This is a genomic window from Xenorhabdus sp. TS4 (genome assembly GCF_014467265.1).
Lineage (GTDB): Bacteria > Pseudomonadota > Gammaproteobacteria > Enterobacterales > Enterobacteriaceae > Xenorhabdus > Xenorhabdus ehlersii.
On record NZ_NKHQ01000081.1, the window covers coordinates 57,672 to 115,342 of the forward strand.

Sequence of the window (57,671 nt, forward strand, 5' to 3'; positions counted from 1 at the left end):
TTTATCATTTCAGCATATTACGAATCACATAATGCAAAATACCATCATGATAGAAGTAAGACAGTTCTGTTCCCGTATCAATGCGGCAACGGGTATCAATCACAATTTCCTGTCCATTGGCATAGGTAACTTTCACTGCAATTGTCTGCCCAGGTTGAATGTTAGATAATCCTGTAATATCAATTCGCTCCTCACCTGTCAGGTTTAAGCTCTTGCGGCTAACGCCTTGAGGAAATTCCAATGGCAAGACACCCATACCAATCAAGTTAGAGCGGTGAATGCGTTCAAAAGATTCTGCAATTACAACCCTGACTCCCAGTAGTCTTGTTCCTTTTGCAGCCCAGTCACGGCTTGATCCTGAACCATATTCTTTCCCCGCAATAACGGCTAATGGTATTTTTTCCTCCTGATAACGCATCGCTGCATCATAAATAGCAAGTTGGGATTGTGAAGGAATATGCCGGGTATAACCTCCTTCAACCCCTGATACCATCTCATTACGAATACGAATGTTAGCAAACGTTCCTCGCATCATAACCTCATGATTGCCACGCCTTGAACCATACGAATTAAAATCTTTTGGTGCAACACCATGTTCTTGCAAATAACGTCCGGCAGGACTGTCAGCTTTGATATTTCCCGCAGGAGAAATATGATCCGTCGTGACTGAATCCCCCAAGATCGCCAAAATGTGAGCCTGATGAATGTCTGTAACTGGTTTAGGCTCAGCCGTCATATCACTGAAGAAAGGCGGATTGCGTATATAGGTGGAATCCGCCTGCCAAGCATAAGTTGCTGAGCTTTCGACGCTCAAGGATTGCCAACTTTCGTCACCATCAAACACAGAATCGTATTCTTTATGGAACATTTCAGTTCTGACTTTTCCAACCGCTTCTGCAACCTCTGTACTATCAGGCCAAATATCCTTCAAGTAAACATCATTACCTTGTTGATCTTTCCCAATAGGCTCTCGTGTCAGATCCTTTCTCATATTGCCAGAAAGCGCATAAGCTACCACCAGCGGCGGTGATGCTAGCCAGTTAGTTTTCACCAAAGGATGAATGCGCCCTTCAAAATTTCGATTACCGGAAAGCACAGCTCCAACAGTTAAATCCGCTTGTTTAATCGCAGCTTCAATAGGATCAGGCAATGGCCCAGAGTTACCAATACAGGTAGTACAACCATACCCCACTAAATTAAAACCCAATTTTTCCAGATATGGCATGAAACCTGCCAATTCTAAATAACTTGTCACAACTTTCGAGCCAGGAGCCAGTGAAGTTTTAACCCATGGTTGACGCTGCAAACCTTTTTCAACCGCTTTTTTGGCAAGTAATCCCGCTGTCATCAATACACTGGGATTAGAGGTGTTCGTGCAAGAAGTAATGGCAGCAATCACCACAGCACCATCTTGCAATGAAAACGTTTGGTTATCTAAAGTCACTGATACCGCTGATGAGTGTTCTTGGGTTTTATGAATATCCAATTCTGTGGCGGATTGAAAAGCTTGTGGTACATTTCCCAATGCAACCCGGTCTTGAGGACGTTTCGGTCCAGCTAAACTTGCTTCAACTGTCGACATGTCCAACTCTAGGGTGCTGGTAAAAATAGGCTCATCTCCCGTATTACGCCATAAACCCTGAGTTTTGCAATAAGCTTCAACCAAAGCAATTTCTTTTTCATGGCGCCCCGTTAAACGCATATAGTCTAATGTAATGTCATCAACAGGGAAGAAACCACAAGTCGCACCATATTCAGGGGACATATTGGCAATAGTTGCCCGATCTGCCAACGGCAAATCAGATAATCCATCACCATAAAATTCAACAAATTTACCCACAACACCGTGCTTACGCAGCATTTGTGTCACAGTCAGTACAAGGTCAGTTGCTGTGATCCCTTCTTGCAATTTTCCGGTCAGTTTAAAGCCAACAACATCTGGGATCAGCATAGAAACTGGCTGTCCCAGCATCGCTGCCTCGGCTTCAATTCCCCCTACACCCCATCCCAGAACGCCCATCCCATTAATCATGGTTGTGTGAGAATCCGTTCCGACCAACGTATCAGGATAAGCAAAATCCTTACCATCCTGATTTTCATACCAAACGGCTTTACCCAGATATTCCAGGTTAACCTGATGGCAAATCCCTGTTCCGGGAGGGACAACGCGGAAACGATTAAAAGCTTTCTGTCCCCAACGCAAGAACAGATAACGTTCATAATTACGTGCCATCTCTATCTGGACGTTTTCTGAAAATGCCTGTTCAGTGCCAAATTTATCAACCATCACCGAGTGATCGATAACCAAATCAACAGGGGATAACGGATTAACCTGCTCTACATTTCCACCAAGTCTCAACACAGCTTCCCGCATCGCAGCAAGATCGACGATAGCCGGCACACCTGTAAAATCCTGCATAAGTACGCGGGCGGGGCGATAAGCAATTTCTCGATCTGCATGACCGGTTTTTTGCCATTCCACCAACGCCTGCAAATCATCTTCCACAACTGATTCACCATCAACATTGCGCAAGAGATTTTCGAGCAGAACTTTCAGTGACTTTGGCAGGCGGGATATATTGCCAACTCGTTCAGATAACAGAGGTAAACTGTAATAGTGATAGGTTTCACTGCCAGTGGATTTGCTTCCGATCGAGAGCGTTGAAGCACAGTCCGTTTTCAATTTAAACGACATAACTCCTCTCCTTTCTTATTATTGATGGTCAGCTACCATTAAACATAACATATAAGCAACTATTTGTTATTCCGTCACCACACATTTTGCTAACTAGCTGTAAATCCTCATTTATTGATAAATTTTAATGATGACACCTCCAAAGTAGATATGTTTTATTCACGCCATAAGAGTTTGATTGAATTGACTCTAAAGTTTCTACGCATTTCTGGCTAATAGGTTTCAAATTGAAATTTGAAAAATAAAGGTATATTCAGGATACTCAATACGTTTATTAGAGATTGGAGGCAAAATTATGGATACAGAAAAAAACAAAGAATACCAACATTACCTGAGCCATATAAAACAAGCCGATCAGTTTTTTTCGGCTGGCATTAGAGATAAATTTTCCTTGTCGGATTATCAGCTTAGTGATACAGACGGCCTTGTCCAATTTATTATTACTTCAAATATTGTCGACAAAGGCAGTGTCATACAGAAAATGAATGAAATCAAAAAAATACAGATCGCCCTTTCTTCAATAGCCGCCGATTATATCGCCAAATATACCAATACTCATGGCAAAAAATATAAGACTGACATTCAATTTTGGGGTGATATCATGGCAAAACTGCCCTTGATGAGTATCATGAATGTCGAAAGTCAAACCTATCAGCATGAAATGAAAGGCGTTTCTATTGCAACTAATTTACTCCAACTCATCATGGATATTATTTTAAATGCAAACTCTCCAAGCCTGAAAAGCTTTTCCGATTTTTTGCAAAAACAAGGTGATGCTATAAGGCTGGGTTTAAAACGGAATGGAGATCATTATTCCACCCTCACATTAGCCAGTGTTATTGAAGCAATTGGCGTTGAAGATCGGGTCATGTATGCCCCTAAAATAAAACTCTATAAAATAGATTTTGACAGAACCAACTCAACAGTGACGTCAAATTGCGCTTCTAGCGAGAATATTAATGTTGAATTTACTTACTCCTCTTGTATTTCCTTATTTCATTATCAATCGTTAGAAAATCACGAAGTTAAAATAGCTTTCGATAATTTCATTCTCAAAAATCAAAAATCTTCAATAGAAAATTCTGACAATTTTTTCAGTGGTGAATTTAAGACAATGAGTCCAAAGGGGACATAAAATAAAAGATCAACCACCTGCCTGCTGTTTGGAGGTGGTTTAATCTTCTTGACACTATCTATCTTATTTATATCTATTTTTCTGATAGTAAATATCTTTTTACACTATCGGCAGTTCGATATCTTTGAACATTTCTTCGATTTCTTCATTGGAGCGTAACGCAATGGCTTTATCCACGACATCACGCGTCAAATGTGGCGCGAAACGCCAAATAAAATCATACATATAACTGCGCAGAAAACTACTGCGTCGAAAGCCGATCTTGGTAGTGCTGTAACCGAATTGATCACGCATATCAATACGTACTAAATCACCGTCCTTAACGGGTTCTACGGCCATACTGGCAATCACACCAATCCCTAACCCTAACCGCACATAAGTTTTAATCACATCGGCATCTGTTGCCGTAAATACGATTTTAGGTTTCAAACCAACCCGATCAAAAGCAACATCCAACTCAGAGCGCCCAGTAAAACCAAACGTATAGGTTACAATCGGATATTCAGCCAGTTCTTCAATCGTCACATTCTGTCTACTAGCAAGAGGGTGATCTTTCGTCACCACAATAGAACGGTTCCAATGATAACAAGGCAACATAATCAGATCGCTATAGAGATGCAGTGCTTCTGTTGCTATCGCAAAATCACTATTTCCTTTGCATACCTCTTCCGCAATTTGCGTTGGAGAACCTTGATGCATATGCAGTGATACATTGGGATAACGTTCAATAAAGCCCTTAATAACAGGAGGTAAAGCATATCTTGCTTGTGTATGGGTCGTCGCTATATATAAAGAACCGCGATCTGGATAGGTGTGTTCACTGGCAACAGAACGAATTGAATCAATTTTTGACAGAACCTCACGTGAAATACGGACAATTTCTTCACCAGCTGGAGTCACGTGCGTCAAATGTTTACCACTACGAGCAAATATCTGAATCCCCAGCTCATCTTCGAGCATCCTGACTTGTTTGCTGATCCCCGGTTGAGAGGTATACAACCCTTCTGCTGTAGAAGATACATTTAGATTGTGGTTAACCACCTCTACAATATAACGCAATTGCTGTAGTTTCATATCAGCACTGTCCCTAATAATCAAATGTATGAACGTTTTGTAGTTTAACCAATTGCTATATTGCTAATGGTTACTCACTTATAACTATATAGAATATATATCTGTAGGAATATAACCACTATAACACTTGCTATATATTTATATAACAAATAATTAAGATGAGTAACTATTATCAAGCACCTGTTGCAGATATATTGTGTTTTAATTTTGTCGAAATACAAAAAAAGCCAGTCCATAGAACTGGCTTTTTAGAAAGAAAAGTTACATTTCCCATAAAAAAAGAAATATATCTCTAAATATATTTCTATGAATTATACCCAATAAATGAGGATATAATGCACAAATTTATCTTAAAGATCGATTACTTTTCTTTCACAACCCAAGCCCCTTCAACAAAAAATGCGGTCCATCTGGTGGCCTTGCCATTTTTCTCTGACGAAACGTACTGCTGTTTAGTTTTACGGCTAAAACGAACAACTGTTTTATTCCCTTCCGGATCAGCAACAGGCGCTTGCGCTAAATAACGCAATTTTTCCGGCAAGCGATCTTTGAACCGAACAAGCTCTTCAACTAATGGTGCTCGCGTTTCGCGAGATTTAGGGAAGGTGTTGGCTGCTAAAAACACCCCTGCTGCACCATCACGCAGAACAAAGTAAGCATCCGATTTTTCACATGCCAGCTCAGGTAACGGAACCGGATCTTCTTTCGGTGGCGCCACTTCCCCATTACGCAAAATTTTACGGGTATTTTTACACCCTTCGTTTGTACAACCCATGTACTTACCAAAACGCCCCATTTTCAGGTGCATTTCTGAACCGCACTTATCACACTCAACTATCGGACCGTCATAACCCTTAATGCGGAATTCACCTTCTTCAACTTCATAACCATCACACTCCGGGTTATTACCGCATACGTGCAATTTACGCTGGTTATCAATCAAATAACTGTCCATCGCTGTACCACAATTTTTACAGCGCCGACGAGCACGCAATGCATTGGTTTCAGCATCATCCCCTTCCAGGACATTTAGGATTTCATTTTCCGGGATAAGGTTAATCGTCTGCTTGCATCGCTCTTTAGGTGACAACACGTAACCAGAGCAGCCAAGAAATACCCCTGTTGTTGCAGTACGAATTCCCATTGGACGGCTACAGGTCGGGCACCCAATTGAGGTAATCACCATCGGGTTCGGGCGCATTCCGCCTTCATCTGGTTCTTTACTGGCAACATCAAGCTGTTCACTGAAATTGGAGAAAAATTCGTCCAAAACGCCTTTCCAATTTGCGTCATTGTTGGCTACATGATCGAGCTGGTCTTCCATTCTTGCCGTAAAATCGTAGTTCATCAATTCGTTGAAATTTTCTTCCAAACGATCATTGACAATTTCACCCATTTTCTCTGCATAGAACCGCCGATTTTCAACGCAAACATAACCACGCTCTTGAATGGTTGAAATAATTGATGCATAAGTCGATGGACGACCAATCCCACGTTTTTCCAACTCCCTGACCAAGGACGCTTCACTGAAACGCGCAGGTGGTTTTGTAAAGTGCTGGCTTGGTATCAACTGTTGCACATCAAGCTCTGTGCCCACTTCCACCACCGGCAAAGTATTATCTTCATCTCCTTTGCGCAAAATCGGCATGACTTTTGTCCAACCATCAAAACGCAGAGTACGGCCTTTGGCGCGTAACTCAAAATCGCCAGCTTGAACGATCAATGTCGTGGAATCATATTTCGCAGGTGTCATCTGACAAGCAATGAATTGACGCCAGATAAGCTGATACAATTTTTGTGCATCAGTTTCCATATCTTTCAATTCTTCTGCCATGACATTAACATCAGAAGGTCGAATCGCCTCATGGGCTTCCTGAGAGTTTTCCTTGCTGCTGTAAACATTGACACTTTTCGGCAAGTATTTATCACCAAAATGGTTACTGATATAACCACGAACCATTTCCAACGCGTCCTGACTCAAGTTAGTCGAATCGGTACGCATATAAGTGATATACCCAGCTTCATATAAGCGTTGCGCCATCATCATGGTTTTTTTAACCCCAAACCCAAGCCGTGTACTTGCAGCCTGTTGCAATGTTGAGGTAATGAATGGTGCACCTGGCTTACTCGATGTTGGACGATCTTCACGCTCAATCACTTTGTATCTCGCTTTTTCAAGCAGAGATACTGCTGACTGCGTTTGTTGCGCATTTACGGGTTTAAATGGTTTTCCCTTCTCATGGGTAACTTCCATATGGAGAGAGATATCACCCTTAGCCATTAAATCCGCGTGCAGTTGCCAATATTCTTCCGGCACAAATGCCTTGATTTCACGTTCCCGCTCAACCACAAGACGAACTGCGACAGATTGCACCCGCCCAGCGGATAACCCTCTGGCAACTTTTTTCCACAGTAGCGGTGAAACCATGTAACCTACAACGCGATCCATAAAACGGCGCGCTTGCTGGGCATTCACACGGTCAAGATTCAATTCACCGGGATTATCAAAAGCCTGTGTGATTGCATTTTTGGTAATTTCATTGAATACAACCCGGCTGAAACGGGATTCATCTCCACCAATCACTTCTCGCAGATGCCATGCAATAGCCTCCCCTTCGCGGTCAAGGTCTGTTGCAAGATAGATATGATCAGCTTTTTCAGCCAGCGTTTTCAGCTCTGAAACAACTTTTTCTTTGCCTGGCAAAATTTGATAGTTCGCTTCCCAATCATGATAAGGATCGACACCCATACGGATGATCAGCGCCGTTTTCTCATCTTTTTTTGCTCTCTTTTTATTCTTATCGGTAGATGAGCTTGAACTCTTTTGACTCACTGTTCCACTCGTCGGCAAATCACGGATATGACCTACACTGGATTTTACAACGTAGTCATTCCCCAGATATTTATTGATTGTTTTGGCTTTTGCCGGGGACTCCACTATAACAAGAGCTTTAGCCATAGTTACCTTTACCTAATTATCTTCTTTTCAGATGGCGAAAATCACGGCGTTATGTTGCGATATATAAAATAAAACCTCTTTTTATATTGCGATAGATTTGCAAGATATCAACTAATTTTTATCTTGTACCTTTGCTTAAGCGCAAAACCCTTTGAAATATTTAGGATATTTTATATACCTACACAAACCATACAATTGTATGTTTTAACAGTTGTAAACAAAATCTTCCATCTGCATGACGAAAAGCCCACACTCTACCTGATAAAAAACGATGCGCAACAACTTATTTTTTGAAGGAGCACAATAAATGAAAACTAAAACCATGCCTGTTAAGCGAAAGCAGTTACTAAAAAAAGTAAATGAAATCATTAAGAAACACGAAGATTTTATACAAGGCATGTACGCAGAGAGCGCGGAACAAAGAGAACGGAGTATCATCCCTGATTGGTTAATCAATTATCAATAAATATGCGGGCAATAAAGGATATATAAATCTCTTCTATTTACCCGCATAATATCTGCGGTAGTTTTAGGTAACTGATTTTTCCGTTACAACAAAGGTTTTTCTCCCCTTTGCCACCAACGCATAAACAATTTGTCAACGTTCTCCATCGCACTCCCCATAAAACGGTCTATGGCACGTTTGCGGCGATAATAATTAACACCGATTACTTCACAATGTTCAATTTTTTCAATCAGAAAATCATCACTGACACCCACATCATCAATCAACCCATTTTCTTTTGCTTGTGTACCGTACCAATATTCACCAGTAGCTACGTTTTCCACATCCAAAGATGGACGATATTGATGGATAAATGATTTGAATAACTTATGCGTTTCGTTCAAATCTTCCTGAAATTTCTTGCGTCCCTGTTCAGTATTTTCTCCCAGAACAGTCAGGGTACGTTTATATTCGCCCGCAGTATGCAATTCAACATCAATATCATTTTTCTTCAATAACCTATGAATATTTGGTAATTGAGCCACAACGCCAATGGAACCGATAATGGCAAACGGTGCAGCAATAATGCGATCAGCCACACAAGCCATCATGTATCCACCACTTGCAGCTACTTTATCCACGGCAATTGTCAGACGTATCCCTTTCTGCCGCAAACGAACCAATTGAGATGCTGCCAGTCCATATCCATGAACCACACCACCAGGACTTTCCAGTCGCAGCAAAACTTCATCTTTTTTGTCAGCCACAGCCAGTATTGCACTGATCTCTTCGCGGAGTGACTCCACTTCACGGGCATCCATACTACCTTTAAAGTCCAAAACATAAAGATTTGGCTTCTGTATGCCTTTCTGACCCGTTTTGGCTTCCGCTTTTTTCTGTTTAGCGTCACTTTTTTGCTGTTTTTTAAATGTTTTTTGCCAAATTTTTTGTTCTGCTTCACTCATTCGAGCCTGCTGCATCTGGCGCTGTCTTTCCTTGTATGACTTACCAAGATTAGTCAGCTTCAATTCCCCTTTGTGCATTGTTTTACGTACACCTAATCCGATACAAACGACCGTCAGAATGGCGATTGCCAAAACCACCGTGAGCACTTTGGCTAAGAACAATCCGTATAGAGACAAATATTCCACAGCTCCACCTTTATTAATTGATGAACAATATGTTTGTTTCATTCTAACTAAAAACCGAATACCTTGCCCTAACAGTTTGCTTAACCTATCTCAATTGGAGTTACACTCTTTTACCCATTTTTCACCAATGCAGGCAAATTTGACGGGAACCTTAAGTTTTGTTCTGATGATGACCTGTATGAGCCATCCTGAAATGGCAGTCATAGATTCACAAGCAATATAGGAAGATTGTTCGATGTTTGATTACCAACCCAATAGTCATCTGCTACAACAAAAAATTATTTTAATAACCGGTGCTGGCGATGGCATTGGGCGCGAAGCCGCGCTGACTTATGCCCGCCACGGTGCACAAGTTATTCTGCTGGGACGTACCACCGCTAAACTGGAAGCAGTCAGGCAGCAAATTGCAAACGATAGTGGTTTATCTGCTGACATTTATACGATGGATCTGCTGACAGTGACCGCAGAAGAATGCCAAACTTTCGCCAACTATCTGGCCCAGCATTATTCACATTTGGATGGTGTCTTGCACAACGCTGGGCTTCTTGGTGCTGTTTCCCCTATCGTAGAACAGCCTGTACAACTTTGGCATGAAGTGATGCAAGTGAATGTCAACGCTACTTTTATGCTGACTCAGGCATTGATCCCTCTATTATTAAAATCCACTAGCGCTTCTTTGGTGTTCACCAGCTCCAGTGTCGGCCGTGAGGGCAGAAGTGGTTGGGGAGCATATGCTGTTTCCAAATTTGCTACAGAAGGCCTAATGCAAGTTTTGGCACAAGAATATCGGGATACTTCCCTGCGTATTAACTGCATCAATCCTGGCGGAACAAGCACCAGCATGCGAGCATGTGCTTTTCCTGATGAAAATCCCGCTAAGTTAAAAACACCAGCGGATATTATGCCTGTCTATCTTTATGTAATGGGAGATGACAGCCGAAATGATTCTGGCATCAGTTTTGATGCTCAACCCGGACGCAAAGCGGGACCTGCTGAATCGTGACCAGAGATAATAGCCAGTACCAGAAAAGGCAACAACGCCTGAAAGAAAAAGTCGATGCCCGTATTGAAGCAGCACAACAAGAACGGGGGATTGTTATTGTGTTCACAGGAAACGGTAAAGGAAAAACTACCGCTGCATTTGGCACAGTTACTCGTGCAATCGGGCATGGACAACGTGCTGGTGTTATCCAATTCATCAAAGGGACATGGGAAAGCGGTGAAAGGAACTTGCTGATACAGCAAGGTGTTGAATTTCATATGATGGCAACAGGTTTCACATGGGAGACTCAAAATCGCGAATCAGACACAGCAGCCTGTCAAACAGCCTGGAAACAGGCTGCGGCAATGCTATCTGATCCTTCATTGCACCTTGTAGTGCTGGATGAATTAACCTATATGGTTAGTTATGGTTACTTAGAACTCACCGAGGTTCTGACTGCCCTTAAACAGCGTCCTGCCCATCAAAGTGTGATTATCACAGGCAGAGGATGCCATCGAGAATTACTGGAATATGCCGATACGATTACGGAAATGCGCCCGGCAAAACATGCGTTTAATGCCGGAATTAAGGCACAGAAAGGCATTGATTGGTAAATGAATCCGCTGTTTCAATCGCTTTAGATAAATGCTGATATGGCTGAAACAGCGGCTTAAACGTATTAACGACCTTTAGATGTGGTCTTCTTCCCTGCATTCTGACGAGAACTGCTTGCAGGACGTTTTCCTGCCGGACGGGATACAACCTGAGTATGTCGTCTTACCGCGCGGCGGATCTGATTAGCCTTAACGCGGCGTTGATCACGCCCAACAGCGACTTTGGTCAAAATCTCTTCATCCAAATCAACCAATTGACGTAAATAGTTAGTCTGTTCCAACCCCAACTCAGTCCAGCCACCACGCGGCAAACCTTTCGGCAGATCGATATCGCCATAACGCACACGGATCAGGCGGCTGACTTGCACACCAACGGCTTCCCATAAGCGTCTGACTTCGCGATTACGGCCTTCTGTCAGAGTAACGTTGTACCATTGGTTGATACCTTCTCCACCTTTAAACGCAATGGTCTTAAATGAAGCCGGGCCATCTTCCAGTTGTACACCTTGTGTCAATTGACGGAGTTTTGCGTTATCGACTTCACCGAACACACGAACTGCATATTCACGCTCAACTTCGCGGCTTGGGTGCATTAAACGGTTAGCCAATTCCCCATCGGTAGTAAACAACAACAACCCGCTGGTATTAATATCCAGACGCCCTACCGCAATCCAGCGTGCGCCTTGCATTTTTGGCAGACGATCAAACACAGTCGGACGGCCTTCAGGATCATGGCGGGTACACAATTCACCTTCCGGTTTATAATAAGCCAAAACACGGCAAATTGTTTTCTGTGGCTCTTTGATATTTAAGATCCGTCCATCCAGACGAATTTTTATTGAGGGCTTAACTTCGATTCGATCACCCAACGTTGCAATCTTACCATCAATGCTAATGCGTCCTTGTTGGATATACCCCTCGATTTCGCGACGGGAACCATGACCAGAACGCGCGAGAACTTTTTGTAACTTTTCTGTTTTATCGCTCATTGAGCAACCTCTATTGTCGCCTTCACAGGCGTCGTGATACTAAATAAAAATTGAATCGTATACTTTAAAAAAAACGTACACTTTATAAAAAAGGTGTTACATCACCTTCGCCTTCACGAAGAATTACTGGTGAATCCCCAGTCAAATCTATTACCGTCGTCGGTTGCTGCCCAAGATAACCACCGTGAATGATTAAATCAACTTGTTTACCCAAAGTATCCTTAATCTCTTCAGGATCAGATTCGGCAAAATCATTTCCGGGCAAAATTAAGCTACATGACATCAATGGCTCACACATCCCTTCCAGCAAGGCCAACGCAATAGGATTAGAAGGAACTCGCAAGCCGATGGTTTTGCGTTTTTCATTCATCAAGCGACGCGGTACTTCTTTTGTCGCCTGTAAAATAAAAGTGTAATTGCCTGGCGTGTTATTTTTGATCAACCTGAACGCCTGATTATCTACATGAGCATAAGTGGCAATTTCAGACAAGTCACGACACATCAACGTAAAATTGTGGCGTCCTTCCAATTGGCGAATACGGCATATACGGGTCATAGCATCCTTATTTTCAAGGCAACAACCAATGGCATAACCTGAATCAGTAGGATAGATGATAACTCCGCCTTTTTTCAGTACATCCACACTTTGATCAATAAGACGGATTTGTGGATTGTCAGGGTGGATATAAAAAAACTGGCTCATAAATATAACCTCTATACTTCTATGCAGCCCCAAGCCGTGACCAATCGTGCCATATCGGTACAACATCACCGGGTAACCACAAATTGCGCCCAAGTTCTATCCATGAACAAGGTTGGTGAAAATCCGATCCTAATGATACTTTCAACCCATATTCTCTTGCCAGCTGACCAAGTTGTTGTCTTTCATTAGGGGCTTGCTGGCACTGTGCAACTTCCATTGCATCACCACCATGTTGTTTAAACCAAACTATTAACCGTTTTAGCCACTTCGTCGACAAATTATACCTACCGGGATGGGCAATCACAGCCCGTCCCCCTGCCTGATGAATGGTTTCAATAGCCTGCTCGATTGTACACCATTGCGGTGGGACATAACCGATTTTTCCCTTTACCAGATATTTTTTGAACACTTTCGGGATAGTCGGTACAACTCCCGTTTCTACCAAATAACGGGCAAAATGGCCGCGAGTGACTTGTCCACCATTGGCTAATCTAGATGCACCTTCCCAAGCATCGGCAATGCCTGCTTTGGCCAACCGTTGCCCCATTTCAATACCACGCTGTTGCCTTAAATCAACTTGATGCGCTAAAAACTTCCGTAAGGAAATAGAGTTGATATCAATGTGTAAGCCAACGATATGAATTTCCAGATTTTGCCATAATGTCGAAATTTCAACGCCGGATATCAATGTTAATGGCAAATTATTTTGCTGAATATGATTTAAAGCAGACGGAATACCCTCCGTCGTATCATGATCGGTAATTGCCAGTACATCAATACCCATAGCAATGGCTCTGTCCACGAGCTGCTCAGGTGATAAAACACCATCTGAAGCGGTCGTATGGCTATGCAGATCATAGCGTTTTGTCATTTCACTGGCGGCTTCAGTCATTGTTTTTTTACCTGTTTTTCGGATGGGAAAAAGGCACTATCGATTAAAGTGATATGAAGCGCAATCAAGCGCAAAGCGGTAATGATAACACAAGAGTAAAAAAAATCATTGACAAGCAAACCTCGAACCAGTTTACTAGTACACAGGTTAACTGAAACACTCTTTACTAAAAAAACCTTTATCAAAAATCCATTGAATCAATGAGGCACTCGAAATGAGCGTATTTATGCAACCTAAGCAGTCAAAGCGTTGGTGGCACAACTTCCCAGTCAGGGCGGTTGGCTCACGCACATAAATCAAGAATAGATACGCAAGTGCCAAAACCCGCCCTCAAGAGGCGGGTTTTTTTGTAGCTATTTTCTTATAACGCAAGTTTTTATGAATAAAGATTAGAAATGGGGTATGAAGATGACTGGCAAAGAATTTAATATCTCTATAAGTCAGGTGGATACTCTCTACCAGACAGATCCAACACTGCTTTTTCACCAACTTTGTAGTAATCGCCCAGCAACGTTATTGCTGGATTCTGCTGAAATTCACAGTAAAAAGAATCTCAAAAGCATCCTGATCATTGATAGCGCTATGCGCATTACAGCCAATGGGCGTCAAGTTACTTTTGAAGCACTCACTGAAAATGGCCAAAACCTGATCCCGATACTCGCGAATTTACTTTCAGACAAAGCCCAATTAGACGTAGAGCCGAAGGTTATGCAAGCACGGTTTCCTGCTATTGAGCACAATCTGGACGAAGACAGCCGGCTAAAATCCGATTCAGTTTTTGATGCATTGCGTGCCCTGACAGCATTAGCATCCTTCTCAGAATCTCCCGATGCCATTTTTGTTGGTGGATTGTTTGCTTATGATTTAGTAGCCGGTTTTGAACCATTGCCTACAGTAGAAGATCGCCAACGCTGCCCTGATTTCTGTTTTTATCTCGCAGAAACGCTATTAGTGATCGACCATCAAGATAAACACTCACGTCTGCAAACTTTATTGTTTGGTGAATCCGATTCAGAAAGAAAACGCCTTAAAGAGCGTTTAGCAACCTTAGTTACAGCTATTTCAGCCCCACTTCAGCCACTCTTACCTGTCACACTGCCCGGTATTACTGTTGGCTGCGATCAAAGTGATGAACAATACGCAAATATCGTACGCCAGCTACAGCAATTTATCCGTCAAGGGGATATTTTTCAGGTAGTTCCATCACGTCGTTTCACCTTGCCATGCCCTTCTCCGCTGAGCGCTTATCATGTATTGAAAAAACAAAATCCAAGCCCTTATATGTTTTTTATGCAAGATCAGGATTTTTGCCTGTTTGGGGCTTCACCAGAAAGTGCTCTTAAATATGATGCCAACAACCGCCAGATCGAAATTTATCCGATAGCCGGTACTCGACCACGCGGACGCGATAACAACGGGGAATTGGATGCCGATCTTGATAGCCGAATTGAGCTGGAAATGCGCACGGATGCTAAAGAAATGTCTGAGCATGTGATGTTAGTTGATTTAGCTCGCAACGATTTAGCCCGTATCTGCGAACCAGGCAGTCGATATGTCGCCGATTTAACCAAAGTCGATCGCTATTCATTTGTTATGCATCTGGTTTCCCGTGTTGTCGGCACACTCCGGCATGATTTAGATGTCTTCCATGCCTATCAAGCCAGCATGAATATGGGCACATTGACGGGAGCCCCTAAAGTTCGGGCGATGCAACTCATCGCAGAATATGAAGGTGAACGGCGTGGCAGTTATGGCGGAGCCGTCGGTTACTTCACTGGCAAAGGGGATTTTGATACCTGCATAGTAATCCGTTCTGCCTATGTGGAAAACGACCAAGCTACCATTCAAGTTGGAGTAGGTGTGGTGCTGGACTCCATTCCCCAGTCAGAAGTAGATGAAACTCACAGTAAAGCCAGAGCCGTTATTCGCGCAATTGCACAAGCACATCATGTGGAGGTAACATTCTGATGGCTAATATTCTTTTACTCGATAATGTAGATTCCTTCACATATAACCTTGTGGATCAACTGCGTACTCATGGTCACCATGTCATTATTTATCGCAATACCGTGTCAGCAGCCATCATTATTGCCAAACTTAATGAGATGGAATCTCCTCTTTTAATGTTATCCCCCGGTCCAGGGAAACCCTCAGAGGCAGGCTGTATGCCTGAATTGATCAAGCAAGTGATAGGCCAGATCCCAATAATCGGAATTTGTCTTGGACATCAGGCGATTATTGAAGCTTATGGAGGAAAAGTTTCTGCTGCTCAGGAAATTCTGCATGGCAAGGCAACACCCGCTATCCATGATGGGAAAGATATGTTTTCCGGCCTACCAAATCCTTTGTCTGTTGCTCGTTACCATTCTCTTGCCGCTGTGCATACTCCGACAGCACTGACTGTCTCTGCTTCATGTGGCGATATCGTGATGGCTGTGCGCCATGATGAGCACAAAGTTTGTGGTTTTCAGTTCCATCCCGAATCTATTTTAACTACGCGGGGTGCCAAACTGCTCGAACAAACACTGGCTTGGGCATTGAGCTGACGATTTAAGGGTTGTGAGTTTGGGTATCGAATGAAAGGCACTAAACTTAAAGGGATGGAAAAATGCAGTTGATTTTTGACAAATTATTCAGTGCTCAGGCACTGACACAACAAGAAAGCCAGCAGCTATTCACTGCCATTATTCATGGTGAGCTGAGCGATACACAACTGGCTGCTGTATTAATTAGCCTGAAGCTGCGTGGCGAGCAGCCACAAGAAATTGCGGGCGCAGCCCAGGCGTTCCTGGCAAACGCAGCCCCCTTTCCTCGCCCTGATTACACGTTTTGTGATATCGTCGGCACAGGTGGAGACGGTTCCAATAGTATCAATATTTCAACAGCCAGCGCCTTTATTGCTGCTGCTTGTGGCCTTAAGGTGGTAAAACATGGAAATCGCAGTATTTCCAGTCGGTCTGGATCATCTGATTTATTAGCTGCATTCGGCATTGCATTGGATGCCCAAGCTGAAAAATCACGCAGAGCCTTGGATGAAATTGGTGTCTGCTTCCTGTTCGCACCTCAATATCACAGTGGATTCCGTCATGCGGTGCAAGTTCGCCAGCAACTAAAAACTCGAACATTATTTAATGTGCTTGGCCCGTTGATCAATCCGGCGCGTCCTCCTGTTTCTCTCATCGGAGTCTATGGCCCTGAATTAGTTGAACCCATAGCCCATACCTTACACGCTTTGGGTTATCAACGCGCCGCCGTTGTACACAGTGGAGGAATGGACGAAGTTGCCTTACATGCACCAACCTATGTTGCAGAACTTCATCACGGTGAAATTAGCCAATATCAGTTAACAGCAACAGATTTTGGTTTGCCAAGCCATCCCATATCTTCACTGAAAGGTGGATCACCTGAAGAAAACCGCAACATGTTAGCAATGTTATTGCAAGGCCACGGAAGCAAAGCCCATGCTCATGCCGTAGCAGCTAATGTGGCTCTGTTAATGAAGATCCACGGGCAAGAAGATCTACGGGAAAATACTCAATTGGCACTCGATACTATTTACAGCGGCCAGGCTTATGAAAAAGTAACGGCATTGGCAGCAAGGACTAGATCATGAAAACCAGCGTATTACAGAAAATTGTTGAAGATAAAGCAGCATATCTGGTTACTCGTAAGGCAGAGCAACCGCTGGAAAGCTTTATTGATGTTATCGTTCCAAGTCATCGTCGGTTTTATCAGGCGTTGACCCATAAGCAAACCGTTTTTATTTTGGAATGCAAAAAGGCATCTCCATCAAAGGGGCTGATTCGTGAAGATTTCGATCCCGTTCATATTGCAAAAACTTATCAACCTTATGCTGCTGCAATCTCTGTCTTGACCGATGAAAAATACTTTCAGGGCAGTTATGATTTTCTGGCAATGGTCAGTTCTGCGGTACATCAACCTGTTTTGTGCAAAGATTTTATTATTGATGCCTATCAGGTTTATCTTGCCCGTTATTATCAGGCTGATGCTATTTTACTGATGCTTTCTGTCCTTGATGACGATACGTATCGTAAATTGTCTGCATTGGCACACAGTCTTGATATGGGTGTACTGACCGAAGTCAGTAATGAAGATGAACGGCAACGGGCAATTAAATTGGGTGCAAAGGTTATTGGCATCAATAACCGAGATCTACGTGATTTGTCCATTGATTTAGAGCGTACCCGTAGACTGTCTGTTGGTTTACCTGAAGACACTATCGTCATCAGTGAATCTGGTATCCACCAACATCGCCAGGTGCGGGAATTGAGCCAGTTTGCCGATGGTTTTCTTATTGGTAGTTCTTTAATGGCACAACAAAATTTAGATTTAGATCTCGCTTTACGCCGCCTGATTTTGGGTGACAACAAAGTTTGTGGTCTGACTCGCCCACAGGATGCGAAAGCTGCGTTGCAAATGGGTGCCGTTTACGGTGGTTTAATTTTTGCTGAAAAATCACCGCGCAAAATTAGTCTGCAAAAAGCTCAACAAATCATCAATGAAGCCTCTCTTCTATATGTTGGTGTGTTTCAAAATCAACCCATTGATTTTGTCAATAATATCGCCCGTAAACTTTCGCTCACCGCAGTTCAACTGCACGGAGGTGAAGATGAAAACTACATTAACTCCCTACGCTCGGTACTACCTGAACATTGTGAAATTTGGAAAGCCATTAATATGTCTAATGCTGTAGCAGTTTCCGCAATACCTCATGTTGATCACTTATTGTTGGATAACGGAGCAGGAGGAACAGGAAAATCATTTGACTGGCAGTTAATCAACCCACTCATTCAGCATAACAGTTTTCTGGCTGGTGGCCTGAACGCTGAAAACTGCCAAATGGCAGCAACATTTGGCTGTTATGGACTGGATTTTAACTCAGGAATTGAAGTGTCTCCGGGTATCAAAAGCAGCCAGAAAATCAAGCAGGTGTTTCAACAATTGCGCTGTTATCACTAATTTTTCAGATAAAAATGGATGAGTAGAACAATGAGTAAATTGAATCCTTATTTTGGCGACTTTGGTGGACAATTTGTGCCACAAATTTTGATCCCTGCACTTAACCAATTAGAAGAAGCCTTTATTGACGCACAGAAAGATCCTGAATTTCAGCATACATTTCAGGATCTCCTGAAAAACTATGCAGGCAGACCCACTGCCTTAACACTGTGTCAAAACCTGACTAAAGGGACAAAAACACGTTTGTACCTGAAACGTGAAGATTTGCTCCACGGCGGTGCTCACAAAACCAATCAGGTTTTAGGACAAGCATTGTTGGCAAAACGCATGGGAAAGCATGAAATCATTGCTGAAACAGGCGCTGGTCAACATGGCGTCGCAACCGCCCTGGCTTGTGCGTTATTAGGGCTGAAGTGCCGTATTTATATGGGAGCAAAAGATATTGAACGCCAATCGCCCAATGTTTTTCGCATGCGTTTGATGGGGGCACAAGTGCTCCCTGTCCATAGCGGCTCGGCAACCTTGAAAGATGCCTGTAACGAAGCAATGCGTGACTGGTCGGGTTGCTATGAAAAAGCGCATTATCTATTGGGCACTGCGGCTGGCCCTCACCCATATCCGACAATGGTACGAGAATTTCAACGTATGATTGGTGAAGAAGCCAAAGCTCAAATTCTGGAAAAAGAAGGCCGTTTACCTGATGCCGTCATTGCCTGCATTGGTGGTGGTTCAAATGCCATCGGTTTGTTTGCTGAATTCATTCCAGAAAATGATGTCCGCTTGATTGGTGTTGAACCTGCTGGGCATGGTATTGAAACTGGAGAGCATGGTGCCCCATTGAAACACGGAAGATTGGGAATTTACTTTGGCATGAAAACGCCAATTATGCAGACAGAAGACGGGCAGATTGAAGAATCTTATTCCATTTCGGCGGGTTTAGATTTTCCTTCCGTTGGTCCGCAACATGCCTATTTAAACAGCATCGGTAGAGCCGATTATGTTTCAATTACTGATGATGAAGCGCTGGAGGCCTTCCAGGAACTCTCACGCAATGAAGGTATTATTCCTGCACTGGAATCCTCTCATGCTTTGGCTTATGCCTTGAAAATGATCCATGAGTCTCCAGACAAGGAACAATTATTCATTGTCAATTTATCTGGCCGTGGTGACAAAGACATCTTTACCGTTCACGATATTTTAAAATCCAGGGGGGAAATCTGATGGGACGTTACGAACAACTTTTTAAGAAGCTGCAAAACAAAAAACAAGGCGCTTTTGTTCCTTTTGTCACCCTTGGCGATCCTAATCCCGAATTATCGTTGGAAATTATTGATACCTTGATTTCAGGTGCTGCTGATGCGCTTGAATTGGGTATTCCGTTCTCAGATCCCCTGGCTGACGGCCCAACTATCCAAAATGCCAATCTGCGTGCGTTATCATCCAAGGTCACTCCCACATTATGTTTTGACCTGCTGGCTAAAATTCGAGCTAAACACACTGATATACCCATTGGCCTGTTAGTTTACGCCAATCTCGTCTTTCACAATGGCATTGATGAATTTTATCGTCGCTGCAAAAATGCGGGTGTTGACTCCGTACTTGTGGCTGATGTGCCGTTATCTGAGTCATCGCCTTTCCGTTCAGCCGCCATAAAGCATGATATTGCCCCGATCTTTATTTGTCCCCCTAATGCAAATGATGATTTACTGCGTGAAGTTGCTTCATTTGGACGTGGATATACCTATCTGCTATCAAGAGCGGGAGTAACTGGTAGTGAAAATCGCGCTCCACAGCCACTTAATCATATTATTAACAAGCTCAAAGAATATCACGCTGCCCCTGCTATACAAGGTTTTGGCATTTCAGAGCCAGAGCAGGTTATGAACGCTCTCAATGGCGGTGCGGCGGGTGCAATTTCAGGTTCAGCTGTTGTCAACATTATTGAAGATAACTTGCATCAACCCAACATCATGCTGGAAAAATTAATGAATTTTGTTCGTGCCATGAAAAACGCCACCCAATTATGAACACGCGATAGATAGTAAGTACAAAAAATGGGGCAATTACGCCCCATTGGTTCTCTCTTATGTCAAAGTCAAACACACACGTAGCTTTAATTAGAAACTATAACCAACACCGAACATAAAGACCCACGGATCAAGGCGGGTTTTATATTTTTTATCTACATCACCGGCTTTGAATTTCACATCAGTTTCAATATTCATCCACCAAAGCGAAGTATTCAGCATCCAGTTTTTGTTCAGTTGATAATCCAGACCAACCTGCCCAGCGATACCCCAAGAATCTTTCAGATCCAAGCTATTTAAATTAGCAGCCTTCACGGTTGCATTATTATTAAATTTTTCGCTAAAGAAAGTAGTGTAGTTAACACCAATCCCAACATAAGGACGAAATTCATTTTCTGTAGCACCAAAATAATATTGTGCCATTAGCGTTGGTGGTAAATGTTTAACTTCAGCGACCTCACCCGCTCCTGGTAAACTGACTCTATGCTGGAATGGTGTCGCTGCCAATAATTCAACACCAATATTATCAGTAATCATGTAACCAAAAGTTAAACCCAACTGAGTATTATTATTGACACCAAAAGATCCCAATCCTAATACATTATCAGAACCCGCATGAGGCCTTACCGTTGCTGTACCCGCACGGAACAGGAAGTCACCTGCTTCATGGGCAAAAGTCAATGACGGGGCTAACGTAGCAACAGCCAATACAAGCGCAGAAATCTTCTTCATTATCCATCCCATTTATGTGGTTTTAAACCAGTCCGAAATATACCCGTTTGTTTACCATTGTGATCTAAGACAGATCACATCTTTTAAATATTTTTGGCGAAGTAAGGTATTTACCGCTTACCGCTTTATTATTTCATTTACTGGACATTTTAAATTGATCTAAATCAAAATTCTCTGCATATTAATTTTAATACCACCCATGATTTATATCTTAATATCAACTTTTAAATGAATAACAATAAATAATAATAGAAATTATACATTAAAAACCTTTATTTAATATTCCAACCTCTCATCAATTTATTAACACAAAGTTAATGAATTGATCATTTATATAAAATCTACACTGAGGAAATCTGGCAAAAAAGAACGCTTACTCCCACTAGTCTCAACATACAGGATCAAGCATTGGAGTAAATCTTAGGTATCCAATAATCCCCCTAACAAGGTACAATTGTTCCCTATTGTTGTTTTATTTGATAGGAGCCACTTTCATGCCCATCACGGCAAATACCCTGTATCGTGACAGCATCAACTTTTTAAAGAATCAACTGTTGAATATTGTCATCCTCTCTGTCTTAGCCGCGCTGGTGACAACACTGCTGGGGCATTTACTCATGCCGAATGATGAACAGCTCAATTTATTAGCCGAGTTGCAAAATATAGTCAAAGAGTCCGGCAATACAGGTATCCAACGTTTCGTGATGCAATTAACGCCAGATGAGCAGTTCATGTTAATGCGCACAATGTTCGGAGTTTTATTTACCCATATATTTGGTAGTACCCTACTAACGGCCAGTATGCTGGTACTCATCAGTGCTATCTCTAGCGGTCAGCAAACTAATGCCATTCATGCCAGTACATTATCAATAACACAACTACCCAAGATGTTCTTGCTAATGTTTATTAGTACCCTATTGGTCCAAATCGGCTACGCTTTAATGGTCTTGCCGGGGATACTGTTTTCTATTGCATTCTCACTGGCTCCTATTTTTTTGTTTGAAAAAGGCAAAAATGTTTTTGCAGCCATGCAAAATAGTTGGAAGTTGGCATTTGGTAATATGCGGTTGTTGATCCCAGCTATACTGTTATGGCTTGTCGCCAAGCTAATCCTGGCTCTTGTACTGACAAAAATGCCCGATATGTTGCTATCAGTACTGGATAATTTCTTATCATCCCTGTTACTGATTTATCTATTCCGTTTGTATATGTTAATCAAACCACAAAATAAAACCATACACGGTATCTAATAATCACTGAATAATAAGCACCTAAAATAGTTCACCTCACTGCAATGTAGCGAGGTGAACTGTAGTTACTTCTCCTGTTTTTCCTCCACATGCTGCTTACTTTGAAGTAAACGAATAGCAAAATAGAGATCCGGCACAACTATCAAATCGTCACCGCTACGACTCAGTTTGTTCTGTTTAATCCAGCGATTCAGTTCTGTCCTGCGCCCTGCTAAGACCAATGTCACACCTTTCTCTTTTAATTCTGTGATTAACTCATCCAACACGGCAAAAACACTGACATCATCGTAAGTAAAACTAACCGTCGCATCGACCACTAACCACACAGGATCATTTGCAGCACTGTTCACATGTTGTAATACCCGTTTTTTGAAATATCCAACGTTAAAATAAGTGAGTGGAGAGTTAAAGCGGTACATCATAATGCCATCAACGGGTTTGATATCATTATTCTTATGGATGGAACGAACCATACCTTGGTCATTCACGCCCAGCAACTGATCCGAAGGCCGAAAAACTATCCGCAAAAATTGCAATAATCCCAACAAAACGGCAAAACCGATACCATCGATCACTCCCACCAGCAAGACGGCAATTAACGTAAAAATTGACAGGGTAAAAGCCTGACGATTGCGTTTTCGATAAGCCCAAAGATTTTTTAGACTCAATAAAGACCAAGTGGAAAAGATCAAAACAATACCCAGTGATGACAGAGGGATATACACCAAAAGTTCTGTCATAAATAGCAATACCAGCAAAATGGCACAAGCCGCTATCACCGACACCATTTGCGTTTTACCGCCTAGCGCATCATTGACCGCAGTACGGCTACCCGCAGCACTGACAGCAAAACCTTGTGATAATGACGAAGCAATATTGGCGATACCCAATGCCCTAAGTTCCAAATCTGCATCGACTTGGTAGCCATTTTTACTGGCAAAACTACGAGCAGTCATCATAAAACTGACGAAACTGATCACCGCTAAGTTAATAGAAGGAACCACTAAATCACGTATGATACCGGGTTCAAATTCGGGTATAGGAACAATAGGCAAACCACTCCCCATACTACCCACAATCTGGATGCCATAATGGCTGAGTTGAAATTGCCAGCTGATATAAGTCGATACGATCATTGCCACCAGTGGAGCAGGCCAACTCGGACGGAGAAAATGTACATTAAGCAGTACCAGCAGCGTCATTATTGACATCCCTACCGTCGGCCAGTGAGATTCTAATAATTTACGGGGAAGTGCAATCAATCGTTCAATCAATTCCACAGGCAACCCAGACAGCCCAAAAACTTTAGCCAACTGATCAGCCATAATGGTAATCGCAACACCGTTAATAAAGCCTTTCAAAATGGGACGAGATATAAAATCAGCGAAGGCACCCAGTCGAAAATGGCTGGCCAAAATACACCAAAATCCCGTCATTAACGTCATCACTATGGCAAGCTGCCAACGCACATGCTCATTTCCCAATGCCAGCGGTGTAACAGCAGCAGCAATGACAGCACAAGTTGCCGCATCTGGCCCAACAATCAACTGCCGCGAAGTACCGAACAGTGCATACGCAAGCATCGGTAAAATACAGGCATATAAACCAATAATGGCACTAATTCCCATTAATTCAGCATAAGCAATCGCAACGGGCAGCGCTACTGCGGCAACAGAGAGGCCCGCACGCATATCATGGCTGAAATATTCTCTACGATAATGACAGATATTTCCCAAGCCCGGCATCCAGCGATGTAATCTTTCCCACAACATGGCCTTTATGTCCTTTTGTGAAAATGGAACCTAGTTATAATGCGTTGCTAAATGGAAACTCACAAACTTCCCCTCTCCCACACTTAGCTTGTCACTCATTGTGATAAAATTACCTAAACAGATGAAAAATGTTTTTTACCTGATAAATAAACCATTTCATTGAGATCTGGTACACTCTGGCACAAATTCAAAAACATGCCATCATTGACTTCACAATGGGTTCAATTTATGAAACAACTTTTAGACTTTTTGCCGCTAGTCGTTTTCTTCGTCGTCTACAAAATGTACGACATTTTCTATGCATCTGGCGCCTTAATTGCAGCAACAGGATTAGCTGTTGTCATTACTTACCTCATTTATCGTAGAGTTGAAAAATCCTCCTTAATTACATTTGTTATGGTTGCTGTTTTCGGCACTCTGACACTGGCCTTCCACAGTGATTTATTTATTAAATGGAAAGTGACTGTAATTTATGCCATTTTTTCTCTGGTACTACTTATCAGCCAATGGGTGATGAAAAAGCCGCTAATTCAACGGATGTTAGGCAAGGAGTTAGAATTACCTGATTTTGTCTGGAACAAACTGAATATGGCTTGGGCAATCTTCTTTATTGCCTGTGCATTAGCAAATATTTATGTCGCTTTCTGGCTACCTCAAGATGTTTGGGTAAACTTTAAAGTGTTCGGATTAACGGCATTGACACTAGTCTTTACTGTATTGAGTGTGGTATATATCTACCGTCATCTTCCTCGCGAACAAAAATAATATAATGACCTTTATATGGATACCTGCCGATGCAGCGGCAGGTATTGTTGTATTCACCAAATAAAGCAAGTTTTCTAATGACACAACAACAATGCTTACCAAACGGAGAATTGGTTCTCCGTACACTGGCCATGCCTGCTGATACTAATGCCAATGGGGATATTTTCGGTGGCTGGCTGATGTCTCAAATGGATATTGGCGGCGCAATTTTGGCAAAAGAGATTGCTCTGGGGCGCGTAGTAACTGTTAGCGTAAATGGCATCAGTTTTCTGAAACCGGTTGCGGTAGGTGACGTCGTATGCTGCTACGCCCGTTGTCTTAAAACGGGAAATTCATCTATTACCATTCATATTGAAGTTTGGGTGAAAAAAGTGGCTTCTGAGCCAGTCGGTCAGCGTTATCGTGCAACAGAAGCTGTTTTCACCTATGTTGCCGTTGATGAAAATAACTCTTCCCGTCCTTTGCCTGAAGATAAAAGGCACTTTAAATTGGAACGCAGTGATTCAGAGTCATAATTCATTTTACTGATGAAGTTAGGGGATGCTTTACATCCCCTATTCAGGAAAGAGACAGTTTGGTAAGTTAAGATTGTGAAATACCAGTAGTTTTAAACTCGATAGTCGTTATATGTCCGATAGCAGGAATTTTTTCATAACGCCATTTTCTCATCGCGTTTTTCACTTCACGTTCAAAGACATTTTTTGGATCAGCAGAAATAATTTCAATATTCTTAACTCGACCATTTTCATCAATATCAAATTTTACCTTTACCTTCCCCTCAGTCCCCAACTGTAGTGCTCTGGATGGGTAAATGGGATCTGGCCTATTCAATGCCTTTGGTCCTCTGTGTACCCCGGCTTTTTCACTAATGGTATGGTGCTCCGATTTTTGATCATCCAAATTCTTCGCCGTTTGAGTTTCTTGATCAGAAATAGGTTTCAGCGGTTGTTCTGAAGCTTTTTCTGTCTTTTTCTCTCTTGGCTTAACTTCTTTTTTAACAATTTTTTTCTTTTCAGGTTTAGGCAGAGCAATTTCCGCAACAGGTTCAGGTTCAGGCTCCGGCTCAGGAAGTGATTCAGACACGGCAGGTTTGGAGACAGGTGTCTCTTCAGCAGCCAACTGGATCATGGCAACAGACATAGGTGTAACTTCTGCCTGCTTCCCTGGTTCAATGGCATGAAAAAGTGCCGTAGCAATAGAGATGTGTAAACAAATGGAAAGTAGTATCGGCCAATGTATCCAACGCATAAGAGAATTCTTGCTTAACAGCATGATAGTCAGTTTTCAGATAGATATTAGTTTAAATGCAAATGACTATCATATTCAATAAAGATTCAAAAACATCTATCCCTGACTTGCATTTCTCAAATTAAAACCTTATTGGATACACACGCTCATTCCAGTCATATCGCATAATTATTGGCTATAATCTTGGAGGTTGAAAATGTTTTTCTTAACGGAAAAATATCGAGTTGTTAAGAAAATGCTGCACATTGACCCTAAGCAATTTGCACTATATTAACATTAAATCCACTCTATATTCTGGATGAATAGAATCGATCTACGACGCTTATAAGCATCTGCCTTACGCAGTGCATATATTCGTAAATTACGACGTGACTGTCCTTCCAACCAGCGACGGCGACGACAAATACCTTGGCGGAGCATTCTCCAACGCCCTACTTCTCTTCTGCTATGTTTCATAAGTATTCCGAGTAATCTCTCATTGAATAAATAACATTATTCTTAATTGTCACTATTAGCGATGTCAACCCATTGCCAATCTATTCCATGACTCTGGGCATAATAGTACATTGTTCGAAATCATCAAATTAATAACTATCATCAACCATTCATGATTTATTTATATCAATTTGCATATATTGCATACAGTTTATGAAGTTAAGTTGTAGTTATAACTAGCTAAATAGTAATGATATTTATCATAATTAGCGCTTTTTTGCTAAAATTGCACTCTGTTCAATTAATGATATTAAGTTGATAGTTTGCCCGAATTTCTAGAAACTTGCGGCAATGACTCCATTAACTATTTAAATAAATAGGATTGATTGCCACATATGACAACTTTCTACTCTGTACTGAGCTGGCTGGCGATTTTTTTCTACTGGCTGATTATTGCCGGTATCACTATTCGAGTGTTGATGAAACGTCGTCCAGTGACATCAGCAATGACGTGGTTACTCATTATTTACATTTTTCCTTTAGTCGGAATCGTTGCTTACTTGTCATTCGGCGAATTACATCTTGGCAAACGCAGGGTTGAGCAAGCCAGACAAATGCGCTCATCTGTAGCCAAATGGTTAGCCGAGTTAAGAAACTCCCCTCAAATTTTTGCCGATAGAAACAGTGAAGTCGCGACTCCGTTGTTTCAGCTGTGTGAGCGTCGACAAAAGATCAAAGGTGTCAGTGGCAATAAAATGCAATTAATGACATCTTATGATAACTCACTAAAAGCAATTGTTCATGATATTGAAAACGCCAAATACAATATCGAGATGGTGTTTTATATATGGCAATCCGGAGGGCTGGTTGATCAGGTCACTGATGCCTTGATGTGCGCAGCCAAACGCGGTGTTAAATGTCGAATCATGGTAGATTCGGCAGGAAGCTGGCAATTTTTCCGTAGCCCTTATCCTGATATTATGCGAAAGGCAGGTATTGAATTTGTCGAGTCGCTAAAAGTGAATATCTTCCGTTTATTCTTGCGTCGTATGGACTTACGCCAGCATAGAAAAATTATTCTGATCGATAATCATATTTCATACACCGGCAGCATGAATATGGTTGACCCTCGTTTTTTTAAACAAGATGCAGGAGTCGGTCAATGGGTCGATATCATGGTGAGAATGGAAGGGCCTGTTACAACAACACTGGGGATCATTTACGCTTTTGACTGGGAAATGGAAACAGGACAACGGCATCTTCCTCCTCCACCTGAGCGTGTCACTATGCCCTTCGAACAAACCAGTGGTCATATAGCTCAAGTTATTGCTTCCGGGCCAGGGTTCCCTGATGAATTGATCCAACAATCCCTGATGACTGCTATTTTTGCTGCCCGCAAACAGCTTATTCTTACTACCCCGTATTTTGTTCCCAGCGATGATTTAATGCATGCGATTTGCACTGCGGCTATGCGCGGTGTTGATGTCAGTATCATCGTGCCAAGCCAAAATAACTCATTTCTTGTTCGCTGGGCCAGTCGGGCGTTTTTTACGGAATTACTGGAAGCCGGCGTGCAAATTTATCAATTTGAAGATGGTCTGTTACACACTAAAAGTGTCTTAGTCGATGGGCAACTCAGTATGGTCGGTTCTGTCAATTTAGATATGCGTAGCTTGTGGCTGAATTTTGAAATTACAGTGGTAATTGATGATGAACACTTTGGCAATGATTTAACACTGGTTCAACAAAACTATATTATGCGTTCAACATTGCTTGAAAACAATAAATGGGAAAAACGTCCTGTTTGGCATCGTATCCTTGAACGTATCTGTTACTTTTTCAGTCCACTTTTATAATTCATGATAGAAAAAATTGACCAGTCACTTTTTCAACATGAATATTTTCATCACGAATAACAGTATTCATTCAATACAGAACATGTTTTAATTTCACCTTGTGATTAATCTCGGACCTTGCATCATGGAAAATCAACCGACACATTCTATGCAATTGGACTTAAATAACCGAATGACTGAAGATGAAGCGCTTGAAAAAGCCTATGATATCTTTTTGGAACAAGCGCTTTCTCATCTCGATCCGGCTGACAGCCTATTGTTTAATTTGCAATTTGAAGAACGGGGCGGTGTTGAATTATTGGAACCGTCAGGAGTCTGGTTTGAACATGTTGATTTTGATCTGGATCCAGACTTTTTTTCAGAAGTCATTATTGGCCTGGCTGAATCAGACGATGCCGAAATTGATGACATCTTTGCCCGTGTCTTGATCTGCCGGGAAAAATCTCACTCCATCTGCCATATCCTATGGAAAAAATAATCAGACAGCCCTCCCCAAGGTACCTCCCTGATCGGTAAAAATGCCCTCATTTTGAGGGCATTGAATTTAAATTCGTGACAGCGTCACACTGGCAGAATCTAACGGGTTAGAGTGGATCAACCTTAAGGCAAGACACCGCATGTTTAAAACTTCCTTCAAGCAATGGTCGAGTCTTGGCACATTCGGCATCAGCCTTTGGACAGCGAGTGCGGAATACACATCCAGACGGGGGATCAATCGGTGAAGGCAGTTCTCCTTCCAACAATTCAATATGCTTGTTACGCTCTTTGTCTGGATCAGGGATCGGCACCGCCGACATAAGCGCTCTGGTATATGGATGCAACGGATTATGATAAACCTCGTCGTAAGTGCCTAATTCTACAGCATTCCCCAAATACATCACCAAAACGCGGTCTGATATGTGTTTTACTATTGATAGATCATGGGCAATAAATATCAGGGAAAGTCCCATTTCCCGCTGTAATTCCTGCAACAAATTAACGACTTGTGCCTGAATGGAAACATCCAATGCTGAAACAGGTTCGTCGCAGATAACTAATTTAGGTTCCAGAATCAAGGCGCGAGCAATTCCAATACGCTGGCACTGTCCACCCGAGAATTCATGCGGGTAACGGTTTATCAGGTTAGGCAACAACCCTACCCGCATCATGATCTTTTGAACTTTTTCTTTTACTTGCCCATCTTTCATTTTGGGGTAATACGTTTTCAATGGCTCTGCAATAATATCACCAATGGTCATACGCGGATTCAACGATGCCAAAGGGTCCTGAAAAATCATCTGAATATCATTGCGAATATCCCGCCATTGTTTGTCATTCATATCCAGCAGGTTCTTGCCAAGCCAGGTGACTGCACCACCAGACGCTTTCACTAACCCAATGACTGCTCTGGCAAGTGTTGATTTTCCGCAGCCAGATTCTCCCACAACTCCCAGAGTTTCACCTTCATATAGCCTTAAGGTAACGCCATCTACCGCTTTTAAGGTTTTTGCCTGCTGCCAGAACCACTGTTTTCCATCTTTAATATCAAAATAAACTTTGAGGTCATCAACTTCCAATAAGGCACGTTTTTCAGCTATTGTGCTCATACTAATTCCTCCTGGCGTTTAAAGCAGGCACGCAAGCGCCCAAGGCCAAATTGTTCCAGCTGTGGTTCCTCACGAACACAATGCTCTGTGGCAAATTGACAACGCGGCTGGAATGGGCATCCCTTTGGCAAACGCAATAAATTGGGGGGATTGCCTTGAATCGTTTCCAATGATTCCTCATCACCGTCCAGACGGGGAACCGCATTCAATAACCCGATAGAGTATGGATGTGTAGGCCGGTAAAATACGTCACGCGCCGTGCCATATTCCATCGTTCTCCCTGCATACATCACTAATACTTTGTCACAAATGCCGGCAACCACCCCCAGGTCATGGGTAATCATGATGATGGCAGTGTTAAACTCTTTTTTCAGCTCGTTAAGCAACGTCATAATCTGTGCCTGAACGGTCACGTCCAATGCCGTTGTCGGTTCATCGGCAATCAACAACTTCGGTTGACACAATAACGCCATAGCAATCATGACTCGTTGGCGCATACCACCAGAGAATTCATGAGGGTACATTTTCATACGCTTACGAGCTTCTGGCATCTTAACGGCATCCAACATACGAATGGATTCCTCAAAAGCCGCGCTTTTACTCATACGTTTGTGCAGCATCAATACTTCAATTAATTGATCACCCACCCGCATATAAGGGTTAAGGGAAGTCATGGGATCTTGAAATATCATCGAGATCTCTTCTGCCCGCATTCGGTTCAGTTCTTTTTCTTTCAGGTTGAGAATCTCTCTCCCATTAAAGTGGGCAGAACCACTGACAGAACCATTGCTGGCCAATAACCCCATTAATGCAAATGCCGTCTGCGATTTGCCAGAACCGGATTCTCCCACGATCCCCAGGGTTTCTCCGGCCTGTAAGTCAAAATTCAATTTATTTACGGCAGTTACGTTACCGTCTGGCGTGCTGAATATGACATCCAGATCTTTTACCGATAGGAGTGATTCAACATTTTTCGAAGTTTCTACGCTATTCATAGGCTCTCCTTAACGGTCTTTCGGGTCGAGGGCATCTCGCAGGCCGTCACCAATAAAGTTAAAACAAAACAGGGTCATTACCAGAAAGCCTGCCGGAAATAACAGTAACCACGGAGCTACTTCCATTGAGTTGGCGCCATCACTTAACAAAGCGCCCCAACTGCTGAGTGGTTCCTGAGTTCCCAAGCCAAGGAAGCTTAAGAAGGATTCAAACAGGATCATACTAGGTACAAGTAATGAGGCATAAACCACCACAACACCCAATACGTTTGGCACGATATGGCGCAAAACGATATTACGGGTAGAAACCCCACAAACCAACGCTGCTTCGATGAATTCCTTGCGTTTTAAACTCAATGTCTGACCACGGACGATACGTGCCATGTCCAGCCACGACACCATGCCGATTGCAACGAAAATCAACAGGATGTTTTGACCAAAGAAAGTAACCAGAAGGATAACAAAGAACATGAATGGGAAAGAGTTGAGGATTTCCAACAAACGCATCATAACCATGTCAATTTTGCCGCCAAGATAGCCTGACATCGCACCATACAACGTGCCAAATAACACGGCAATTAAAGCTGCGGCAATCCCAACCATCAATGAAATGCGCCCGCCAATGGCAACGCGCACCAACAGATCACGCCCTGATGAATCGGTGCCAAAATAGTGTTTGGATTCAAAATCCGGCGGCATCGTCATCATATTCCAATCTGTATCATCGTACGCAAATTGGGACAACATCGGGGCTAAGATCACAAATAATGTGATCAGGAATAGAATACATAAACTCGTAATCGCCGCCTTGTTATGCATAAAACGGCGACGAGCATCCTGCCACAAACTGCGGCCCTCAATTTCCAGTTGCTCAGAAAAATTTTCCAGAGCTTCGCTATTTTTTTTATTCAGTAACATTGCGTGCTCCAGTTCTAATAACGAATTTTCGGATCAATGACGGCATACAGCACATCAACGATGGCATTAAATATAATGGTCAGGCTCCCCACCAGAATCGTCAAACTCAGTACCAGTGAGTAATCACGGTTTAATGCGCCATTGACAAACAATTGTCCCAAGCCAGGTAAACCGAAAATGGTCTCGATAACCATTGAACCCGTAATGATCCCCACAAATGCAGGCCCCATGTAAGAGATAACGGGCAATAAGGCAGGTTTTAACGCATGACGGAAAATAATCTTCCGCAATGGCAACCCCTTGGCCCGTGCCGTACGAATAAAGTTGGAATGCAAAACTTCTATCATGGAACCGCGGGTAATACGGGATATGCTGGCAATATAAGAGAGGGAAAGTGCAACCATTGGCAAAAGTATATACTTAGGTGCCCCGCCATTCCAGCCTCCTCCCGGCAACCATTTTAGTGTAATGGCGAATATCAAAACTAATAAGGGGGCAACCACGAAACCAGGGATCACGACTCCTGTCATGGCAAACCCCATTACCGTGTAATCCCATTTCGTATTCTGGTTCAATGCCGCAATAACCCCTGCACTGACACCCAATATAACCGCCATAACAAAGGCAGCAAATCCCAATTTAGCAGAAACAGGCAAAGCTTCTGCAACCAGATCATTGACACTGTAGTCTTTATATTTGAATGAAGGGCCAAAATCCCCTTTAGAAAGTTGAATTAAGTAATTGAAATATTGTTTATAAATAGGATCATTTAGATGATATTTTGCTTCAATATTTGCCATAACTTCTGGCGGTAGCTTCCTTTCTCCTGTAAATGGGCTACCTGGAGCAAGCCGCATCATAAAAAACGAAATAGTAATAAGTATAAAAAGTGTCGGGATCGCCTCTAAGCAGCGACGTAAAATAAATTTTAGCATTGCCCGTTCCTACTGTTTGGCCAAACCGTGGCTTTTAATTATTTAACAAGCAGGTGACCCCACTAGATCACCCGCTAATTCCTAATGTTTTATTATGTACAGATCTTTGGTATGGAAGTTGTCTAATGGATCTTTACCGGTATAACCACCTACATAAGGTTTTAGCAAACGAGAATTTGTATAGTAATAGATTGGAATAATTGCAGAATCTTTATCCAATTGCGCATTAGCCTTAGCATAAACTTCAGCACGTTCTTCATCCGTTTTTACCTGAAGTGATTGCTTCATTAATGCATCAAATTCTTTGCTCTTATAATGGGCGGTGTTATTACTGCTATTGGATAACATAGGATTCAAGAAGGTAGAAGCTTCGTTATAATCAGCACACCATCCTGCACGGGCGATGTCATAGTTGCCTTGATGGCGGGAATCAAGGAAAGTTTTCCATTCCTGATTTTCAAGAGAAACATCTATACCGATATTCTTTTTCCACATAGAAGCAGCGGCAATGGCTAACTTTTTATGCAGATCGGAAGTATTGTATAGTAGCTTAATTTTCAAGGGATTATCTTTAGTAAATCCAACCTCTGCCAAAAGTTTTTTCGCTTCTTCGTTGCGCTGCTGCTGATTTAATTTGGTATACCAGTCTGGTTTTTCATCTTTAAAATCGGCGATATAAGGTGGTGTATAACCATAGGCAGGTATATCACCCTGATTTTTTACCTTATTAGTCATAAGATCTCGATCTATACCCAACTTCAATGCGGTACGTACTCGCGGATCGTTAAATGGTGGCTTCTGGTTATTAATTTCATAGTAATAAGTACACAATTTCGGATTAACGTGCAGCTGTTCGGGGATTTCTTTTTTTAGTTTTTGGAATAACTCAATCGGTAAGTTGTCATAAGACATCTCAATTTCGCCAGCGCGATAACGGTTAACATCTGTGACTTCAGAGGAAATAGGCAAGACAGTTATTTGATTAATGACCGTATTTTTATCATCCCAATAGGTTGGGTTACGTTCGAAAACAAGGCGTTCATTGATCACCCAACTTTTCAGTTTATAAGCGCCATTACCAACAAAATTCTGTGGTTGCGTCCATCTTTCACCATATTTTTCTACAGTTGCACGATGAACTGGTGATGTACTTGTATGAACAAACAATTTGACTAAATAAGGTACAGGTTCGCTGAGTGTCAATTCTAACGTATGATCATCCAATGCTTTGATACCCAATGTTTCAGGTTTCTGTTTACCTCTGATGATATCGTCAACATTAAGAAGATGGGCATATTGAAGAAAACTTGCATATGGGGATGCAGTATTTGGATCTACCACACGGCGCCAACTATAAACAAAATCCTGCGCAGTGACAGGGTCACCATTAGACCATTTTGCATCTTTACGCAGATGGAATGTCCAAACTGTGAAATCCTTATTTTCCCAACTTTCTGCAACTCCCGGTATAATTTTACCGTCAGGGTCATTGATCACCAGAGTTTCAAATAGATCACGGGCGATGTTAGATTCTGGTACACCTTCAATTTTATGCGGGTCCAACGATTGGGGTTCAGAGCCATTGTTGCGAACCAGCACTTGTTTTGCAGCGTCTGCAAGTTGCACGCCAGCAGGCACTTGTGCTGCAAAGGCCGGCCACCCGATCATCATGCCTAACGCTACTGTAATGCCAGTAGCCCGTTTTTTCTTTGTTGTGTTTATCATCTTATTCTCTCCAATTGATATCATTTGACCCATTAAAGTCATATCCACGCATTGGGATGGTTATTTTCCGCATCTAAAAGGAACTATTTTGTTTACGGTAAAACAATATGTTGTGACGATAATTAGTTATTCACCTTTTTAATATACAAATTCTTTAGATCGACATAATCCATAGGATCTTTCCTTGTCATTCCCCCAACCGTCGGGCGAATGAGGCGCACACTGACACGGTAATAAACTGGTATCAGCCCTGAATCTTTATCAAGCTGGGCTTCAGCTCGCTGATAAAATGCCTTACGTGTAGCATCATCTTTGGCAGTCAGAGCATGGTTGAGATAGTTATCAAAAGCCTCACTTTGATAAAAACCAGTATTGTTACTGCTACTTGACAGCAATATATTCAGAAAAGAAGAAGGTTCGTTATAATCGCCACACCATGTTGCCCTCGCGACATCATAATTCCCTTGATGGCGGTTCTGGAGCGAGGTTTTCCACTCCTGGTTTTGCAGCGTGACTTTTGCACCAATATTTTTCTGCCACATAGAAGCCGCAGCGATGGCTTGTTGTTTGTTTTGCTCGGATGTGTTGTACAACAAGGTAAACTTAAGAGGATTACTGGCATCAAAACCCGCTTCTTTCAACAATTCCCTTGCCCGTTGATTACGCTGCTCCTGTGTCCAACTCGCCCATGCTGGATTAATGGACAATCCCCCCCCAATATAAATCGGAGTAAATCCATAAGCTGGAATTTGTCCCTGTGCCATAATTCTTTCAGTAATGATATCTCGATCAAGACTCAGTTTTATGGCTTCACGCACCCGTTTATCTCTAAACAGAGGGTTCTGGTTATTAATTTCGTAGTAAAACGTGCACAGATAAGGTGAAACGTGCAATTGTTCAGGAATATCCTGTTTCATTTTTTGGTATAGATCAGGAGGAATAGCATTATCAGTAATATCGACTTCCCCGCTACGATAGCGGTTAACACCACTAACTCCAGAGACAATAGGCAGGAAAGTGCCTTTTTCAATGATGGTTTCTTTATTGTTCCAATACCGGGGATTGCGCGTTAAAACAATGCGCTCATTGACCACCCAATCTTTCAACGTATAAGCACCATTACCAATATAGTTTTCTGGCAAAGTCCATTTGTTCCCCCATTTTTCAATTACATCTTGCCTGATGGGTTTCATCGCTGTATGGCTTAACATCTCAATCAGATAAGGAACTGGCTGGCTGAGCGTTACCTGGAAACGGTGATCATCTAACGCCTTAATCCCCAATTGTTCCGGTGATTTTATTCCTTTCAGAATATCGTCAACGTTCTGAATATAGGCATATTGCAAGTAACTGGTATAAGGCGATCCTGTGCTTGGATCAGCAAGCCGATGCCAACTGTAAACAAAATCCTGTGCAGTCACAGGCTTACCATCACTCCATTTGACGTCGTTACGTAAATAGAATGTCCATACCTTATAACCTTCATTCTCCCATCTTTCTGCCACGCCAGGCACAGTTTCACCATTTGGCCCAGTCGTTACCAACCCTTCCAGCAGATTACGGATAATGATAGTTTCTGGAGCACCCTCAACTTTATGAGGATCCAATGAAGTAACTTCGACACCATTGTTAACAGTTATTTCTTGTTTTTCAGCCAGGGTAACGCCTGCTGGAACAGTTGCAGCAATGCTCTGTGCTGCGGGAAAAGATAATAAAACGATACTCGAAATCAACTGACCTAACTTTGATGTTTTTTTTCTCATATTTTACTCCAAGTTATAAACAGTAAATGAATCGTTTTTAATCTACTAACTCCAATAATTTACTTATCTCGTTAACAAAGGGTAATTAACCTACTAAAAAACGATGTCCACATAATAATTGTTATTTGTTTTTTATAATGAATTTATTAAAACATTAATATCATTCGTTATCCCTGTATACAATACATTTGAAAAACCAATGTAACATAATGATAATTATAGGTTTTATTCTGTTATTTCCATATGATATGCGTGGAATATTATCAAAAGAGAAAATAAACATTATTTTAACAAAATGCAATCACCACAGAGTAAAAGTCCATCTTCATCACAAAACAACGATACAAGCCACCTGTTAGATAAGATTATGAAATGCAAAACAGTGTAGAAAATTACAGTATCATTTTAAGAAAATCACAGATTAAAAAGGAATAAAATATGAACAATGTTTCAAGAAAAGGACATCAAAAGCGATGTTATCAACCAATTACACTTTAATTGATCATTTATTAGTTAATTTTTGATTAATCAACACTCCTTTTAAGGATAAAATTTCAACTTATTACATTAATAATTTAAACAAATACATAAGTTATCTTTGCTATATCCTAGTAACCCAGGAAATAAGGCTATGCCCTTATGCCAAACATATTAATAATAATCCCATAATTCGAGTAATCACATTAATACCAATCCACCGAAAAGTTAATAGATTGTATTTGTATGGTTAAATAATCAACTGATATTCATTTCCTCAGAAACAACAGCTGAATTGAGTCAGCTTAATGTTTTCATGATCTAAATCACAATACAAATGCCTGTAAATGGTAAGCTGTATTCAACGCAAAATTTCAAGGAAAGAAACTATTCCTATATTAATCATTTTATTAAGTAATTTTTTAAGGCAATTAGCTATATTCACGATTAAATCTAAACGATTAATCTCATAATATTATTTAATAAATTAATAATCTCGCAGCTAATTGCCCTAAAAAATTTAACATCTCTCAGGAGTAATTTTTATGGCTGTAACTCACGTCGCAGAACTCAATGAATTAGTTGCTCGCGTAAAAAAAGCCCAGCATGAATTTGCCAATTTTTCTCAGGAACAAGTTGACCGAATTTTTCGGGCTGCGGCTCTTGCCGCTGCTGATGCCCGTATTTCCTTGGCAAAATTAGCCGTATCTGAATCAGGCATGGGAATTGTGGAAGATAAAGTGATCAAAAACCACTTCGCTTCAGAATATATTTATAACGCCTATAAAGATGATAAAACTTGCGGTATCTTATCTGAAGATAATACCTTCGGTACTATTACTATCGCTGAACCTATTGGCCTAATTTGCGCCATTATTCCAACAACAAACCCAACATCTACCGCAATTTTCAAAGCGCTTATCAGCCTGAAAACCCGTAATGGTATTATTTTTTCCCCTCATCCTCGTGCTAAAAAAGCAACCAACAGAGCAGCAGAGATTGTCTTAAAGGCAGCGGTTGAAGCAGGTGCTCCAAAGGATATCATTGGCTGGATAGATGAACCTTCCGTTGAACTCTCAAATGCCTTAATGCATCACCCTGACATTAATCTGATTTTAGCAACAGGTGGTCCCGGCATGGTAAAAGCAGCCTATAGTTCAGGTAAGCCCGCTATTGGTGTCGGTGCAGGCAATACCCCTGTCGTGATTGATGAATCGGCTGATATCAAACGTGCCGTTGCATCTATCCTGATGTCTAAGACGTTTGATAACGGCGTGATTTGTGCTTCAGAACAATCTGTTATCGTCGTTAATTCTGTTTACGAGCAAGTCCGTGAACGTTTTTCAACTCACGGTGGCTATCTTCTCCAGGGAAAAGAGCTAAAGGCCATTCAAGATGTTATCTTGAAAAACGGTAATTTAAATGCAGCGATTGTTGGTCAGTCAGCAATAAAAATTGCTGAAATGGCCGGTATTAATGTTCCCGAAAACACCAAAATTCTTATTGGTGAAGTTACTCTGGTAGATGAAGCAGAACCCTTTGCTCATGAAAAACTATCACCACTGCTTGCTATGTACCGTGGTAAAAACTTTGAAGATGCGGTCGAAAAAGCCGAGAAATTGGTTGAGATGGGGGGTATTGGACACACGTCATGCCTCTATACCGAACAAGATAATCAGGCAGAGCGTATTAAATACTTTGGCAACAAAATGAAGACCGCGCGTATTTTGATCAACACACCTGCATCTCAAGGTGGTATTGGAGACCTGTACAATTTTAAGCTGTCCCCTTCTTTGACGCTGGGTTGTGGTTCTTGGGGAGGCAACTCTATTTCTGAAAATGTTGGGCCAAAACACCTGATCAACACAAAAACCGTCGCCAAAAGAGCCGAAAATATGTTGTGGCACAAACTTCCAAAATCAATCTATTTCCGACGCGGTTCTCTGCCCATTGCCTTGGAAGAAGTCGCTACTGATGGTGCTAAACGCGCTTTTATTGTGACAGACCGTTTCTTATTCAATAACGGTTATGCCGATCAGGTTATTAATGTCTTGAAATCTTATGGCGTTGAAACGGAAGTATTCTTTGAAGTCGAAGCAGATCCAACATTAAGCATCGTTCGCAAAGGTGCTGAACAAATGCATCTGTTTAAACCGGATGTCATCATTGCCCTTGGCGGCGGTTCCCCGATGGATGCAGCTAAAATTATGTGGGTGATGTATGAGCATCCAGAAACACATTTTGAGGAACTGGCTCTGCGCTTTATGGATATCCGTAAGCGTATCTATAAGTTCCCGAAAATGGGTGTAAAAGCTAAATTGATCGCCATTACCACCACTTCAGGCACTGGTTCAGAAGTCACGCCTTTCGCGGTTGTTACCGATGACGTAACCGGGCAGAAATATCCTTTGGCAGACTACGCACTCACCCCTGATATGGCGATTGTTGACGCGAACCTCGTCATGGATATGCCAAAATCGCTATGTGCCTTTGGTGGCCTGGATGCAGTAACCCACGCATTGGAAGCCTACGTTTCTGTTTTAGCCAATGAATACTCTGATGGACAAGCACTGCAAGCACTAAAGCTGCTAAAAGATTACCTGCCTGTTAGTTACCACGACGGTGCAAAAAACCCCGTTGCTCGCGAACGTGTCCATAATGCAGCAACGATAGCAGGTATTGCCTTTGCTAATGCATTCTTGGGTGTATGTCACTCTATGGCCCACAAACTTGGCTCTGAGTTTCATATCCCACATGGCTTAGCTAATGCACTGTTAATTTGTAACGTAATCCGCTACAACGCTAATGATAACCCAACAAAACAGACTGCTTTCAGCCAATATGACCGCCCACAAGCGCGACGTCGTTATGCGGAAATTGCAGATCATCTGGGGCTAACCTCATCAGATGATCGTACCGCTGCCAAGATTGAAAAACTATTGGCTTGGCTGGAAGAAATGAAGTCTCAGCTAGATATTCCAGCTTCAATTCGTGAAATAGGTGTGCAAGAAGCTGACTTCTTGGCAAAAATCGACAAGCTTGCAGAAGATGCATTTGATGACCAATGCACCGGTGCAAATCCGCGCTACCCATTAATTTCTGAGTTGAAACAACTGCTGCTAGATTCTTTTTATGGCCGTAAATTCACCGAAGAGGACAAACCACAGGAGACAGTAAAATCAAATAGAAAAAATAATAAGAAAGAATAATAAATGATAGGCTGATGGATGTAACTTAAAAGGCGTTAGGGCAACCCAGCGCCTTTTTATTATTTTATTTTCTGGCCTATCTTAACCTATATAGTTTTAGATTTCTCAATTACAACTGGGGGCGTATTAAACCTTTTTTGCCCTGGCTTCACGAATAACGTCAGTATAATGCCTACGACACACTGAGACGTATTTTTCGTTACCACCAATATCAACCTGAGCACCATCGTAAACAACGTTGCCATCGCTGCCAAAACGAAGTACACGGCTGGCTTTTCTCCCACAATGACAAATTGTTTTCAACTCTACCAATTTATCTGACCACGCGAGGAGATATTCACTGCCGCTAAATAACTCACCTTGAAAATCTGTCCTTAAACCATAACAAAGAACAGGGATATCGTCATAATCTACAATTTCACAAAGTTGCTCGACATGTTCTTTCGTTAAGAATTGGCATTCATCAATCAAAACGCAATGGACTTTTTCTGCCTCATTTTCCTTTCTGATAAGCTCAGCAATATTTATTTTCGGTGAAAACAACAACGCTTCAGCCGATAAGCCAATACGGGAACTAACCTTTCCTTTACCGAATCGAGTATCGATTTCTGCTGTAAAGATCAGCGTTCTCATTCCTCTTTCGTTATAGTTATAGGAAGACTGCAATAAGGAAGTTGATTTCCCAGCATTCATGGTAGAATAATAAAAATAAAGCTGAGCCATTGGCCTGTTCATCCTCTTGTCAAATTTAATCAGACGATATAACAGCACCAGTTTACCACAAACTTTGGTTGAAATTATCTTTGTTGTTGTCAAATGTGGAGTAACAGAAACAAATTAGGTTGAATAACAAAAGATTATTTTCATGATAATCATCACATTTGCGCATATAAAATCAGCACCACAAGTACTTACTGCATGCCAAATGCACAAAATTAACATAAAAAGAAAATAGTTATTTTTACCCTCATCCTTTGAATATTAATAATCAAAGTGGTTTACTTTTGTTCAATTCACCCATCATGATCATAACTAATGGATTACCCATAAAAAAACTTTCATCACACACTTACTCTTCAGTTTATTTCTAGCAAAACAGTTAATGTTTCTTACGGATTGACTATAAATTGGTTTTATACCCTAGGTTTTATTCCTTACTAAACTTTACAGTAATCCCCGTCATTCTTATTGAAAAATGGTAAACCCAATAGCAGGATTAAAACGCAATATATCGATTACTTCAAAAATTGCATTTTAAAATGACATGTTTTATCCTGAGAAAGTAAATTCACTATTGCAGAAAATAAAATAGCATTCTATTATTATCTCTACATCGGCTATCATCATTATAATTTGAGACCAGGACAATGAGCGAAAATTTAAAATCCTTAAATAACATCCGTACCTTGCGCGCACAAGCAAGAGAATGTGAACTTAGTACTTTAGAAGAAATGCTGGAAAAACTTACGACTGTTGTTGAAGAACGTCGCGATGAAGAAAACCAGGTTCGTGTACAATTAGAAGAGCGCACACGTAAGCTTCAAGAATACCGTGAAATGCTGGAAAAAGACGGTATTGAATTAAGCGATTTAGTGGATGCTTTAAGTGGTAAATCTACTGGTAAATCTAAACGTGCTGCTCGTCCAGCAAAATATTCATACATTGATGACGGTGAAACTAAAACCTGGACTGGCCAAGGCCGTACACCAGCTGTAATCAAAAAAGCAATTGAAGAAGAAGGCAAATCACTGGACGATTTCCTGATCTAATCAGTTGCTTTGTAAACCTGATAACAAAAATACCCTATCAAGGGTATTTTTGTTTTATGCTTAATATAAACTAACTAGGTTAATTACGGGCTGATGTAGAAACACAGAGAGTTATATTAATGGCTAAATCGCTTTTATATTCTCGATGTGATAAAAAATAACTTAACACTAACTTAGTTTTTTATTAACATAATTTAGTAAAAAAAGGAGCTAATCGCTCCTTTTCCTATTTCTACTGTCACAGCTTTTGATAAAAGTCTAAATACCAATCAGTAAATCGTTTCACCCCTTCCTTTACCGGCATGTTAGGTGAAAAGCCAATCTTATTGTAAAGCGCGCTTGAATCTGCACACGTTGACAATACATCGCCATCTTGAATTTCCATAAAGTTTTTCTTCGCCTCAATTCCTAATGAGGTTTCAATGGCTTCAATAAAATCACCCAGTTTTGTCGGTTGCCCATTGCCAATATTGTAAACTCGATACGGCGCAGAGCTGGCAGATATTTGCCCATCTTCGACTGACCAGTCTTTATTGGAAGTAGGAATGATATCCTGCAACCTGATTATTGATTCAACAATGTCATCAATATATGTGAAATCTCTCACCATATTGCCATGATTATAAACATCAATCGGCTTACCTTCTAACATAGCTTTAGTGAATTTAAATAAAGCCATGTCAGGACGCCCCCACGGTCCATATACGGTAAAAAATCTTAATCCTGTAGTGGGAAGTTGATAAAGGTGTGAATAGCTGTGAGACATTAATTCATCAGCTTTTTTCGTTGCTGCATATAAAGAAACCGGATGATCAACTGAGTCATCAGTAGAAAAAGGTTGCTTTTTATTTAAGCCATATACTGAACTGGAAGATGCATATAATAGATGCTCTACAGAATGATGGCGGCAACCTTCAAGTATATTGATATGACCGACGATATTGGCATCTATATATGCCATAGGGTTTTGTATTGAATAACGCACACCCGGTTGAGCCCCTAAATGGATCACTCGCTGGAATTGATGTTGCGCGAACAATTCGGGTATTGCAACTCTGTCAGCCAAGTCTAATTTTTGAAATTTGAAATTTGAATAAGGGAGTAATAAATTTAATCTCGCCTGTTTCAAATTAACATCATAATAATCGTTGAGGTTATCAATACCAACAACCTCATACCCCATATTCAATAACTGCTGACTAACATGAAAACCTATAAAACCAGCAGAGCCTGTAACTAAAAATTTCATAAATTAACTCAAATGACGGGTCTGATTGAGGCACCGCGGCCAATACCATAATAAGTAAAACCACGCGATTGTAGGCGTTCAGGATCATAAAGATTGCGTCCATCAAAAATCACAGGCGTTTTTAATGAATCTTTAATCACATCAAAATCAGGTGCTCTGAAGTTTTGCCATTCTGTACAGATAATCAAAGCATCAGCACCTTTTAATGCTGCTTCTTTTGTTCCCATTAAAGAGAGATCATCACGCTGCCCATAAATACGCTGAGCTTCCTGCATAGCCTCAGGATCATACGCCTGAACTTTAGCGCCACATTTCCATAACGTTTCCATCAAGACACGGCTCGATGCCTCACGCATGTCATCTGTATTAGGTTTAAATGACAGCCCCCAAATAGCAAATGTCCTATCCGATAAATCATCACCAAAATGTTGTCTTACAAAAGCAGGCAATTTATTTTTCTGTTTTTCGTTAACCTGCTCCACTGCCTGAAGAATTTTTGGCGTATATCCAATTTGTTCAGAAGTCCGGATCAGTGCCTGAACATCTTTAGGGAAACATGAACCACCATATCCACATCCAGGGTAAATAAAGTGATATCCGATGCGTGAGTCGGAACCAATTCCCTGGCGCACATGTTCAATGTCAGCTCCCAGTATTTCAGCCAAGTTAGCAATTTCATTCATAAAACTGATTTTTGTCGCCAACATGCAGTTAGCTGCATACTTAGTCAATTCAGCACTGCGGATATCCATGACTATCATACGATCATGATTACGATTAAATGGCTCATACAGCTCGCGCATGACATCAACCACATCATCATTATCACAACCAATAATAATGCGTTCAGGCCGCATACAATCAGCAACAGCGGCGCCTTCTTTCAAAAATTCAGGATTGGAAACGACATCAAATGGAAGTTCCAGATTACGTTCTGCCAATGTTGCTTGCATCACTGCCCTGACTTTATCAGCTGTACCTACTGGCACAGTTGACTTGTCAACAACAACTTTGTAACCATCCATATTTTCCGCAATAGTTCTGGCTACAGCAGTTACATACTTAAGATCAGCAGAGCCATCTTCATCAGGAGGTGTGCCTACTGCAATAAACTGTAATTTGCCATGAGCAATACCGGCTTTGGCATCCGTTGTAAAATTCAGCCGTCCTTCAGCATGATTTTTCTTTACCAAGGGCGTCAAGCCCGGCTCAAAAATAGGAATTTGACCATTTTTCAGGTTCTCGACTTTTTTTGCATCAACATCGACACAAAGAACATCATGCCCCACTTCAGCAAATACGGTTGCTTGTACTAAGCCTACGTAGCCAATACCAAATACAGTAACTTTCATATCACACCTTAAAGTACTAGTAGATTATTTTTCGAACTGATTTTGCAAGGTCATGATCCAATCCGCGAATGACTTGCCCAATTCTTTATGTTTCATGCCATATTCAACAAATGCCTGCATATAACCCAACTTATTACCACAATCATGACTACGGCCTTGCAAGTGATAAGCCTCAACAGACTCTTTTTCCATCAGCATGGCAATAGCATCAGTCAGTTGTATTTCATCTCCTGCCCCTGGCGCAGTTTTAGCCAATAATGGCCAGATTTTTTCAGATAATACATAACGACCAACAATGGAAAGATTCGATGGCGCTTCTTCTGGTTTTGGTTTTTCAACAACACGGGCAATCGGTTTGCTATCCCCAGGCTGTAAATTTTCCCCCAGGCAATCAACAATGCCATAATCGGCAACACTTTCTACAGGGACAGGTTCAACTAGAATTTGGCTTGCACCACTGCTGTTGAAGCGTGATAACATTTCGCTCAAATTATATTTTGATAGGTCGGTACTGTACTCATCCAAAATAACATCCGGCAGAACAACAGCAAACGGCTCATCACCAATAAGTGGTTTAGCACATAACACGGCATGTCCCAATCCTTTTGCAATTCCCTGACGGGTTTGCATGATTGTCACATGATTTGGACAGATAGATTGTACCTCGTCCAGTAATTGGCGCTTAACTCTTTTCTCAAGAATCGCTTCCAATTCAAAGCTGGTATCAAAATGGTTTTCTATCGAGTTCTTGGATGAATGTGTGACCAAAATGATCTCATTAATACCTGCTTTGATACATTCATTGACCACATACTGAATAAGTGGTTTATCCACCAAGGGGAGCATTTCTTTCGGGATGGCTTTGGTGGCTGGCAACATCCGGGTTCCCAAACCAGCAACAGGTATAACCGCCTTCTTGACCTTTTTATTTATTACTGACATTACATCGTCTCCTACTGCTATGTTTTCACTGATATGTTTTCACTGAAAAACTCCTTTACAGTTTAAACAATAGCATTAACTCTCAAAAAAAATCGTATGTGTGAAGAAAATTGCACTCGCAAAAAATAACGCGCACGAGTATACACCAGTTAATTCGGCCAGATATACAATGCGCTAGCTTTTAATCACATTTCAATGATTAGATGTCGGGTTGTGCATTTAATCCTATTCAACAAATACTAATTTACCTTACAATTAACGATAATCTGCAACTTCTTTAAATAACTGGAGTTATTTTGACAAAAATGTGTCCCTGCGGCAGTGGCTCATCTTTCGACCTTTGCTGTAGTCCCTATCTTGAAAATCATCACCCTGCCCCAAATGCTGAATCCCTGATGCGTTCCAGATATAGCGCTTACGTTACACAAAATGCAGACTATCTTATCGCTACCTGGCACCCAGATTGCCAGGCTGAAAATGGGCGTACAGAAATAGAACAAAGTTTTGCCGGTGTACAATGGCTGGGATTAAATGTCCTCGAAACTCATCAGGGGAAACATAATAACGAAGCTTATGTTGAATTTTCAGCTTGCTTTATTGAACAAGGAAAGCAAGATAAGCAATTGATTCATGAGCGCTCACGTTTTTTGCGCATTGATCAACGTTGGTTTTATATAGATGGCATTCGCCCTGAAATAGGCCGAAATAGCCCTTGCCCATGTGGTTCAGGCAAAAAATATAAGAAATGCTGTGGTTAAATCAGCATCTAAATATCAAACATAACAACTCACACACAGTGAAGAATATTTGAGGTTCTCGTAATCCATGCAAAACGCAAACATACAAAAAAAAATCTTGCGGACGATTTGTCCTGATTCCAAAGGATTGATCGCAAAAATCACAAACATTTGTTACAAACATCAATTAAACATCGTTCAAAATAATGAGTTTGTTGATCATCGTACTGGCCGATTTTTTATGCGTACCGAGCTGGAGGGTATTTTTAATGACGAAACTCTTCTGGCAGATTTGGATGACGCTCTACCGGCGGGTTCAAACCGTGAATTGAATACAGCGGGCCGACGTCGTATCGTTATCATGGTGACAAAAGAAGCGCATTGCATTGGCGATATTTTAGTCAAAAGCGTCTATGGTGGACTGGATGTCGAAATTGCTGCTGTCATCGGCAATCATACTACTTTGCAAAAATTGGTTGAGCAGTTTGATATCCCATTCCATTACATCAGTCATGAGGGTCTAACCCGTGAACAACATGACGAAGCATTGATAGCCCAAATTGATCAATATAAGCCGGATTATGTTGTGCTTGCCAAGTATATGCGAGTCTTAACACCGGCATTTGTTCAGCATTACCCAAATCAAATAATCAACATTCACCATTCATTCTTGCCCGCATTTATCGGTGCTCGCCCTTACCATCAGGCTTATGAGCGTGGTGTGAAAATTATTGGCGCGACGGCTCATTATGTAAATGACAATTTGGATGAAGGGCCGATTATCACCCAAGATGTGATAAATGTGGATCACACCTATACCGCTGAGGAGATGATGCGGGCAGGACGGGATGTTGAAAAGAATGTATTGAGCCAAGCATTACACTGGGTATTTTCCCAGCGGGTTTTTGTATATGGTAACCGTACCGTTATTCTTTAATCAACCATGTTATTTTTTAATAAACAATAAAGTATTGTGTCTATAGCTGCTTGGGCAAAATGCAACCTGTAATACAGATACTTTCTATCGATGATATTACCCAGTAGGTTGCAACACAATCACCCGGATCAAAAAGTAATCATACGATACTTTATTTTCAATTAGCTACTTTACAGCGGCGGTTTATCTGATATCATGCCGCTCGCTGCTAACGATAGCATACAATTCAAAAATCCAAAAATCTGGTGGGGTTCCCGAGCGGCCAAAGGGAGCAGACTGTAAATCTGCCGTCACAGACTTCGAAGGTTCGAATCCTTCCCCCACCACCATCAAGAACTCACATTTCATTACATAAAATGAAACATACTTATCCTTACTAAAGCAGATTATAGCTTGCTGGCTCATAGAATGTATCGATTTGGAAAGTGTTAATGCGTTCAGCTAACATTCAAATTGGAATACCACAGAATGGCTATGGGCAAGAGAAGCAAGATGAAATGACAGATGTGTAATACCTATATAAGCCAAAGGTGAGGAACGAAATAACACATCATCCTTCCTCACCACCATCAAAAATCTATTCTAAGCTCTTTTAATGCATTTGGGCAAACACCCATAGCGGAGCTGAGAAACCTGATAGTTCGCTCCGCTCACGCAGTCAGTTACTCCATATCACTGACGGAGTCGATGAAACGATTTAACACACTTGAATGAGATTTTGATTTGTAGACATAACACTGATTAATTGCATCAGGCCGTGATATAGAAATGAAGCCTAGGCTTTCTCCCTCTTCCAATGCACCGGAATGGGAATCTGTAATAAAAATATAATCGGTTGACTGAATAAAATTGAGACAGCATTCGATATTATCCATCTGTCGAATATTAACTTTTTCTCCGTTTTTTATCATTTCCTCTTCCAAATTCTTTATCAAATTGCCTTTATAGAGCACTGGATCACATAACCACGTTCTCTTTCTCAGCAATTGAGTAAAGTCCCCATTGACTTCAGCCAATAACTCTTTACGGCAGCAGATCCCCAAATTTGGGCCATCAATTTTCCTTACCAGGCTGAATCGATCACTAAGTATTTTTTCTGAACTTAAAATTATTGTATTGCCCTCATAGTCAACTATTTCATCAATGTTATCATAACTGAAGCGTAATATATTAACTTGAGCATTATTTCTGTCCGCTGCTTTATAAAGCGAAATCAGATGCTTTTTCTTACCCCAATCATGGTATATATTTACAACATTACAAATACTCCCGCTAATGTGTTTCTTTGTAATTTCTTTCTCTTTCAAATAGAGCTCTTTTAAGTCATTATATAACTCCACTCCGTCTTTGGTCAGAATCATCCCAAACTTCTCCCTTTTGAATAAGCGCTTTCCTAACGTCGCTTCAAAGTCTTTAATTGATTTAGCGACTGGGGGAGTCGTACGGTTCATCACTCTTGCCGCTTTGCTTAAAGAACCCATTTCCACCACCGCCATGAATGCTTCTAATTTACGAGAAAAAAACATAATTCACCGTTCCTATGTAACTTGTGGCTAAAATAATTTCCTTGAAATGGCCTTCTCATCAGGTAACCGCTAAATCAAACTTGATATTATGAAGGTATAATTTTGTACAATAAAAATAAGTATTTTTCAAATGACATTTATATAAAATGCCAGTCCCTGATGCAATAATGCGGTTTAGATGAACTATATTATTCATCTATATCATGATGAATATTCCACCGTGATTGTAAACCATTAATAAATATAACCCTGGCCTACAAGTTCAAATTTCTATCAGAGATTGATTAACTCTTCTACTTTTTCATTAATTAATTTTTGTAACACACAACATAAAATAAATTTCAAGAATAAAAACTCTCACGGAAAATTATAATATCAAATGTTAAATATAACACATAACAATTAGTGAATTGTTATACATCAATTAATTTACTATTTATTGATTTGGTGTCTTTTTATTATTTAAAAATCGATTCGACACTTTAAATTTGGGGTAACGAGGGCATTATACTCAATATAGTATTACATATATGAGTAAAATAGCGAATTATCAAAATAATTAGGTAAAATTTATTATTTAATAAATAGTTACATCCTTATTTGTATCTGTTAACATTAAGAATAAGAATATTATATAGGTGATTATAACAATATGAAATTTATATCATTCAATATTAATGGGTTAAGAGCACGTCATCATCAACTCGCTGCCATTGTTGAACAACACCAACCTGATGTTATCGGATTACAAGAAATAAAAGTCCATGATGAAATGTTTCCTCTGGAAGAAGTCAGTAAGCTGGGTTATCACGTTTTTTATCATGGTCAAAAATCGCACTACGGTGTCGCCCTGTTGACTCGCCAACAACCCGTAGATATCCGTAAAGGTTTTCCTACTGATGGCGATGATGCACAGCGCCGCATTATTATGGCCGATATCGAGACACCTCTTGGTTTATTAACTGTAATCAATGGCTATTTTCCTCAAGGGGAGAGCCGTGATCACCCAATTAAATTTCCTGCAAAAGAAAAGTTTTATCAGGATCTACTGTCTTACCTGGAAACTAACCATTCTCCGGAGTCACACATTCTGATTATGGGAGACATGAATATCAGTCCAACAGATCTCGATATTGGTATCGGAGAAAACAACCAGAAACGCTGGTTAAAGACGGGGAAATGTTCTTTCCTGCCAGAAGAGCGTGAATGGATGGCACGCTTGAAAAATTGGGGATTCATCGATACATTCCGAGCACTAAGCCCCGAAGTCAATGACCAGTTTTCTTGGTTCGACTATCGTTCAAAAGGCTTTGATGATAATCGTGGGCTGCGCATTGATTTGCTGCTTGCCAGCCATCCATTGGCAGAAAGATGTATCTCTTCTGGTATCGATTATGCTATCCGCAGCATGGAAAAACCATCCGATCATGCCCCTGTTTGGACTGAATTTAAGATATAAACAGCGATCATGAAACACAGCACCATAATAGGTGGTGCTGTGTCAGCATTTCAGATTATCCCTGATTGGCTTGATCTTTCTTTGCCCTGCTCTTACTGGATTTTGCCTGCTTTCCTTTCCCTTTTTTGGCATTAACGGGAACAGGAGGCAAGTCCCTAAAAGCCGTCAAATTACGATGCTGTTTTGCCTGCCAAATCAACTGCTGCAATGTTTCCTGAAGGGGGAACATAAAATCCTGATAACGGAATTGCTTTTCGCTGATTTGCGTCAACCGAGATTCCCAATGTGCAGTCATATCTGGCAATACCGCCATGTCCGGCAATACATGAATTAAAGCCCTGCCAGCCGGAGTCGCGTGAATATAGCGCCCTTTTTTGTACAGGAAATCCCGTTTGAATAGCAACTCAATGATCCCTGCTCGGGTCGCTTCCGTACCCAAACCATCAGTGGCACGAAGCACCTTTTTCAAAGCTTTATCCTGCACAAATCGGGCTATGCCAGTCATTGCAGACAATAGTGTTGCATCAGTGAAAGGCCGTGGAGGTTGTGTCTGCCTTTCCACCACTTCGCCTCTCTCACACAATAATTCATCTCCTTTAGCAACAACAGGTAATGGCGTACCTTCATTCTCTTCATCCCGTTCCTTGTTGCCAAGCAGAGTCCTCCAACCCGCTTCTGCCAGAAAACGTGCCTTGGCGATAAATTTCCCCCCTGCAATATCAAGTTCAATCGTACATTTCCGAAATACCGCATCAGGAAAAAACTGCATCAGGTATTGTCGCGCAATCAAACTATAAATATGGCTTTCATTTTCGGTTAAATTGACTTGGCTACTACGTGCAGTAGGAATAATGGCATGGTGAGCATCAACCTTCTTATCATCCCAACAGCGGTTCTTTTGCTCTATATCTAAAGCATCCTGCGGAAGCAAATGAGTAGCATGAACCGAAATGGCATTCAGGACCGCATGACGCCCAACAAAATGTTCTTCCGGCAGGTAACGACTGTCAGAGCGTGGATAAGTGATCAATTTATGGGTTTCATAAAGCCGCTGACAAATGTCAAGTACATCTTGAGCGCTCAAGCCAAAACGCCTGGCCGCTTCAATCTGTAAAGATGACAAGGAAAAAGGCAATGGTGCCGTTTCTGATTCACGCTTATCCTGATAGGAAGAGACATAGGCGGGTTGTCCGGTAATACGAGCAACAACATGCTCAGCTAACGGCCGGTGAATAATTCTCCCTTCTTCATCCTGAAAATCAATGCAAGATTCACTGGGTTGCCATAAAGCCGTAAATCGCTCTTCATTGGGTGTAACAACATGTGCTTTGACTTCAAAAAAGTCTTTTGGCACGAAATTTTCTATCTCTTCATCGCGGCGCACAACCAAACCTAAAACAGGAGTTTGGACACGCCCAACCGATAATACCCCTTGATAACCTGCATTTTTGCCTAATAAGGTGTAAGCGCGGGTCATATTGATGCCATAAAGCCAGTCCGCTCTGGCTCTGGCGAGTGCAGAAACACATAAGGGGATAAACTCCCGATTGCTCCTTAACCGTTCAATCGCTTTTACGACCGCCTGGGGATTTAGATCATTGATTAGGCATCGTTGGACATTGTGTTTTTTATCCGTATCCAGATCTAAAAAGTCCAGCACTTCATCCACCAACAATTGACCTTCACGATCAGGGTCTCCTGCATGGATTATTTCGGTCGCTCTTTCCAATAGGGATTTAATTATGTTGAGCTGTTTGGCCACGGCTGCCCGTGGCTTTAGCTGCCATTTTTCAGGAATGATCGGTAAATCAGCCAAGACCCAACGCGCATAACGGCTCTCGTAGGCATCGGGTTCGGCCTGTTCCAATAGATGACCAACACACCAAGTCACAAACTGGTTATTACCACATTCGATAAACCCATCCCCACGTCGATGGGGCTTCGGTAAAACATCTGCGATGGCTCTCGCGAGGCTGGGTTTTTCTGCAATAAAAAGACGCATGGAATTATTCAAGAACTTCAATTAGTGCTCTGCCTGAGCTTGGCTCAGTCAGTTCACCAATAGCAAAAAAATCAATGTTGTGGCTTCGTGCAACGGCTTTCGCCTCTTCCACGGCATCCGGCAAAATCGCCAGCAACAAACCACCCGAAGTTTGTGGGTCACACAGGAGATGGCATTGATGAGGAGTCATCTTTCCAACTAAGTGCCCATAGCTGTCAAAGTTGCGTCCTGTGCCTCCAGGTACGCAACCTTTTTCGATATAAATATCAACATCTGGCAATCGCGGAATTTGTGAAAATTTGACCTTCGCCTGAACACCAGAACCTTCACAAATTTCACTCAAATGCCCTAACAAACCGAAGCCTGTTACATCCGTCATCGCTGTAACACCCTCAATTCCTGCAAAATCTGTCCCCGCGTTATTTAACTGGCACATAGTTTCTTTCGCAATACCTTGGTGTTCAGGTTGAAGCAAACCTTTCTTTTCAGCCGTAGTCAATACGCCAACACCCAAAGGTTTAGTCAGAAACAGGAGATTCCCCGCCTTTGCCTGATCATTACGCTTTACACGTTCAATATTGATAATACCCGTCACTGACAAACCGAATATGGGTTCAGGTGCATCAATAGAATGCCCTCCAGCCAGAGAAATGCCCGCTTCCTGACAAACAGCCCTGCCTCCCTCAATGACATTTTGAGCGATTTCCGGGGCCAGCTTATTAATTGTCCCCCCCATCGCGTAAATATCACTGATAGCATTAGTGGCCGCAACACGGCCAAAATCAAACGTATCATCAACAATCGGCATAAAAAAATCCGTAGTACTAATGATACCTGTACCATTACCAATATCATACACAGCAGCATCATCATGGGTTTCATTGCCGACCAAAAGATTAGGATCGAAAAATTTTGCCTGTTCACTGTGCAAAATAGTTTCCAGCACTTTAGGCGAAATTTTGCAGTCACATCCGGCATCATGGCTGTATTGAGTCAGACGGATTTCAGTTGACATTAGTCGCTCCAGTTAAGAAGTCACTGGCAAATTAGAAGTAACTGACAAAATTCGTTAAATCTGGTATTGCAACTTTTGCAGGTGCCCTGAGTTCAGGGGTTCCTAAGTAAAGGAACCCAACAATCTTGTCATTTTCCTCACATCCCAAACCAGCCCTGACAATGGGATCTTCTGTCCATGAGCCTGAACGCCATATGCCGCCAAAACCTTGGGTGACTGCGGCCATTTGCATCGCGTGAACGGCACACCCCGCAGCAACAACTTGTTCCCATGCCGGAACTTTTGCATGTTCAACTACCTTGGCGATAACGGTAATAATCATAGGTGCTCGGTAAGGGGCATTTTTTGCTTTCTCCTCAACCTCCTTTCCCAATCCACCCTCAATGGCTGCTTTTTCAAGGAGGTTACTGAATTTATTTATGCCTTCCCCTTCCATCACAATAAAATGCCAAGGACGCAAAGCCCCATGGTCAGGCGCTCTCATCCCTGCGGCTAAAATATGTTGCAATTCATTACCTTTTGGGGCGGGGGTTGTTAAACGTGAAACTGAACGACGATTTAACAAAAGTTCCAAAGCATTCATTATTTTCTCCTAAATAAGATAATCTGTCTCAAACCAACATTCTCTGTTTATTCGTCAATGAATGAAAGCACATAAACTATTTTTTCAATCAATAACATGATTTCCAGCTGACATTTCCCAACGAGCTGATTAGGATAACCCCATTTCCATTTGATACCATAATCGGAGACAATATGCGCAAATTATGGCACTTCACGGCAGCATTATTTAAATGGAGTTGGAAACTCCTAAATTTTGTTCGCCAATTTATTTTCAATCTTATTTTTATTCTGTTGATTGTTGTCGTCGTTATTGGAGTCATCGTTTACCAACAACAATCCAAACTTGACGATAACTCTCACGGGGCATTGTATGTCAACTTATCTGGTATTGTTCTTGATCGCGTAACGGATCGCAGTCCATTTGAACAATTCGCAAAAAATCTTTTTGGACCATCCAATAGCAATTACAAAGAAACCTCCGTGTTTGACGTTGTTGACAACATTCGCCGCGCAAAAAACGATCCCAAAATTACAGGCATGGTATTGAAGCTAAATGATTTCATCGGCTCAGATCAGGCTTCTATGAGATATATTGGCAAGGCTATCAACGAATTTAAAACAGCAGGAAAACCTGTTTTTGCGATTGGTGACTCTTACAGTCAATCACAATATCTTTTAGCCAGCTATGCCGATAAAATATATTTATCTCCACTCGGCTCTGTTGATATCCATGGTTTCTCTACTAACCATTTATACTACAAGTCATTGTTGGATACGTTGAAAGTATCTACCCATATTTTCCGTGTGGGAACCTATAAATCAGCAGTTGAACCCATGTTACGTAACGATATGTCAAAAGAGGCTCGTGAAGCTGACAGCCTTTGGCTCAACGAATTGTGGGACAATTACTTAAATACTATCGCAGTTAACCGACATATCCCTGCCGATCAGATCTTCCCTGGCGCAGCAAACTTTATCGAGAAATTCCGTAAAGCTGGCGGAGACACTGCACTGTATGCGTACCAAAACAAACTGGTGGACTATATTGAGCCACGCAGTGCCGTTGAAAAGAAAATGCAGGAGAAATTCGGCTGGAATAAAGAACAAAAACATTTCAATTACATCAGCATTTATGATTACATCGACCAAAAACCAATACAAAATACAGATAATAAAGGCAACATTGCTGTCATTGTTGCTGAAGGGGCCATTTTAGAAGGCAAACAATCAACCGGTATCGTTGGAAGTGACACTATTGTTGAACAACTACGTGCCGCACACCATAACCCCAACATCAAAGCGATCGTATTACGAGTAAACAGCCCAGGTGGCAGTATCAGTGCGTCTGAAATTATTCGCAATGAATTGGCAGCTATCCGAGATGACAAGACAGGAAATGCGAAACCTATTGTAGTTTCCATGGGGGGGGTGACTGCCTCAGGGGGTTATTGGATTTCTACCCCTGCTAACTACATTATTGCTGATCCGAGTACCTTAACAGGCTCGATTGGTGTTTTTGGTGTTATTCAAACCATTGAAAAGAGCCTCAATTACGTTGGTGTGAATACCGACGGTGTTTCAACAACGCCATTAGCCGATATCTCTGCAACCAAAGGCATCAACCAGACATTTTCAGATGTAATACAGTTGGCTATTGAGAATGGCTACAATAAGTTTATCGGGCTGGTAGCAGTTGCCCGTAATAAGTCTCTGAATGAAATCGATAATATCGCTCAGGGGCGTGTTTGGAGTGGCATTGATGCCAAAAAACATGGTTTAGTCGACCAACTGGGTGATTTTGATGATGCCGTTAAAAAAGCCGCTGAGCTGGCAAAGGTCAAAAATGTATCACTGGACTGGATGCAACCTGAACTTTCATTCTCAGAAAAATTCATGTTGGGACTGACTTCGTCAGCGCAAGCACTATTACCAAATACTTTGCAGTCAATGTTGCCGGCTTCACTTGCCGAAGTCGCTCAAGATGTGAAAAAACAAGCTGCATTTTATAACAATATGAAAGATCCGCAGAATATCTATACCTTCTGTTTGAATTGTGTCGATATTCGTTAAAATTACTGACTAATTTTCCAACAAACTTAAAGCCTGATTTCGCCATCAGGCTTTTTTTATTCTTGATACTCCCTATAATCCAGCTAAATGTTTTTATTGAGGCGTTACCATGCAGAAGAAATCGATCTACGTTGTTTACACTGGCGGTACTATTGGGATGCAACATTCTCCCAATGGATACATTCCCGTTTCCGGCCATTTACAACAACAACTCGCCAAAATGCCAGAATTTCACCGTCCAGAAATGCCAACATTCACAATCCGTGAGCACCAACCCCTGATTGATTCTTCTGATATGAGTCCTGACGACTGGAGCATTATCGCAAATGATATCTATCAGAATTATCATGACTATGATGGTTTTGTGATTCTGCACGGTACAGATACCATGGCTTTCACTGCGTCAGCACTCGCCTTCATGTTCGAAAACCTTAACAAACCTATTATTGTGACAGGGTCACAAATTCCTCTGGAAGCATTGCGTTCCGATGGACAAACTAATCTTCTTAATGCATTGTATCTCGCAGCAAATTATCCTATTAACGAAGTCAGCTTATTTTTTAACAATAAGTTATTTCGTGGCAATAGAACAATTAAAGCCCATGCAGATGGTTTTGATGCTTTTTCATCCCCAAACTGCCCACCACTGATGGAAGCCGGGATAAATATTCGTACCTTCAAAACAAACCCCATACCTGTTAGTCACGGCGAGTTTGGTGTGAACTCAATCACATCACAACCGATTGGTGTTGTAACCATCTACCCGGGATTATCCGGTCAGGTGGTAGAAAATATTCTGATGCAACCAGTCAAAGCATTAATTTTGCGCTCATACGGTGTTGGCAATGCTCCGCAACGTGCTGATTTGTTGCAAACGTTAAAGAAAGCAACTGAGCGAGGTATTATTGTGGTCAATTTGACACAATGTATTTCTGGCCGAGTCAACATGGAAGGCTATGCGACGGGTCATTCTCTGGCTGCATCAGGTGTTATCAGCGGTTATGACATGACTTTCGAAGCAACTTTAACGAAATTGCATTATTTATTAAGCCAATCTTATACACCTGAAGAGATCCGCTATCTGATGCAACAAAATCTGCGGGGAGAATTGAGTTATTCCGATGAATAATAAATAGGTGAGTCGAGAAATATGATGAAAACAGCATTATTACTTATCGATCTACAAAATGACTTTTGTACTGGGGGAGCCCTGGCTGTCAAAGACAGTGATGCAGTAATTGAGGTAGCCAATAACGTTATTGCACGATGTCAGGAAAATAATATTACGGTTATCGCCACTCAGGATTGGCATCCAGCCAACCATATGAGCTTTGCAGAAAACTCAGGACAGAAAGTAGGTGAATTAGGAAAACTCAATGGCATTCCTCAAGTATGGTGGCCGAGCCACTGTATACAAGGAGAGTTTGGTGCAGAATTTCATCCTTTGTTAAACCAATCTGCTATTCAAGAAATTTTCCGAAAAGGTGAAAATCCCCAAATAGATAGCTATAGTGCATTCTTTGATAATGACCATAAAAGTAAAACCCGTCTGGATGCATGGTTAACAGAGCAGAATATACAACGCCTCTTTGTCATGGGTATCGCCACTGATTACTGCGTAAAATTTACCGTACTGGATGCCCTGGCACTAGGTTATGAAACCTATGTCATTCTTGATGGCTGCCGTGGTGTTAATATCCAAGAAGACGATAGCCAACAAGCAGTTGAGGAAATGAC

General features: G+C 41.5%; 48 protein-coding genes, 1 tRNA gene and 1 other annotated feature (1 of these 50 only partly in view). Of the genes, 24 read left to right on the forward strand and 25 right to left on the reverse strand.

From position 1 onward, the window contains the following. Positions 1-4: 4 nt before the first annotated feature. On the reverse strand, positions 5-2,695 hold the full coding sequence (acnA, locus tag Xets_RS17580; protein ID WP_187652231.1) for an aconitate hydratase AcnA: 2,691 nt from the start codon (positions 2,693-2,695) through the stop codon (positions 5-7). A gap of 295 nt (positions 2,696-2,990) precedes the next feature. Here acnA and Xets_RS17585 point away from each other — a divergent pair, with 295 nt between their 5' ends. Next, complete coding sequence (locus tag Xets_RS17585; RefSeq protein WP_099132396.1) at positions 2,991-3,830, forward strand: hypothetical protein; 840 nt, start codon at positions 2,991-2,993, stop codon at positions 3,828-3,830. A 99-nt stretch (positions 3,831-3,929) separates the two neighbouring features. On the opposite strand, the gene cysB is transcribed toward Xets_RS17585, so the two are convergent. Together cysB and topA are read right to left on the reverse strand one after the other, a co-directional pair. Next, a complete protein-coding gene (cysB, locus tag Xets_RS17590; RefSeq protein ID WP_099132395.1) occupies positions 3,930-4,904 on the reverse strand; it encodes an HTH-type transcriptional regulator CysB in 975 nt (324 codons plus the stop codon). Positions 4,905-5,265: 361 nt separating this feature from the next. Continuing rightward, positions 5,266-7,863, reverse strand: coding sequence for a type I DNA topoisomerase (gene topA / locus Xets_RS17595; RefSeq protein WP_099132394.1), 2,598 nt, complete (start codon positions 7,861-7,863; stop codon positions 5,266-5,268). Between the two features lie 307 nt (positions 7,864-8,170). Between topA and Xets_RS17600 the strand changes: the two genes are divergently transcribed. Further along, positions 8,171-8,329 carry a DUF2498 family protein gene (locus Xets_RS17600; protein WP_120211330.1) on the forward strand — a complete coding sequence of 53 codons (159 nt, stop codon included), beginning with the start codon at positions 8,171-8,173 and terminating at the stop codon, positions 8,327-8,329. A gap of 83 nt (positions 8,330-8,412) precedes the next feature. Here Xets_RS17600 and sohB read toward each other — a convergent pair whose 3' ends face one another. After that, a complete protein-coding gene (sohB, locus tag Xets_RS17605; protein ID WP_187652232.1) occupies positions 8,413-9,459 on the reverse strand; it encodes a protease SohB in 1,047 nt (348 codons plus the stop codon). Positions 9,460-9,694: 235 nt separating this feature from the next. On the opposite strand from sohB, the gene Xets_RS17610 reads away from it, so the two are divergent. Further along, entirely contained in the window at positions 9,695-10,462 is a 768-nt protein-coding gene (locus Xets_RS17610; protein WP_099132393.1) for a YciK family oxidoreductase, read from the forward strand. Next, positions 10,459-11,055 (forward strand): cob(I)yrinic acid a,c-diamide adenosyltransferase, encoded by a 597-nt coding sequence (cobO, locus tag Xets_RS17615; RefSeq protein ID WP_187652233.1) that lies wholly within the window; start codon positions 10,459-10,461, stop codon positions 11,053-11,055. The genes Xets_RS17610 and cobO overlap by 4 nt, the downstream gene beginning before the upstream one ends. A 65-nt stretch (positions 11,056-11,120) precedes the next feature. On the opposite strand, the gene rluB is transcribed toward cobO, so the two are convergent. The 3 genes from rluB to Xets_RS17630 all read right to left on the reverse strand — a co-directional run bounded on the left by rluB (position 11,121) and on the right by Xets_RS17630 (position 13,639). Then, complete coding sequence (rluB, locus tag Xets_RS17620; RefSeq protein WP_099132391.1) at positions 11,121-12,044, reverse strand: 23S rRNA pseudouridine(2605) synthase RluB; 924 nt, start codon at positions 12,042-12,044, stop codon at positions 11,121-11,123. A gap of 82 nt (positions 12,045-12,126) precedes the next feature. Continuing rightward, entirely contained in the window at positions 12,127-12,747 is a 621-nt protein-coding gene (locus Xets_RS17625) for an L-threonylcarbamoyladenylate synthase (RefSeq protein WP_099132390.1), read from the reverse strand. 19 nt (positions 12,748-12,766) lie between these two features. Then, positions 12,767-13,639, reverse strand: a complete 873-nt coding sequence (locus Xets_RS17630) for a PHP domain-containing protein (protein WP_099132389.1) — start codon at positions 13,637-13,639, stop codon at positions 12,767-12,769. Positions 13,640-13,883: 244 nt separating this feature from the next. Next, positions 13,884-13,990 (forward strand) — a sequence feature (Trp leader region). A 57-nt stretch (positions 13,991-14,047) separates the two neighbouring features. On the opposite strand from Xets_RS17630, the gene Xets_RS17635 reads away from it, so the two are divergent. From Xets_RS17635 to trpA, 6 genes are all read left to right on the forward strand, one after another. Beyond that, entirely contained in the window at positions 14,048-15,607 is a 1,560-nt protein-coding gene (locus Xets_RS17635) for an anthranilate synthase component 1 (protein WP_099132388.1), read from the forward strand. Next, a complete protein-coding gene (locus tag Xets_RS17640; protein ID WP_099132387.1) occupies positions 15,607-16,185 on the forward strand; it encodes a gamma-glutamyl-gamma-aminobutyrate hydrolase family protein in 579 nt (192 codons plus the stop codon). Before Xets_RS17635 ends, Xets_RS17640 begins: the two co-directional genes overlap by 1 nt. A gap of 62 nt (positions 16,186-16,247) precedes the next feature. Continuing rightward, positions 16,248-17,252, forward strand: coding sequence for an anthranilate phosphoribosyltransferase (gene trpD, locus Xets_RS17645; RefSeq protein WP_099132386.1), 1,005 nt, complete (start codon positions 16,248-16,250; stop codon positions 17,250-17,252). Beyond that, positions 17,249-18,619, forward strand: coding sequence for a bifunctional indole-3-glycerol-phosphate synthase TrpC/phosphoribosylanthranilate isomerase TrpF (gene trpCF / locus Xets_RS17650; RefSeq protein ID WP_187652234.1), 1,371 nt, complete (start codon positions 17,249-17,251; stop codon positions 18,617-18,619). The genes trpD and trpCF overlap by 4 nt, the downstream gene beginning before the upstream one ends. Positions 18,620-18,649: 30 nt before the next feature. After that, complete coding sequence (trpB, locus tag Xets_RS17655) at positions 18,650-19,840, forward strand: tryptophan synthase subunit beta (protein ID WP_099132384.1); 1,191 nt, start codon at positions 18,650-18,652, stop codon at positions 19,838-19,840. Beyond that, positions 19,840-20,646 carry a tryptophan synthase subunit alpha gene (gene trpA / locus Xets_RS17660; protein WP_099132383.1) on the forward strand — a complete coding sequence of 269 codons (807 nt, stop codon included), beginning with the start codon at positions 19,840-19,842 and terminating at the stop codon, positions 20,644-20,646. Before trpB ends, trpA begins: the two co-directional genes overlap by 1 nt. Before the next feature lie 90 nt (positions 20,647-20,736). Here trpA and ompW read toward each other — a convergent pair whose 3' ends face one another. After that, positions 20,737-21,378, reverse strand: a complete 642-nt coding sequence (gene ompW / locus Xets_RS17665; RefSeq protein ID WP_099132382.1) for an outer membrane protein OmpW — start codon at positions 21,376-21,378, stop codon at positions 20,737-20,739. A gap of 494 nt (positions 21,379-21,872) precedes the next feature. On the opposite strand from ompW, the gene Xets_RS17670 reads away from it, so the two are divergent. Further along, positions 21,873-22,628: a YciC family protein gene (locus Xets_RS17670; protein WP_099132381.1), complete on the forward strand. Its 756-nt coding sequence runs from the start codon at positions 21,873-21,875 to the stop codon at positions 22,626-22,628. Between the two features lie 65 nt (positions 22,629-22,693). Here the strand turns inward: Xets_RS17670 and Xets_RS17675 are convergent, their stop codons facing one another. Beyond that, entirely contained in the window at positions 22,694-24,400 is a 1,707-nt protein-coding gene (locus tag Xets_RS17675; RefSeq protein WP_099132380.1) for a SulP family inorganic anion transporter, read from the reverse strand. Between the two features lie 228 nt (positions 24,401-24,628). Between Xets_RS17675 and Xets_RS17680 the strand changes: the two genes are divergently transcribed. Both Xets_RS17680 and yciA read left to right on the forward strand, forming a co-directional pair. After that, the gene (locus Xets_RS17680) at positions 24,629-25,165 is read left to right on the forward strand and encodes a septation protein A (protein ID WP_099132379.1); all 537 of its coding nucleotides are present in this window, start codon (positions 24,629-24,631) and stop codon (positions 25,163-25,165) included. 77 nt (positions 25,166-25,242) lie between these two features. Then, entirely contained in the window at positions 25,243-25,680 is a 438-nt protein-coding gene (gene yciA, locus Xets_RS17685) for an acyl-CoA thioester hydrolase YciA (RefSeq protein WP_099132441.1), read from the forward strand. A 67-nt stretch (positions 25,681-25,747) separates the two neighbouring features. On the opposite strand, the gene tonB is transcribed toward yciA, so the two are convergent. Continuing rightward, entirely contained in the window at positions 25,748-26,437 is a 690-nt protein-coding gene (gene tonB, locus Xets_RS17690) for a TonB system transport protein TonB (protein WP_099132378.1), read from the reverse strand. Positions 26,438-26,689: 252 nt separating this feature from the next. Continuing rightward, positions 26,690-26,869 carry a YciY family protein gene (locus Xets_RS17695; protein ID WP_099132377.1) on the reverse strand — a complete coding sequence of 60 codons (180 nt, stop codon included), beginning with the start codon at positions 26,867-26,869 and terminating at the stop codon, positions 26,690-26,692. Between the two features lie 374 nt (positions 26,870-27,243). On the opposite strand from Xets_RS17695, the gene cls reads away from it, so the two are divergent. Next, positions 27,244-28,704, forward strand: a complete 1,461-nt coding sequence (gene cls / locus Xets_RS17700; protein ID WP_099132376.1) for a cardiolipin synthase — start codon at positions 27,244-27,246, stop codon at positions 28,702-28,704. A 148-nt stretch (positions 28,705-28,852) separates the two neighbouring features. Further along, a complete protein-coding gene (locus tag Xets_RS17705; RefSeq protein WP_187652256.1) occupies positions 28,853-29,182 on the forward strand; it encodes an HI1450 family dsDNA-mimic protein in 330 nt (109 codons plus the stop codon). 106 nt (positions 29,183-29,288) lie between these two features. On the opposite strand, the gene oppF is transcribed toward Xets_RS17705, so the two are convergent. The 6 genes from oppF to Xets_RS17735 all read right to left on the reverse strand — a co-directional run bounded on the left by oppF (position 29,289) and on the right by Xets_RS17735 (position 36,626). Next, on the reverse strand, positions 29,289-30,290 hold the full coding sequence (oppF, locus tag Xets_RS17710; protein WP_187652235.1) for a murein tripeptide/oligopeptide ABC transporter ATP binding protein OppF: 1,002 nt from the start codon (positions 30,288-30,290) through the stop codon (positions 29,289-29,291). After that, entirely contained in the window at positions 30,287-31,285 is a 999-nt protein-coding gene (locus tag Xets_RS17715; protein WP_099132373.1) for an ABC transporter ATP-binding protein, read from the reverse strand. Before Xets_RS17715 ends, oppF begins: the two co-directional genes overlap by 4 nt. Positions 31,286-31,294: 9 nt before the next feature. Further along, positions 31,295-32,203 (reverse strand): oligopeptide ABC transporter permease OppC, encoded by a 909-nt coding sequence (gene oppC / locus Xets_RS17720; RefSeq protein WP_099132372.1) that lies wholly within the window; start codon positions 32,201-32,203, stop codon positions 31,295-31,297. 14 nt (positions 32,204-32,217) lie between these two features. Next, on the reverse strand, positions 32,218-33,138 hold the full coding sequence (gene oppB / locus Xets_RS17725; protein WP_099132371.1) for an oligopeptide ABC transporter permease OppB: 921 nt from the start codon (positions 33,136-33,138) through the stop codon (positions 32,218-32,220). An 81-nt stretch (positions 33,139-33,219) separates the two neighbouring features. After that, positions 33,220-34,863, reverse strand: coding sequence for an oligopeptide ABC transporter substrate-binding protein OppA (oppA, locus tag Xets_RS17730; RefSeq protein WP_099132370.1), 1,644 nt, complete (start codon positions 34,861-34,863; stop codon positions 33,220-33,222). Between the two features lie 122 nt (positions 34,864-34,985). Further along, positions 34,986-36,626: an ABC transporter substrate-binding protein gene (locus Xets_RS17735; RefSeq protein ID WP_187652236.1), complete on the reverse strand. Its 1,641-nt coding sequence runs from the start codon at positions 36,624-36,626 to the stop codon at positions 34,986-34,988. 1,022 nt (positions 36,627-37,648) lie between these two features. Here Xets_RS17735 and adhE point away from each other — a divergent pair. After that, complete coding sequence (adhE, locus tag Xets_RS17740; protein WP_187652237.1) at positions 37,649-40,312, forward strand: bifunctional acetaldehyde-CoA/alcohol dehydrogenase; 2,664 nt, start codon at positions 37,649-37,651, stop codon at positions 40,310-40,312. Between the two features lie 126 nt (positions 40,313-40,438). Here adhE and Xets_RS17745 read toward each other — a convergent pair whose 3' ends face one another. Continuing rightward, positions 40,439-41,035 (reverse strand): thymidine kinase, encoded by a 597-nt coding sequence (locus Xets_RS17745; RefSeq protein ID WP_099132367.1) that lies wholly within the window; start codon positions 41,033-41,035, stop codon positions 40,439-40,441. 644 nt (positions 41,036-41,679) lie between these two features. On the opposite strand from Xets_RS17745, the gene Xets_RS17750 reads away from it, so the two are divergent. Further along, entirely contained in the window at positions 41,680-42,081 is a 402-nt protein-coding gene (locus Xets_RS17750) for an H-NS family nucleoid-associated regulatory protein (protein ID WP_099132366.1), read from the forward strand. Positions 42,082-42,319: 238 nt separating this feature from the next. On the opposite strand, the gene Xets_RS17755 is transcribed toward Xets_RS17750, so the two are convergent. The 3 genes from Xets_RS17755 to galU are packed head-to-tail and all read right to left on the reverse strand — an operon-like array spanning position 42,320 to position 45,624. Next, positions 42,320-43,330 carry an NAD-dependent epimerase gene (locus Xets_RS17755; RefSeq protein WP_099132365.1) on the reverse strand — a complete coding sequence of 337 codons (1,011 nt, stop codon included), beginning with the start codon at positions 43,328-43,330 and terminating at the stop codon, positions 42,320-42,322. An 8-nt stretch (positions 43,331-43,338) separates the two neighbouring features. Then, positions 43,339-44,682, reverse strand: a complete 1,344-nt coding sequence (locus Xets_RS17760) for a UDP-glucose/GDP-mannose dehydrogenase family protein (protein WP_099132364.1) — start codon at positions 44,680-44,682, stop codon at positions 43,339-43,341. Between the two features lie 24 nt (positions 44,683-44,706). After that, a complete protein-coding gene (gene galU, locus Xets_RS17765) occupies positions 44,707-45,624 on the reverse strand; it encodes a UTP--glucose-1-phosphate uridylyltransferase GalU (protein WP_187652238.1) in 918 nt (305 codons plus the stop codon). 296 nt (positions 45,625-45,920) lie between these two features. Between galU and Xets_RS17770 the strand changes: the two genes are divergently transcribed. The 3 genes from Xets_RS17770 to Xets_RS17780 all read left to right on the forward strand — a co-directional run bounded on the left by Xets_RS17770 (position 45,921) and on the right by Xets_RS17780 (position 47,627). Further along, positions 45,921-46,382, forward strand: coding sequence for a YchJ family protein (locus Xets_RS17770; protein WP_187652239.1), 462 nt, complete (start codon positions 45,921-45,923; stop codon positions 46,380-46,382). A 67-nt stretch (positions 46,383-46,449) separates the two neighbouring features. Continuing rightward, on the forward strand, positions 46,450-47,298 hold the full coding sequence (purU, locus tag Xets_RS17775; RefSeq protein ID WP_099132361.1) for a formyltetrahydrofolate deformylase: 849 nt from the start codon (positions 46,450-46,452) through the stop codon (positions 47,296-47,298). 244 nt (positions 47,299-47,542) lie between these two features. Further along, positions 47,543-47,627 (forward strand) — tRNA-Tyr (locus Xets_RS17780). 333 nt (positions 47,628-47,960) lie between these two features. Here Xets_RS17780 and Xets_RS17785 read toward each other — a convergent pair. Then, positions 47,961-48,824 carry a LysR family transcriptional regulator gene (locus tag Xets_RS17785; RefSeq protein WP_187652240.1) on the reverse strand — a complete coding sequence of 288 codons (864 nt, stop codon included), beginning with the start codon at positions 48,822-48,824 and terminating at the stop codon, positions 47,961-47,963. 652 nt (positions 48,825-49,476) lie between these two features. Here Xets_RS17785 and xthA point away from each other — a divergent pair. Then, positions 49,477-50,283 carry an exodeoxyribonuclease III gene (xthA, locus tag Xets_RS17790; RefSeq protein WP_099132359.1) on the forward strand — a complete coding sequence of 269 codons (807 nt, stop codon included), beginning with the start codon at positions 49,477-49,479 and terminating at the stop codon, positions 50,281-50,283. Between the two features lie 55 nt (positions 50,284-50,338). Here xthA and Xets_RS17795 read toward each other — a convergent pair whose 3' ends face one another. Genes Xets_RS17795 through Xets_RS17805 form a run of 3 tightly spaced genes read right to left on the reverse strand, consistent with a single transcriptional unit; the run spans position 50,339 to position 53,883 of the window. Next, positions 50,339-52,285, reverse strand: a complete 1,947-nt coding sequence (locus tag Xets_RS17795; RefSeq protein WP_187652241.1) for a DNA topoisomerase III — start codon at positions 52,283-52,285, stop codon at positions 50,339-50,341. Between the two features lie 4 nt (positions 52,286-52,289). Next, a complete protein-coding gene (gene selD / locus Xets_RS17800; protein WP_187652242.1) occupies positions 52,290-53,300 on the reverse strand; it encodes a selenide, water dikinase SelD in 1,011 nt (336 codons plus the stop codon). A gap of 31 nt (positions 53,301-53,331) precedes the next feature. Continuing rightward, complete coding sequence (locus Xets_RS17805) at positions 53,332-53,883, reverse strand: NAD(P)H nitroreductase (protein WP_099132356.1); 552 nt, start codon at positions 53,881-53,883, stop codon at positions 53,332-53,334. Between the two features lie 173 nt (positions 53,884-54,056). On the opposite strand from Xets_RS17805, the gene sppA reads away from it, so the two are divergent. The 3 genes from sppA to pncA all read left to right on the forward strand — a co-directional run. Beyond that, a complete protein-coding gene (gene sppA, locus Xets_RS17810; RefSeq protein ID WP_099132355.1) occupies positions 54,057-55,934 on the forward strand; it encodes a signal peptide peptidase SppA in 1,878 nt (625 codons plus the stop codon). A gap of 109 nt (positions 55,935-56,043) precedes the next feature. Then, a complete protein-coding gene (ansA, locus tag Xets_RS17815; protein WP_099132354.1) occupies positions 56,044-57,063 on the forward strand; it encodes an asparaginase in 1,020 nt (339 codons plus the stop codon). A 24-nt stretch (positions 57,064-57,087) separates the two neighbouring features. Beyond that, on the forward strand, positions 57,088-57,671 hold the 5' portion of the coding sequence (gene pncA / locus Xets_RS17820) for a bifunctional nicotinamidase/pyrazinamidase (protein WP_099132440.1). It continues 52 nt past the right edge of the window; the window shows 584 of its 636 coding nt (coding positions 1-584); the start codon lies at positions 57,088-57,090; the stop codon falls past the right edge of the window.

Bases quoted from the DNA above. Each gene is read 5' to 3' on its own strand.
- acnA (WP_187652231.1), bottom strand. From the start codon at position 2,695: ATGTCGTTTAAATTGAAAACGGACTGTGCTTCAACGCTCTCGATCGGA.
- Xets_RS17585 (WP_099132396.1), top strand. From the start codon at position 2,991: ATGGATACAGAAAAAAACAAAGAATACCAACATTACCTGAGCCATATA.
- cysB (WP_099132395.1), bottom strand. From the start codon at position 4,904: ATGAAACTACAGCAATTGCGTTATATTGTAGAGGTGGTTAACCACAAT.
- topA (WP_099132394.1), bottom strand. From the start codon at position 7,863: ATGGCTAAAGCTCTTGTTATAGTGGAGTCCCCGGCAAAAGCCAAAACA.
- Xets_RS17600 (WP_120211330.1), top strand. From the start codon at position 8,171: ATGAAAACTAAAACCATGCCTGTTAAGCGAAAGCAGTTACTAAAAAAA.
- Xets_RS17610 (WP_099132393.1), top strand. From the start codon at position 9,695: ATGTTTGATTACCAACCCAATAGTCATCTGCTACAACAAAAAATTATT.
- rluB (WP_099132391.1), bottom strand. From the start codon at position 12,044: ATGAGCGATAAAACAGAAAAGTTACAAAAAGTTCTCGCGCGTTCTGGT.
- Xets_RS17625 (WP_099132390.1), bottom strand. From the start codon at position 12,747: ATGAGCCAGTTTTTTTATATCCACCCTGACAATCCACAAATCCGTCTT.
- Xets_RS17630 (WP_099132389.1), bottom strand. From the start codon at position 13,639: ATGACTGAAGCCGCCAGTGAAATGACAAAACGCTATGATCTGCATAGC.
- Xets_RS17635 (WP_099132388.1), top strand. From the start codon at position 14,048: ATGACTGGCAAAGAATTTAATATCTCTATAAGTCAGGTGGATACTCTC.
- Xets_RS17640 (WP_099132387.1), top strand. From the start codon at position 15,607: ATGGCTAATATTCTTTTACTCGATAATGTAGATTCCTTCACATATAAC.
- trpD (WP_099132386.1), top strand. From the start codon at position 16,248: ATGCAGTTGATTTTTGACAAATTATTCAGTGCTCAGGCACTGACACAA.
- trpCF (WP_187652234.1), top strand. From the start codon at position 17,249: ATGAAAACCAGCGTATTACAGAAAATTGTTGAAGATAAAGCAGCATAT.
- trpB (WP_099132384.1), top strand. From the start codon at position 18,650: ATGAGTAAATTGAATCCTTATTTTGGCGACTTTGGTGGACAATTTGTG.
- trpA (WP_099132383.1), top strand. From the start codon at position 19,840: ATGGGACGTTACGAACAACTTTTTAAGAAGCTGCAAAACAAAAAACAA.
- ompW (WP_099132382.1), bottom strand. From the start codon at position 21,378: ATGAAGAAGATTTCTGCGCTTGTATTGGCTGTTGCTACGTTAGCCCCG.
- Xets_RS17670 (WP_099132381.1), top strand. From the start codon at position 21,873: ATGCCCATCACGGCAAATACCCTGTATCGTGACAGCATCAACTTTTTA.
- Xets_RS17675 (WP_099132380.1), bottom strand. From the start codon at position 24,400: ATGTTGTGGGAAAGATTACATCGCTGGATGCCGGGCTTGGGAAATATC.
- Xets_RS17680 (WP_099132379.1), top strand. From the start codon at position 24,629: ATGAAACAACTTTTAGACTTTTTGCCGCTAGTCGTTTTCTTCGTCGTC.
- yciA (WP_099132441.1), top strand. From the start codon at position 25,243: ATGACACAACAACAATGCTTACCAAACGGAGAATTGGTTCTCCGTACA.
- tonB (WP_099132378.1), bottom strand. From the start codon at position 26,437: ATGCTGTTAAGCAAGAATTCTCTTATGCGTTGGATACATTGGCCGATA.
- Xets_RS17695 (WP_099132377.1), bottom strand. From the start codon at position 26,869: ATGAAACATAGCAGAAGAGAAGTAGGGCGTTGGAGAATGCTCCGCCAA.
- cls (WP_099132376.1), top strand. From the start codon at position 27,244: ATGACAACTTTCTACTCTGTACTGAGCTGGCTGGCGATTTTTTTCTAC.
- Xets_RS17705 (WP_187652256.1), top strand. From the start codon at position 28,853: ATGCAATTGGACTTAAATAACCGAATGACTGAAGATGAAGCGCTTGAA.
- oppF (WP_187652235.1), bottom strand. From the start codon at position 30,290: ATGAGCACAATAGCTGAAAAACGTGCCTTATTGGAAGTTGATGACCTC.
- Xets_RS17715 (WP_099132373.1), bottom strand. From the start codon at position 31,285: ATGAATAGCGTAGAAACTTCGAAAAATGTTGAATCACTCCTATCGGTA.
- oppC (WP_099132372.1), bottom strand. From the start codon at position 32,203: ATGTTACTGAATAAAAAAAATAGCGAAGCTCTGGAAAATTTTTCTGAG.
- oppB (WP_099132371.1), bottom strand. From the start codon at position 33,138: ATGCTAAAATTTATTTTACGTCGCTGCTTAGAGGCGATCCCGACACTT.
- oppA (WP_099132370.1), bottom strand. From the start codon at position 34,863: ATGATAAACACAACAAAGAAAAAACGGGCTACTGGCATTACAGTAGCG.
- Xets_RS17735 (WP_187652236.1), bottom strand. From the start codon at position 36,626: ATGAGAAAAAAAACATCAAAGTTAGGTCAGTTGATTTCGAGTATCGTT.
- adhE (WP_187652237.1), top strand. From the start codon at position 37,649: ATGGCTGTAACTCACGTCGCAGAACTCAATGAATTAGTTGCTCGCGTA.
- Xets_RS17745 (WP_099132367.1), bottom strand. From the start codon at position 41,035: ATGGCTCAGCTTTATTTTTATTATTCTACCATGAATGCTGGGAAATCA.
- Xets_RS17750 (WP_099132366.1), top strand. From the start codon at position 41,680: ATGAGCGAAAATTTAAAATCCTTAAATAACATCCGTACCTTGCGCGCA.
- Xets_RS17755 (WP_099132365.1), bottom strand. From the start codon at position 43,330: ATGAAATTTTTAGTTACAGGCTCTGCTGGTTTTATAGGTTTTCATGTT.
- Xets_RS17760 (WP_099132364.1), bottom strand. From the start codon at position 44,682: ATGAAAGTTACTGTATTTGGTATTGGCTACGTAGGCTTAGTACAAGCA.
- galU (WP_187652238.1), bottom strand. From the start codon at position 45,624: ATGTCAGTAATAAATAAAAAGGTCAAGAAGGCGGTTATACCTGTTGCT.
- purU (WP_099132361.1), top strand. From the start codon at position 46,450: ATGCAAAACGCAAACATACAAAAAAAAATCTTGCGGACGATTTGTCCT.
- Xets_RS17785 (WP_187652240.1), bottom strand. From the start codon at position 48,824: ATGTTTTTTTCTCGTAAATTAGAAGCATTCATGGCGGTGGTGGAAATG.
- xthA (WP_099132359.1), top strand. From the start codon at position 49,477: ATGAAATTTATATCATTCAATATTAATGGGTTAAGAGCACGTCATCAT.
- Xets_RS17795 (WP_187652241.1), bottom strand. From the start codon at position 52,285: ATGCGTCTTTTTATTGCAGAAAAACCCAGCCTCGCGAGAGCCATCGCA.
- selD (WP_187652242.1), bottom strand. From the start codon at position 53,300: ATGTCAACTGAAATCCGTCTGACTCAATACAGCCATGATGCCGGATGT.
- Xets_RS17805 (WP_099132356.1), bottom strand. From the start codon at position 53,883: ATGAATGCTTTGGAACTTTTGTTAAATCGTCGTTCAGTTTCACGTTTA.
- sppA (WP_099132355.1), top strand. From the start codon at position 54,057: ATGCGCAAATTATGGCACTTCACGGCAGCATTATTTAAATGGAGTTGG.
- ansA (WP_099132354.1), top strand. From the start codon at position 56,044: ATGCAGAAGAAATCGATCTACGTTGTTTACACTGGCGGTACTATTGGG.